Source organism: Shumkonia mesophila (assembly GCF_026163695.1).
Classification (GTDB): Bacteria; Pseudomonadota; Alphaproteobacteria; order Rhodospirillales; family Shumkoniaceae; genus Shumkonia; species Shumkonia mesophila.
In genome coordinates this window covers 112,510-169,684 of the sequence record NZ_JAOTID010000010.1, presented here as the reverse complement: position 1 = coordinate 169,684, position 57,175 = coordinate 112,510, and the positions used below count along the sequence as shown (strand labels likewise).

At 67.2% G+C, this 57,175-nt stretch carries 47 protein-coding genes (1 of these 47 cut by a window edge); 20 read left to right on the top strand and 27 right to left on the bottom strand.

Going from position 1 to position 57,175, the window contains the following annotated elements:
- Both ODR01_RS16735 and ODR01_RS16730 read right to left on the bottom strand, forming a co-directional pair.
- Positions 1–831, bottom strand: the 5' portion of a protein-coding gene (locus ODR01_RS16735; RefSeq protein WP_316978831.1) for an alpha-E domain-containing protein. 126 nt of this gene lie to the left of the window's left edge; only the first 831 of its 957 coding nucleotides appear in the window; its start codon is at positions 829–831; its stop codon lies off the left edge, out of view.
- Positions 821–2,293, bottom strand: coding sequence for a circularly permuted type 2 ATP-grasp protein (locus ODR01_RS16730; protein WP_316978830.1), 1,473 nt, complete (start codon positions 2,291–2,293; stop codon positions 821–823). Before ODR01_RS16730 ends, ODR01_RS16735 begins: the two co-directional genes overlap by 11 nt.
- Positions 2,294–2,534: 241 nt before the next feature.
- Here ODR01_RS16730 and ODR01_RS16725 point away from each other — a divergent pair, with 241 nt between their 5' ends.
- Together ODR01_RS16725 and ODR01_RS16720 are read left to right on the top strand one after the other, a co-directional pair.
- Positions 2,535–3,365: a PstS family phosphate ABC transporter substrate-binding protein gene (locus ODR01_RS16725; protein WP_316978829.1), complete on the top strand. Its 831-nt coding sequence runs from the start codon at positions 2,535–2,537 to the stop codon at positions 3,363–3,365.
- A complete protein-coding gene (locus ODR01_RS16720; protein WP_316978828.1) occupies positions 3,343–5,004 on the top strand; it encodes a two-component system sensor histidine kinase NtrB in 1,662 nt (553 codons plus the stop codon). The genes ODR01_RS16725 and ODR01_RS16720 overlap by 23 nt, the downstream gene beginning before the upstream one ends.
- 317 nt (positions 5,005–5,321) lie before the next feature.
- Here ODR01_RS16720 and ODR01_RS16715 read toward each other — a convergent pair whose 3' ends face one another.
- From ODR01_RS16715 to ODR01_RS16685, 7 genes are all read right to left on the bottom strand, one after another.
- A complete protein-coding gene (locus tag ODR01_RS16715) occupies positions 5,322–7,163 on the bottom strand; it encodes a DEAD/DEAH box helicase (RefSeq protein WP_316978827.1) in 1,842 nt (613 codons plus the stop codon).
- A gap of 153 nt (positions 7,164–7,316) precedes the next feature.
- On the bottom strand, positions 7,317–8,555 hold the full coding sequence (locus ODR01_RS16710) for a glycoside hydrolase family 130 protein (protein WP_316978826.1): 1,239 nt from the start codon (positions 8,553–8,555) through the stop codon (positions 7,317–7,319).
- Positions 8,556–8,621: 66 nt separating this feature from the next.
- Positions 8,622–10,967, bottom strand: a complete 2,346-nt coding sequence (locus ODR01_RS16705) for a glycosyltransferase family 4 protein (protein WP_316978825.1) — start codon at positions 10,965–10,967, stop codon at positions 8,622–8,624.
- A 711-nt stretch (positions 10,968–11,678) separates the two neighbouring features.
- Positions 11,679–11,945 (bottom strand): DksA/TraR family C4-type zinc finger protein, encoded by a 267-nt coding sequence (locus ODR01_RS16700; protein ID WP_316978824.1) that lies wholly within the window; start codon positions 11,943–11,945, stop codon positions 11,679–11,681.
- Positions 11,946–12,113: 168 nt separating this feature from the next.
- Positions 12,114–12,731 (bottom strand): BRCT domain-containing protein, encoded by a 618-nt coding sequence (locus ODR01_RS16695; protein ID WP_316978823.1) that lies wholly within the window; start codon positions 12,729–12,731, stop codon positions 12,114–12,116.
- A gap of 449 nt (positions 12,732–13,180) precedes the next feature.
- A complete protein-coding gene (locus ODR01_RS16690) occupies positions 13,181–13,654 on the bottom strand; it encodes a DUF2214 domain-containing protein (RefSeq protein ID WP_316978822.1) in 474 nt (157 codons plus the stop codon).
- A 216-nt stretch (positions 13,655–13,870) separates the two neighbouring features.
- Entirely contained in the window at positions 13,871–14,284 is a 414-nt protein-coding gene (locus ODR01_RS16685) for a DUF6152 family protein (protein WP_316978821.1), read from the bottom strand.
- 5 nt (positions 14,285–14,289) lie between these two features.
- Between ODR01_RS16685 and ODR01_RS16680 the strand changes: the two genes are divergently transcribed.
- Positions 14,290–14,784: a YciE/YciF ferroxidase family protein gene (locus tag ODR01_RS16680; RefSeq protein ID WP_316978820.1), complete on the top strand. Its 495-nt coding sequence runs from the start codon at positions 14,290–14,292 to the stop codon at positions 14,782–14,784.
- 98 nt (positions 14,785–14,882) lie between these two features.
- On the opposite strand, the gene ssb is transcribed toward ODR01_RS16680, so the two are convergent.
- From ssb to ODR01_RS16660, 4 genes are all read right to left on the bottom strand, one after another.
- Positions 14,883–15,395 (bottom strand): single-stranded DNA-binding protein, encoded by a 513-nt coding sequence (gene ssb / locus ODR01_RS16675; RefSeq protein ID WP_316978819.1) that lies wholly within the window; start codon positions 15,393–15,395, stop codon positions 14,883–14,885.
- Positions 15,396–15,490: 95 nt separating this feature from the next.
- Positions 15,491–16,783, bottom strand: a complete 1,293-nt coding sequence (locus tag ODR01_RS16670; protein WP_316978818.1) for a prohibitin family protein — start codon at positions 16,781–16,783, stop codon at positions 15,491–15,493.
- Between the two features lie 77 nt (positions 16,784–16,860).
- A complete protein-coding gene (locus tag ODR01_RS16665; RefSeq protein WP_316978817.1) occupies positions 16,861–17,055 on the bottom strand; it encodes a hypothetical protein in 195 nt (64 codons plus the stop codon).
- A gap of 82 nt (positions 17,056–17,137) precedes the next feature.
- Positions 17,138–17,671, bottom strand: a complete 534-nt coding sequence (locus tag ODR01_RS16660) for a YcjF family protein (RefSeq protein ID WP_316978816.1) — start codon at positions 17,669–17,671, stop codon at positions 17,138–17,140.
- Between the two features lie 261 nt (positions 17,672–17,932).
- Between ODR01_RS16660 and ODR01_RS16655 the strand changes: the two genes are divergently transcribed.
- Genes ODR01_RS16655 through ODR01_RS16630 form a run of 6 tightly spaced genes read left to right on the top strand, consistent with a single transcriptional unit; the run spans position 17,933 to position 23,748 of the window.
- Positions 17,933–18,706, top strand: coding sequence for a hypothetical protein (locus ODR01_RS16655; RefSeq protein ID WP_316978815.1), 774 nt, complete (start codon positions 17,933–17,935; stop codon positions 18,704–18,706).
- 11 nt (positions 18,707–18,717) lie between these two features.
- On the top strand, positions 18,718–20,670 hold the full coding sequence (locus ODR01_RS16650) for an MFS transporter (RefSeq protein ID WP_316978814.1): 1,953 nt from the start codon (positions 18,718–18,720) through the stop codon (positions 20,668–20,670).
- The gene (locus ODR01_RS16645) at positions 20,667–21,698 is read left to right on the top strand and encodes an ABC transporter substrate-binding protein (protein ID WP_316978813.1); all 1,032 of its coding nucleotides are present in this window, start codon (positions 20,667–20,669) and stop codon (positions 21,696–21,698) included. Before ODR01_RS16650 ends, ODR01_RS16645 begins: the two co-directional genes overlap by 4 nt.
- Positions 21,695–22,414, top strand: a complete 720-nt coding sequence (locus ODR01_RS16640; RefSeq protein WP_316978812.1) for a GNAT family N-acetyltransferase — start codon at positions 21,695–21,697, stop codon at positions 22,412–22,414. The genes ODR01_RS16645 and ODR01_RS16640 overlap by 4 nt, the downstream gene beginning before the upstream one ends.
- A gap of 60 nt (positions 22,415–22,474) precedes the next feature.
- Positions 22,475–23,131, top strand: coding sequence for a ParA family protein (locus ODR01_RS16635; RefSeq protein ID WP_316978811.1), 657 nt, complete (start codon positions 22,475–22,477; stop codon positions 23,129–23,131).
- The gene (locus tag ODR01_RS16630) at positions 23,128–23,748 is read left to right on the top strand and encodes a DUF697 domain-containing protein (RefSeq protein WP_316978810.1); all 621 of its coding nucleotides are present in this window, start codon (positions 23,128–23,130) and stop codon (positions 23,746–23,748) included. Before ODR01_RS16635 ends, ODR01_RS16630 begins: the two co-directional genes overlap by 4 nt.
- A 6-nt stretch (positions 23,749–23,754) precedes the next feature.
- Here ODR01_RS16630 and ODR01_RS16625 read toward each other — a convergent pair whose 3' ends face one another.
- Positions 23,755–24,849 (bottom strand): TAXI family TRAP transporter solute-binding subunit, encoded by a 1,095-nt coding sequence (locus tag ODR01_RS16625; protein WP_316978809.1) that lies wholly within the window; start codon positions 24,847–24,849, stop codon positions 23,755–23,757.
- A gap of 114 nt (positions 24,850–24,963) precedes the next feature.
- Between ODR01_RS16625 and ODR01_RS16620 the strand changes: the two genes are divergently transcribed.
- Complete coding sequence (locus tag ODR01_RS16620) at positions 24,964–26,103, top strand: diaminopropionate ammonia-lyase (protein ID WP_316978808.1); 1,140 nt, start codon at positions 24,964–24,966, stop codon at positions 26,101–26,103.
- Between the two features lie 13 nt (positions 26,104–26,116).
- On the opposite strand, the gene ODR01_RS16615 is transcribed toward ODR01_RS16620, so the two are convergent.
- Both ODR01_RS16615 and ODR01_RS16610 read right to left on the bottom strand, forming a co-directional pair.
- Entirely contained in the window at positions 26,117–27,730 is a 1,614-nt protein-coding gene (locus ODR01_RS16615) for a cyclic peptide export ABC transporter (protein WP_316978807.1), read from the bottom strand.
- A complete protein-coding gene (locus ODR01_RS16610) occupies positions 27,731–29,446 on the bottom strand; it encodes a cyclic peptide export ABC transporter (RefSeq protein WP_316978806.1) in 1,716 nt (571 codons plus the stop codon). It abuts the gene before it with no gap.
- A gap of 176 nt (positions 29,447–29,622) precedes the next feature.
- Between ODR01_RS16610 and ODR01_RS16605 the strand changes: the two genes are divergently transcribed.
- Genes ODR01_RS16605 through ectB form a run of 3 tightly spaced genes read left to right on the top strand, consistent with a single transcriptional unit; the run spans position 29,623 to position 35,358 of the window.
- Entirely contained in the window at positions 29,623–30,924 is a 1,302-nt protein-coding gene (locus tag ODR01_RS16605) for an efflux RND transporter periplasmic adaptor subunit (RefSeq protein ID WP_316978805.1), read from the top strand.
- Complete coding sequence (locus ODR01_RS16600) at positions 30,921–34,079, top strand: efflux RND transporter permease subunit (protein ID WP_316978804.1); 3,159 nt, start codon at positions 30,921–30,923, stop codon at positions 34,077–34,079. The genes ODR01_RS16605 and ODR01_RS16600 overlap by 4 nt, the downstream gene beginning before the upstream one ends.
- A 25-nt stretch (positions 34,080–34,104) precedes the next feature.
- Positions 34,105–35,358: a diaminobutyrate--2-oxoglutarate transaminase gene (gene ectB, locus ODR01_RS16595; protein ID WP_316978803.1), complete on the top strand. Its 1,254-nt coding sequence runs from the start codon at positions 34,105–34,107 to the stop codon at positions 35,356–35,358.
- 24 nt (positions 35,359–35,382) lie between these two features.
- On the opposite strand, the gene lanM is transcribed toward ectB, so the two are convergent.
- Positions 35,383–38,625: a type 2 lanthipeptide synthetase LanM gene (gene lanM, locus ODR01_RS16590; RefSeq protein WP_316978802.1), complete on the bottom strand. Its 3,243-nt coding sequence runs from the start codon at positions 38,623–38,625 to the stop codon at positions 35,383–35,385.
- A 100-nt stretch (positions 38,626–38,725) separates the two neighbouring features.
- Here lanM and ODR01_RS16585 point away from each other — a divergent pair, with 100 nt between their 5' ends.
- Both ODR01_RS16585 and ODR01_RS16580 read left to right on the top strand, forming a co-directional pair.
- Entirely contained in the window at positions 38,726–39,682 is a 957-nt protein-coding gene (locus ODR01_RS16585; RefSeq protein ID WP_316978801.1) for a GNAT family N-acetyltransferase, read from the top strand.
- Complete coding sequence (locus ODR01_RS16580; RefSeq protein WP_316978800.1) at positions 39,679–40,356, top strand: 4'-phosphopantetheinyl transferase family protein; 678 nt, start codon at positions 39,679–39,681, stop codon at positions 40,354–40,356. Before ODR01_RS16585 ends, ODR01_RS16580 begins: the two co-directional genes overlap by 4 nt.
- A gap of 15 nt (positions 40,357–40,371) precedes the next feature.
- Here ODR01_RS16580 and ODR01_RS16575 read toward each other — a convergent pair whose 3' ends face one another.
- The 6 genes from ODR01_RS16575 to ODR01_RS16550 all read right to left on the bottom strand — a co-directional run bounded on the left by ODR01_RS16575 (position 40,372) and on the right by ODR01_RS16550 (position 45,417).
- Positions 40,372–40,908 (bottom strand): YcjF family protein, encoded by a 537-nt coding sequence (locus ODR01_RS16575; RefSeq protein WP_316978799.1) that lies wholly within the window; start codon positions 40,906–40,908, stop codon positions 40,372–40,374.
- A gap of 135 nt (positions 40,909–41,043) precedes the next feature.
- A complete protein-coding gene (locus ODR01_RS16570; RefSeq protein WP_316978798.1) occupies positions 41,044–41,682 on the bottom strand; it encodes a TIGR00725 family protein in 639 nt (212 codons plus the stop codon).
- Positions 41,666–42,469, bottom strand: coding sequence for an ABC transporter permease (locus ODR01_RS16565; RefSeq protein WP_316978797.1), 804 nt, complete (start codon positions 42,467–42,469; stop codon positions 41,666–41,668). The genes ODR01_RS16570 and ODR01_RS16565 overlap by 17 nt, the downstream gene beginning before the upstream one ends.
- A 34-nt stretch (positions 42,470–42,503) precedes the next feature.
- Positions 42,504–43,571, bottom strand: a complete 1,068-nt coding sequence (locus ODR01_RS16560; protein ID WP_316978796.1) for an extracellular solute-binding protein — start codon at positions 43,569–43,571, stop codon at positions 42,504–42,506.
- Positions 43,572–43,603: 32 nt separating this feature from the next.
- A complete protein-coding gene (locus ODR01_RS16555) occupies positions 43,604–44,635 on the bottom strand; it encodes an ABC transporter ATP-binding protein (protein WP_316978795.1) in 1,032 nt (343 codons plus the stop codon).
- Positions 44,632–45,417 carry an ABC transporter permease gene (locus ODR01_RS16550; protein ID WP_316978794.1) on the bottom strand — a complete coding sequence of 262 codons (786 nt, stop codon included), beginning with the start codon at positions 45,415–45,417 and terminating at the stop codon, positions 44,632–44,634. Before ODR01_RS16550 ends, ODR01_RS16555 begins: the two co-directional genes overlap by 4 nt.
- A gap of 443 nt (positions 45,418–45,860) precedes the next feature.
- On the opposite strand from ODR01_RS16550, the gene ODR01_RS16545 reads away from it, so the two are divergent.
- Positions 45,861–46,961 (top strand): substrate-binding domain-containing protein, encoded by a 1,101-nt coding sequence (locus tag ODR01_RS16545; protein WP_316978793.1) that lies wholly within the window; start codon positions 45,861–45,863, stop codon positions 46,959–46,961.
- A 39-nt stretch (positions 46,962–47,000) separates the two neighbouring features.
- Here the strand turns inward: ODR01_RS16545 and ODR01_RS16540 are convergent, their stop codons facing one another.
- The gene (locus tag ODR01_RS16540; RefSeq protein WP_316978792.1) at positions 47,001–47,204 is read right to left on the bottom strand and encodes a hypothetical protein; all 204 of its coding nucleotides are present in this window, start codon (positions 47,202–47,204) and stop codon (positions 47,001–47,003) included.
- Between the two features lie 268 nt (positions 47,205–47,472).
- On the opposite strand from ODR01_RS16540, the gene ODR01_RS16535 reads away from it, so the two are divergent.
- The 3 genes from ODR01_RS16535 (at position 47,473) to ODR01_RS16525 (ending at position 53,122) form a co-directional block, all read left to right on the top strand.
- A complete protein-coding gene (locus ODR01_RS16535; RefSeq protein WP_316978791.1) occupies positions 47,473–49,302 on the top strand; it encodes a methyl-accepting chemotaxis protein in 1,830 nt (609 codons plus the stop codon).
- Between the two features lie 126 nt (positions 49,303–49,428).
- Positions 49,429–52,275, top strand: a complete 2,847-nt coding sequence (gene uvrA, locus ODR01_RS16530; RefSeq protein WP_316978790.1) for an excinuclease ABC subunit UvrA — start codon at positions 49,429–49,431, stop codon at positions 52,273–52,275.
- 175 nt (positions 52,276–52,450) lie between these two features.
- Positions 52,451–53,122: a hypothetical protein gene (locus tag ODR01_RS16525; RefSeq protein WP_316978789.1), complete on the top strand. Its 672-nt coding sequence runs from the start codon at positions 52,451–52,453 to the stop codon at positions 53,120–53,122.
- A 25-nt stretch (positions 53,123–53,147) separates the two neighbouring features.
- Here ODR01_RS16525 and ODR01_RS16520 read toward each other — a convergent pair whose 3' ends face one another.
- On the bottom strand, positions 53,148–53,585 hold the full coding sequence (locus ODR01_RS16520; protein ID WP_316978788.1) for a rhodanese-like domain-containing protein: 438 nt from the start codon (positions 53,583–53,585) through the stop codon (positions 53,148–53,150).
- Between the two features lie 147 nt (positions 53,586–53,732).
- On the opposite strand from ODR01_RS16520, the gene trmFO reads away from it, so the two are divergent.
- Positions 53,733–55,061, top strand: coding sequence for a methylenetetrahydrofolate--tRNA-(uracil(54)-C(5))-methyltransferase (FADH(2)-oxidizing) TrmFO (gene trmFO / locus ODR01_RS16515; protein ID WP_394356842.1), 1,329 nt, complete (start codon positions 53,733–53,735; stop codon positions 55,059–55,061).
- 15 nt (positions 55,062–55,076) lie between these two features.
- On the opposite strand, the gene ODR01_RS16510 is transcribed toward trmFO, so the two are convergent.
- Both ODR01_RS16510 and ODR01_RS16505 read right to left on the bottom strand, forming a co-directional pair.
- Complete coding sequence (locus ODR01_RS16510) at positions 55,077–55,958, bottom strand: DMT family transporter (protein ID WP_316978786.1); 882 nt, start codon at positions 55,956–55,958, stop codon at positions 55,077–55,079.
- Between the two features lie 76 nt (positions 55,959–56,034).
- Complete coding sequence (locus ODR01_RS16505) at positions 56,035–57,042, bottom strand: aldo/keto reductase (RefSeq protein WP_316978785.1); 1,008 nt, start codon at positions 57,040–57,042, stop codon at positions 56,035–56,037.
- Between the last annotated feature and the right edge of the window lie 133 nt (positions 57,043–57,175).

Sequence of the window (57,175 nt, the reverse complement as noted above, 5' to 3'; positions counted from 1 at the left end):
CCGCGCCTTGAGGCCGTCCAGCAGCGGCAGGCCGGCCCGTTCGACGTCGACGCCATGGAGGTCGCGAAGGCGGGCCATGAAGGCGTGGGCCTCGTCCAAACAGGTGGCGATGGAGCGCGGGAACCGGCGGCCGAGCAAAAGGAAATCGAGCACCTCGCTGGGATGCATGCGGACCCGATGGGTCCGGCAGAACGCCTGGTAGCCGGCCGCCGAATGCAGCATGACGGTCCAGTGCGATTCGAGGGCGAGGGAATCGAAGGCGTGCCCGGAAAGCGTCGCCCGACGGTGGCCGATGTCGACCAGTCGCGACGTCTGGTCGGCCCGTTCGATGGCCTTGCCCATCCAGTAGAAGCTCCACCCCTCGTCCTGGTAAAGCGTGCCCTCGGTGATGCCGGTGTGGGCCTGGCAGGCTTCCTTGATGTCGCCGCACAGGCCGGCCAGGCGGGTCGGCACGATGTCGCGCCCGCCCAGTTCCTTGAGGCGGGCGTGCAGCATGTTGATCTGGGTCCACATCTCGGTGCTGATCAGGTGGCGTACCGAGCGGGCGTTCTCGCGGGCCATCATGACGGCGAAGACGATGGACGTCGGGTTGTCCTGGTCGAGCACGTAGAAGCGGGCGGCCGAACGCACGGTGACCCGGCGGTGGTGCTCGCGGAAGCGCTCCATATCGGCGTTCATTTCGAGAATCGCCGTCCAGTCCTGATGGCCCTGGTCGTCCCGCGAATGCGCCCCCGTCACCTCCAGGATGCGGGCCAGGTTCTCGGCCCGCTCCATGTAGCGGGCCAGCCAGAAGATGTTCTCGGCGAAGCGGGCGAGCAGGTTATTTTTCAAGGACCCAGGTATCCTTCGATCCGCCCCCTTGCGAGGAGTTGACGACCAGCGAGCCCTTGGTCAGCGCCACCCGGGTCAGCCCGCCCGGCAGCACCCAGGTGTCCCGCCCGGTGACGGCATAGGGGCGCAAGTCGACGTGGCGGGCCTCGATGCCCTCGGCGGTCAGCGTCGGGCATACGGACAGGCGCACCATCGGCTGGGCGATGTAGTTGGCGGGATCGGCTTTCAGTTCCCGGCGCCGCTTGACGATGTCGGCGGCCTTGGCGCGCGGGCCGATCAACACGCCATAACCGCCCGATTCGCCGACCGGCTTGACGACCAGATCCTTCAGGTGGTCCAGCGTGTAGGCCAGCCCCTCGGGCTCGGCGCAGATGTGGGTGTCGACGTTGTCGAGGATCGGCTCCTCGTCCAGGAAATAGCGGATCAGGCGCGGCATGTAGGCATAGACCGCCTTGTCGTCGGCCACCCCGGTGCCGACCGCGTTGGCCAGCGTGACGTTGCCCCTGGCGTAGGCCCGCATGAGGCCCCTCACCCCCAGCACGCTCTTCGGGTTGAAGACGTCGGGGTCGAGGAAGGCGTCGCTGATCCGACGGTAGATGACGTCGACCCGCTGCGGGCCGGTCACCGTCTTCATGAAGACGCGATCCTCCTCGACGAACAGGTCGCGGCCCTCGACCAGCGGAATGCCCATCTCGCGGGCCAGGAAGACGTGCTCGAAATAGGCCGAGTTGAAGATGCCGGGCGACAGCAGGACGACGCAGGCCTCGCCCCCCGCCCCATCCGGCGCCACCTCGGCCAGGGCCTGATGCAGCCTGAGGCCGTAGTCGTTGACCCGGCGCAGCGCCACCCGGTCCACGAGGTCCGGGAAGGTGCGCAGCATGAGCTGGCGGTTCTCCAGCACGTAGGACACGCCCGACGGCGTGCGAGCGTTGTCTTCCAGCACCTTGAAGCGGCCGTCGACGTCGCGCACGATGTCGATGCCGCCGATATGCACGTAGGTGCCGCCGGGCAGGTCGACGCCGACCATCTCAGGGCGGAAGTTCTCGTTGCCCAGCACCAATTCGCGGGGCACGACGCCGTCCTTCAGCGCCTTCTGGCCGTGATAGATGTCGTGAAGGAAGAGGTTCAGCGCGGCGATGCGCTGCTTGACGCCTGTCTCGACGGTCCGCCAGTCCTCGGCCGAAAGGATGCGCGGCAGCACGTCGAACGGCAGGATGCGGTCGATCGATTGGCTTTCCGAATAGACGGTGAAGGTGATGCCGAGGTTGAACAACTCGCGTTCGGCGTCGCGCGCCCGCCGCCGCAGCGTCTTCAGGTTTAGACGGTCCAAACGCCCAATAATTGTGCCGATCGAGCTCGCCTGCCTGGAATTTGAGCGTCCGCACTCCTCCGGCGCCCCCAGAAGCTCGCAATAGAACCCTTGGGGGTCGTAATCGGCGAGAAGGCGCGTGCGCTGGCTCATGCGGCTCCGAAGCGAAAATCGAACGACGTCGTCGGGGTACGTGCGCGCCGGAATTGCGGGCCGGCATGCGGAAGGCGCTGCAAGATCCGGTCCAGGTCATGGAAAGGTGGACCGGGTGTTACAACTTGTTACCAAGATTTCCCGGATTGACACGTTGTCGAAACACGAAGGAACGATACTTGCTTCGACGGCGTTGCGATCCGCGTCGTCGGACCGATAAAAGCAAGCGATTGAGGGCGGCATGGTTCTGGTCAAGCTGAAGCGGCGCAAGGTGTTGGCAAGCGCGGCGTTCGCGGGCTCGCTTCTGCTGGCGGCGCCGGTTCCCGCCGAGGAAACCGTACGCGTCGGCGGCACCGGCATCGGATTGGAACTCTCCAGGCTGATCGGACAGGCGCTTCATGCCGCCGATCCCGGCGTCGCGACCGTCGTGTTGCCGAGCATCGGGACGCCGGGCGGGATCAAGGCGCTGGCCGCCGGCGCCATCGACGTCGCCATCGCGGCGCGGCCGCTGAAGGTGGCCGAAAAGGTGACGGGCATTCGCGAGGCCGCCTGCATGACGACGGCCCTGGTCTTCGCCACCTCGCGGAAAACGGCGCCCGGGCTGACGCTGGAGGCGCTTCCCGGGATCTATGCCGATCCCACCCCGCGCTGGCCGGATGGCCAGCCCCTGAAAGTGATCCTGCGTTCTCCGGCGGGGTCGGAGAACGACTACCTCGTCCAACGGGTGCCGGCGCTGGAGGGGGCTCTGGCGGCGGCCTTCCGCCGGCCGGGCATCCCGGTCGGGGCCACGGACCAGGAGAACGCCGCGCTGGCAACCTCCATCGCCGGATCGTTCGCCATCGCCACGCTGTTGCAGATCCGCACCGAGCGACTGGCCCTGACGGCGCTGGCCCTCGACGGGGTCGAGCCGGCGCCGGAGACGCTGGCCGACGGCCGCTATCCGATGCCGCTCCGCGTCTGCTTCCTGCTGCCCGGCAGCGCCACCGCGGGCGCCGCCCAGTTCATCGCCTTCACCCAACCCCCGGCCGGCCAGGAGATTCTCAGGCGCCATGGCAGCGAACCCACGCGATAGGGCGAATACGAGCCCGTGGTCGAGCGACGTTTTCCGCCAGAACCGGGTCGTCCACCGCGCGGCGGTCATCGTCGCCGTCGCCATCGCCCTCGCCGGTCCGGCGATCTTCGCCACCGTCGGCTACGTCGACGCCCTCAACCTGCGGCGCTTCCAGGCCGACATCACCGCCGGGCAGGTCGCCCGCTACGCCTACATCCAAGGACCGACGTGGGGGTTCAGCGACAACCGCGTGGCCGAACTCGTGCGCCAGACGGCCCCCATCGACGATGCGGGGCGGCGGATCATCGCGCCGTTCCAGGGCGGGACGCCGATCGTGGTCGGCGACGAGCCGTCAGCGCCCGTCGCCCGGGTCAGCGTTCCCATCGTCGCCGGGGCCGAGCGGGTCGGAACGGTGACCGTGGAAGCCAGCCTGCGGCCGCTGCTTTTCGAGGTCGCGCTGGCGGTCGCCGTCGCGCTTATCCTGGCCATCGCCGCCTATGCCTGCGTGCGCTTCCCGCTGGCCCGACTGCGGCGGGTGTTCGAGGGCTTTCGGGAAAGCGAGGCGCGGTTCCGCTCGCTGGCCGCCGTGGCGCCGATGGCGATTTCGATCCTCGACCTGCACGGCCGGGTCCAGTGGGCGAACAACGAGATGCTGCGCCGCCTCGACGTGTCGCTTGACGGCCTGAAGGGCAAATCGCCGCACGACATATACGCCAAGGAGATCGCCGACGACATCGTCAGGCTGGACGGTCTGGTTCTGGCCCGCCGCGAGCCGCAGATCGCCGAACTCGACGTCGGCACGCCCGATGGCGATGCCAGGCCTGAAATCCACGTCCGGTTTCCCATCGAGGACGAGGGTGGAAACCTCATCGGCCTGGGCTCCACGGCCTTGGACATCTCGGCGCGGCGGACGGCCGAGGATCGGCTGCGCCAGGCCCTGAGGCTGCAGGCGGTGGGGCGGCTGTCCGGCGGCGTGTCGCACGACTTCAACAACCTTCTGCAAGCCATCGAGACCAACCTGGCGCTGGCGAAGCTGGCGGTCCAGGGCAACGCCCACGCCACCGGGCTCATCGATGCCGCCCTGCAGGCCGGACGGCGCGGGGCCGATCTGACGATGAAGCTGCTGGCCTTCTCGCGCCAGCAGACCCTGCGGCCCCGGCGGCTCGACATCAATGCCTGGCTGCGCGAGGAAACGGCGCTGCTGGCGCGAACGCTGGGCGGGGGCATCGCCATCCGCGCCGAACCCTGCGCCGGGGCCGCCGAGGTGCTTGTCGACGAGGGAAGCCTGGCGAACGCCCTTCTCAACCTCGCCCACAACGCCCGCGAGGCCATGCCCGCGGGCGGCGCGATCGCCGTTTCGGCGCAACGGCGCCGTCTTCTCCCAGACGACGACGACACCCTGCCGGCCGGCGACTATGTGGAAATCGCCATGGCCGATACCGGAATCGGCATGGCGAGAGAGGTCCTGAGCCGCGCCTTCGAGCCCTTCTTCACGACCAAGGAAGTCGGCCAGGGCAGCGGCCTGGGGCTGAGCATGGTCTATGGCTTCGCGCGCCAATCGGGCGGCACCGCGACCCTCGAAAGCGCCCCCGGCAAGGGCACCACCGTGCGCATCCTGCTTCCGGCGGCGCCCCCCGGCGCGGCACCCTCGACCGGATGACTCCCTTCCCCGTCACCCCCGCACGGGCGCTACGGGATGCACACATTTCGGACACCGTGCTCACCTCCCTCTCCGCCCCCTGGGGGCGGAGAGGGTCGGTCCAGCGGAGCCGGATCAAGGGAGGTGAGGTGGGATTTCGGGCATTTCCCCCGCGAACACAACGGCTGCACCTCCACCTCACCCTCCCCATCGCTAGCGCGACGGGTCCCCTCCCTCTCCCCCGCCGTGCGGCGGAGAGGGCGAATTTATGCGGCTTTCGCTACCAACCGAGATGTGTGAATCCCGTAGCGCGCGGGCGGGGGAATGACGGCCTTTTCCTAGTCGAACGTCTTGCCCGGCTTCTTGCGCTTCAAGGGGCCGGTGCCGTGCGGCTTGTCCCGCCCGCGGCCGTAATTCTTCTCGCGCGCGTGGGCGTATTTGGAGACGGGTTTGCCCTGATAGGGCTTCCAGCCGGCGGGCTTCGTCGCGCTGTCGTCGCCGGAAGCCTCGTCTGCCGCCGGCTCGGCGGCCCGGTACGGTTTTTTCCGGCCGGCGTGCGGCCGTTCGGGGGCGTCGCGGGGCGCCTCCGGCACGCCGTCGAGTTGCGTCAGCGCGATGGTCTTTTCCAGGGTGCGGCCGGGGCCGACGGCGGCCAGGAACCGCTCGACGCAATCGGGGACCAGTTCGACGTGGGTTTCGCCCTGGTGAACCCGGATCGCCCCGATCTCGTTCTTGGTGATGTGGCCGGCCCGGCACAGCATCGGCAGCAGCCAGCGTGGCTCGGCCTGATCCTTGCGGCCGACCGAGAGCGAGAACCACACCCCCTTGCGAAAGTCGTCGCGGCGCTTCTTCGGCTCCTCGGCCGGGGCGGCGTCGATCATCTCCTCGGGCGCCGGATGGCCGGCCCGATGCAGGCGCAGGAAGGCGGCGGCGACCCGTTCCGCCCCGTGGCGGGCCAGAAGGTCGCGCGCGAAGGCGGCCTCGTCCTCGGTCAACGGCTCGTTGAGGATCGGATCGTCGAACATGCGCTCGCGGTCGCGGCCGGCGATCTCCTCGATGGTCGGCGAGCGGGCCCAGGTGGCCTGGATGCGGGCGTTGCCCAGCAATCGTTCGGTCTGCTTGCGGGCGTTGTGCGGCACGATCAGGGCGCACACCCCCTTGCGCCCGGCCCGCCCGGTGCGGCCGCTGCGGTGCAGCAGGTTCTCGCGGTTCTTCGGGATGTCGGCGTGGATCACCAAATCCAGGTGCGGCAGGTCGAGGCCGCGCGCCGCCACGTCGGTGGCGATGCACACCCGGGCCCGCCCGTCGCGCATGGCCTGGAGCGCGTGGGTGCGCTCGTTCTGGCTCAACTCGCCCGACAGCGCCACCACCGAGAAGCCGCGGTTGGTGAAGCGGCTGGTCATGTGGTTGACCGTGGCGCGGGTGGCGCAGAAGACCAGCGCGCTCTTGGCCTCGTAGAAGCGCAGCACGTTGATGATGCCGTTCTCGCGGTCGTTGGGGGCGACGGTGAAGACCCGATAGTCGATGTCGACGTGCTGCCGGCGCTCCTCGGTCGTGCTGACGCGCACCGCGTTGCGCTGATAGCGCTTGGCCAGGCTGGCGATGGCGTGCGGCACGGTGGCGGAAAACATCAGCGTGCGGCGCTCCGCCGGCGCGGCGTCGAGGATGTATTCCAGGTCGTCGCGAAAGCCGAGGTCGAGCATCTCGTCGGCCTCGTCGAGGATCGCCGCCTGGAGCGCGGAGAGGTCGAGCGAGCCGCGCTCGATGTGGTCGCGCAGCCGCCCCGGCGTGCCGACCACGATGTGGGCGCCCCCTTGCAGGGCGCGCCGCTCGGCCCGCATGTCCATGCCCCCGACGCAGGACGCCACCGCCGCCCCGGTGGGGGCGTACAGCCACTCCAGCTCCTGCTTGACCTGCAAGGCCAGCTCGCGCGTCGGCGCGACGGCCAGCGCCAGCGGCGCCCCGGCGGCGGCGAAGCGCGGGCGGCCGGCCAGCAGGGTGGGCTCGATGGCCAGCCCGAAGGCCACCGTCTTGCCCGACCCGGTCTGGGCCGAAACCAGCAGATCGGCATCCCGAAGCTCCGGGGCCAGGATGGCCTTTTGCACCGAGGTCAGCTCGACATAGCCGCGCTGGCTCAACGCCTGGCCGAGCGCGGGAACGACGCCTTCGAATTCTGTCATGGTCTTCGCTTTCGGGATGCGGGTTGGCGCGCCGGTTGACCGTCATCGGTCCGCGGCACGCCCGGCGCCGCGCCCAAACGCGCGGCGAACCAAGGGACGATGGGCGCGTTGTACTGCGGGGGAGCGGTCGCTGTAAAGGGCGGTGGGGAGCGGTCAGTGCCGCATGATGTCGAGCAGCGCCGGGATCGGAATGATCGAAAAACGGGTGAACGTGTCGGAGGTGGCATAGGGCAGGACGACCATGTTGCCGTGGCGAAGCGCGCCGCAGGTATAGACGACATTCGGCACGTATCCCTCGCGTTCCGAAGGTTGCGGGCCGATCAGCGGCTCGCGGGCGCGGGCCAGCACTTTCGTCGGGTCGGACTTGTCGAGAAGGACGGCGCCGATGGCGTACTTGCGCACCGGGCCGACGCCGTGGGTCAGCAGCAGCCAGCCCTCGTCGAGTTCGATCGGCGAGCCGCAATTGCCGATCTGGATGAACTCCCACGGAAAGAGCGGCTTCAGGATCGGCGTGCCGCCGTTCCAGTCGGTCAGGCTGTCGGAGGTGATCAGGTAGAGGTTTTCGTTGTCCTGGCGGCCGATCATGGCGTACTTGCCGCCGATCCTGCGCGGAAAAAGCGCCATGCCCTTGTTCAGCGTCGCATCGCCGCCAAGCGGCGTGATGCGGAAGGACACGAAGTCCAAGGTTTCGATCAGCTCGGAACGGATGGCGCGCCCGCTGTAGGCGGTGACGGTCGCATAGTAGGTCCGCGTCCCGGCGTCGTCGAAGGCCACGAAGCGGGCATCCTCGAGGCCGTTGGACTGGGCATCGGTGACCGGGAAGATCACGCGCTCGCAGAGGCCCTCGTCGCCATCGAAACGCAGGTCCACCGTCTCGCCATTCGGCCCCAGGACGCGATTCGTCACCTTCGGGATTTCGGCAAGGCGGGCCTTCATGTCGACCAGGACATTGCCGTCGGCCTGGATCACGCCCGAGCGGAAGGTCAGCGACGAAATGTGGCCCTCGCCGACGGCGCGCAGGCTGAGCACGAAGCGCAGGTCGCCTTCCGCCACGCCGCTCTGATCCGGGTGGGCGACGATGCTCGGATTGAACAAGGCCGAGGCCTCGAAGGAATATTCATGCAGCAGGTAGGCGCCGAGCAGCCGGCGCTGATCCTGGGTAAACGCGGCATGGGGGGCGAGCGCCCCCTCGATCTCGTCGGCCCGGGTCTCGCAGATGGCGAGGAAATTGCGATGGCGGCCCGCGAAATTCTCGATGACGTCGGCAAGCTGTTTCGCCGTCGCCTGGGGGCCCAGCGCCAGCACCCGATCGACGATGTGGTTGGTTCTGGCCTTGTCCGCCGTATTGAGGTCGCGCGGTTCCGTCGACGGGCGAAACGGGCGGATGACCACCCGCGTCGGATCGGGGGTGACCTTGATCGGCAGGCGGTGAAGATGCCGGATGATGACGAACTCCCCTTAGTGGATTGGATTCGGCAGAAGGGCCGGAGCGAGAAAGTTCAGGACCTGATGGGCGACAAGCCGGGTCGGCCGGTCCCCGCGGGCTCGGGCCATGCGGCGGATTTCGCTCAGGCCCAGCAGATAGCAGACGACCGATTCGCCGCCGCGGTTTTCGTTGGCCCGGTCCGGATGCAATCCGTCGCGGCAGCTCCCGGTTTCGACATCGACCAGGGGAATCGCCAGGTCGTTGGCGCCGAGGAACCACGCGAAGGCGCGTTCGGCGTCGCGTTTCCACAGCGGATCGTCCTCGGCGCGCCAGGCCGCAAGACAGGCGGAAATCGCCGCGGCGGCCTCCAGCGGCTGCTGGTCGAAGGCTTCCGGCGGCGTGCGCGAGGCGCCGAAACTCCGCGATCCGACCGGCCGGAACAGGCCGGACGGCGACGTCTGGAGCGCCATCAGCCAGCGCAGCGACTTGAGCCCGGCCTGCACATAGGGGGCAAGCCCGGTCGCTAGGCCGGTGACGATCAGGGCCTGCGGCAGCCGCGCGTTGTCGTACGACAGTCCGTCCTCGAACCACACCCAGTCCGGCGTCCCGGCGGCGGCCAGCGATTCCATCAGGCGGTCGGCCAACAACAGCCGCATCAGCTCGGCCGTCGGGTCGTCGGGATAGGCCCGGCAAAAGGCGTCGAGACCGAGCAGGGTGGCCGCGAAGGCGCGTGGCGAGTGGAAACCTTCCACGCTCGGCAGCGCCTGCTCGAACAGCGCGCTGGCCCAGCGCCGCCTGGACGGCGTGGCGTCGCGCCGGGCGCATTCGCCAAGCGCCCACAGCGTCCGTCCGTGGCTGTCCTCGGACCCCGTGTCCTCGAGCCAGCGGCGGTCGAAGCTCATGAAATTGCGAAATCGCCGGGTGTCGGGGTTCCACGCATGCTGCACGAACGCGGCGAACCGGGACGTCATCAGCTCCGGCAGGCCGGGGTCGGCGGAATCCTCCAGCACCGAGGCGAGAAGCAGGCCGCGCGCGTTGTCGTCGACGCAATAACCGTGGGCGCGGTCGGGAATCGAATGGACCGCGTGCTGATAAAGGCCGGTGGCGTCGCACATCGCCGCCAGATGGCCGAGCCGAAGTTCGGGCGGCAGGTCCCCCGCGTGGCTGCGGGCCGATACGACGCGCGGGGCAAGCACGGCGACCGGGCGTTCCGGGCGAACGCTTTCGAAAACCTCGATATAGCGCTCGGCGGTGTTGGCCCAGGTCATCGAGCGGCTGCGCGCGTAGGCCGTGAGCGACAGCGCCTGCCGGCGGTCGTCGTCGGTCAGCAGCCCCGAGACGGCGCGGCCGATGGCCTGGCGGTCGCGGAACGGCACCAGGATGCCGCCGCCGTCGGCCAGCAGTTCGCTGGCGTGCCAATAGGGGGTGGAAACGATGGCCCGGCCCAGCCCGAAACTGTAGGCCAGCGTCCCCGACGTCATCTGCGCCTCGTCGAGATAGGGCGTGACATAGACGTCGCACATCGAAATGTGGCGGAGCAGCGTTTTCAGGTCGACGAACCGGTCGAGAAAGACGACATGATCCTCGATGCCCAGCGCGGCGACGCGCGCCACCAGGCTTTCGCGGTAGGCCTCGCCCTCGTCGCGGACCAGGTGGGGGTGGGTGGCGCCAAGCACGATGTAGACGGCCGTGGGGCTGCCCTCGAGGATCATCGGCATGGCGTCGATCACCACCTCGATGCCCTTGTTGGGCGACAGCAGCCCGAAGGTGAGGATGACCGGCCGGCCGCCATAGCCCATGCGGCGCTTGACGGCGTCCGAGCGCGCGAACGGGGCATCCGGAATGCCGTGCGCGATGACCTCGATCTTGTGCGCCGGCACGCCATAGAGGCGTTGCAGCATGTCGCGGCCCTTCTCGGCCATCACGACAAGGCGCGACGACGCCTCGATGATCAGTTCGAACACGTGCCGCTGCGCGGGCGTCGGCTCGGCGAGCACGGTATGAAGCGTGGTGACGACCGGCATGGTCAGGCGGGAAAGCAGCGCCAGGATGTTGCCGCCGGCCTCGCCGCCGAAAATGCCGAACTCGTGCTGAAGGCTGACGACATCCACATGGGAGCGGTTGAGATGATCGGCCGCCGCCAGATAGTCCTCCGGCCGGTCGTCCTTGATCTCGATGCGCACCGTCTTCGGGTAGGCATAGGTCTGCCCGCGATCCGTCATCGCCACGATGGAGGTTTCCAGACAGGGGCGGGCGCCGGCGACCGCCTGCTGAATGTCCGTCGTGAAGGTCGCGATCCCGCAACGGCGAGGCAGGGAATTGCCGAGGAAGGCGACACGCTTGAGCTTGGACAGGGGAACGACGGTTCCCGCGATCACAAAAAACCTGCCGGCAAAAAGTCAACGCCATGATTATTCATGGGATATCCTAATTTATGTCGAGAATTATATTTGCAAAAAAAGTATTTTTATACCGCTCCTGCCACTTTTATATAGTCACCGCGACCCACAATCACAATGACAAGCCCCAATTTTATTTATGACGGATCTACAACCTGCTATTGATTGAAAACCATTATTATGCAGGCGTTTGCACAAGTAAGTTCGCCCAAGTCTTTCGCGAACCGACGCCGTGTGAATTCGCGTCGCGTCTTTGCCCCTGCCGGCCGGCGAACCGACGACCCGCGAAGCCTGCCGGCATCCGCCCACCGCGCCGAATCCCACGGATGACGCCCGGGTGGACGGCGCGCCCGGCGTCACGTTCAGACCGCGCGGCAACACCAGGGACGATGGGCGTTGTACTTTGGGGGGAACGATCGGTGAAAAAGGTGCTGGAGAGCAGTCGGACGGCCCTGCCCCGGCAATTTCAGATATGGTCCCCTGCGTGGGCAGGCGGAGGGCCGGGTTCGATGAAGGGTTTCAGTGTCGGTTTAGGGGCCGGGAGCGGAAGGGCGGCTGTAGGGCCCCGCGGAGCCAAACACGACATAGGCTCTACGCCTAGTTGGACGAGAACCCCAAGCCACGTCAGCGCCGCCAAGCAAGACAGGGTCGCCCAGGCCGGCAAGGTCTCCCAGCGCGGCGAGCCCGAAGCTATTTGAGCTGACTGTCCTTGTTCCCCCGGCGATTGATCCCGTCTCCCGGCACCGGGCGGCGGTCGATCGCCTCCTGACATGCCACGCACGTCGTCACCCCCGGCAGCGCCTTACGTCGCGCCTCGGGAATCTCTTCTCCGCACTCGATGCAATATATCTCCCCCGGCCCTGCAGGCGGCCGCGCCCGCGCGCGCGCCACCGCATCGGCGACGCTGTCGTCGATTTGATCCTGCACTGCCCCATCCCGCGTCCAACCGCCGGCCATAATCTCTGCCCGAATTTTCGTTGCACCAGAAATTGAGGATAGGAAGGTGTGCCGCGTATTCCAAGGGTTGGTGGATATGGGCGGGCCGAAGCCGGATGGGCCGGAAGGGGAATTACGGTGACAGTGCACTAAATTGGCGGTGGTCAGGCTACCGAATTAAAAGCACGGTCACCGTGCTCCGAGGTGATTGGCCCAATGGCTTTCCCCAACGATGGCGATGGGTATGCCTTGCGCTTTCATCTCCACCGCTTTTTCTATCTTTCGCCCATAGCTGGAGTGAATCCAGCTATCCGTCGCGTACATTCCAATCACGAGAAAGGTTGTATCCCTGCGCAAGGATCCGGCGACGGCTCCCCGGTCGACGACAGCCGCCTCGCATTCACCCCGGGTGCCGAAGACGAAGGTCCCCGTGAAACAGAACCGGGTGCCGTTAAAGCCTACGGAGGGTTGCGGTCGGTCTATCGGAAGGGTCGACGATTTCACCACTTCGCCGATCTCGAAATCGCCGCCAGCGTATTGTTCCAACGTCTCCAGAAGATCGCGCGCCTCATCGTCATCAAGCCGGTGATCGACCAGCATCGCGTTGACCCTCTCGTAGAGGGGCAGGATTACCGGGTTGTCCAGGGCATTCCTGTGGGCCACCAGCCACTTCTGAAGATGTTCCGCTTCCGCTTGGCTCACGACGCCGTCGGCAACAATCCCATGTGCAAGACCGATCAACTCGTCGATTTGGCGATCTTGGATTCTTGCCCTATTGAAAGGGTTGGTCTGCCGCATATCGGGCATTGTCCGTCCTCCCCCATCGTAACGTTGTTCGTCGTTGACGTCATTCTACTCCCCCCAGATGAACAAAGGGAACGGGTACGCAATTACGAATTGCGGTGACAGCAATTAGCCGGCTTGCCACCATGGCTGAAGCCCTCTTGACTTTTACGGTGAATTATGACATTAATCCTCAATTTTGCTATTTTATAGGTAAATATAGCTAAATTGATTGGGTTGTGGGGTATCCGTTGGCGGACGACACCGTGGGGCCGGGAAAAGGCCCTCGCCGCCTCCCCCTACCTCCTTGATAAAAAACACGAAAACTGGGAAATGATGACAAATGGCGACAAAGGATGACAACCCTATCGCGGAACTGGCGTTTTCACCTTGTTTTTCAAGGCGTTGTCAGAAATCGGCGTAACCAGAAATTCATCGTTTTCGGCCCCGCCCTCGCCGGGCGCCCCGCCGCTTCAGAAATAGCCGATCAGGCGGCCGAGCACGATGACGGCCAGCCACACGGCGAGCGAGGCGGCGCCGATGACCCGCTGTCCGGGAACGGCGCGGCCGGCGTCGCCGGCGGCCTGGCGCCGGCGCAGGGCGTGAAAGGCCGCCGCGTTGGCGATCCCCAGGGCCAGCATCCCCATCTTGGCCAGGAAAAAGCCCGAGGCGGCGTAGTCCCGGGCGTTGGCGGCGAACAGCAGCAGGCCGAAAAGGGCGGCCACGGCCAGCCCGGCGGCGGCCACCGGCACCAGGACGCGCAGGAAATGGATGAGCGGCAGGTCGCGCCAGAGGCCGATGAGGCGCAGGTCGACCGGCACGATGGCGCCGAACAGCAGCGCCAGGCCGACGACGTGGCCGGCGTTGACCAGGGGATAGGCCCAGGTCGAGCCGCGCAGGGCCGTCGCCAGGGCGGTGGCCTCGATGGCCCCCAGCAGGTCCGCCATCGCGGAACGGCCCTACCGAATGCCGGCGGAGAGAGGCTCACCCCCTCCCCGGCCCTCCCCCGTCAAGGGGGAGGGAGCGCTTTCGCGGACGGCATCATCGTTCCCGTCCCTCGCCGGGAGGGAGGAAGTGCCTTGGCGGCCCGCATTGTCGTTCCCTCCCCCCTTGCGGGGGAGGGTCAGGGAGGGGGGCTTTTCGTCCATCGCGGGTTTCCCGGCCTACGACGCGCGGTCGGGGTAGAGGTTGTGCTCGCGCCCGGCGATGACCAGGCGCTCGGCCTTCATCAGCCGCTCGGAGGCGTTGGCCGAGCGGTGGCCGTGGGCGGTCACCGGGGTGCCCTCGGCCAGCATTTCCGGGGTCAGGCCGGCGCGTTCGTTGCGCCACGGCTGGCCGATCTCGACCACCCATTGCTCGCCCTTCACGTCGAGCGTCAGTTCGCCGTGCGGATTGCCGAGCCTGACCGCCGCGATCTCGCCGCTCAGCTCGAACTCCTCGCCGGTCGCCCAGCCCCAGCCGTGGTGGGCCGCGGCCCGCCCGGCCAGCCCCAGGCCGGCGGCGCGGAACCTGCGGCCGGGGATGCCGTTGACTCCGGTGAACCGCAGGCATGGCAACACCCTTGAGGAAAGGAACATCCCCCATGCAGATCGACAGTTTGAAGGACATGTACGTCGCCGAGTTGCAGGAATTGGCCAGCGTCGAACGCCAGCTTTCCGCCTCGCTTCCGCGCATGGCCGCGATGGCGACCCATCCCACCTTGCGGAGCGCCTTCGCCCGCCACCGCAAGGAGACCGAGGTGCAGCAGGAGCGCCTGGAATCGATCCTGGAGAGGCACGGCGCCAGCCCGACGGCGCATACCGACCAGTCGATGCAGGCCCTCGTCGGGGAAACCGAGAAAATGGCCTCGATGCTGAAGGGAGACGGCCTGTGCGACGCCGCCCTCATCGCCTCGGCCCAGCGGCTCGAACATTACGAGATCGCCGCCTACGGCACCGCCGCGGCCCTTGCGGGACAGCTCAACCTGCGCGACGACCAGGAGATCCTGCACAAAAGCCTCGAGGAAGAGAAGCACACCGACGCGCTGCTGACCGAGCTCGCGAAAACCGAGATCAACCCGGCGGCGGTGGCTTCCTGAGCTTCTCTCCCCGGGCCGGCCCGAAAACGGAGGCGCCCGGTCCGGGCCGAAAGGCCGGATCGGGCGCGCTCTCCTCGAAAGAGGATAGGCGGGGAATTTTAGAACGGGATCTCGTCGTCGAGGTCGCCGCCCGGCTTGCCGCCGGCCGGGGCGCCGCCACCGCTGCCGCCGCTGCCGCCGCCGGCCGGTCCCCAGTCGGGGCCGTCGCCGGCTGGCGCCGCGCCGGGGGCGTCGTAATCGCCGGCCCCGCCCCCGCCGCCGCGGGTGTCCAGCATGGTCAGCTCGCCCCGGAACTTCTGCAGCACCACCTCGGTGGTATAGCGCTCCTGGCCGTCGTTGCCGGTCCACTTGCGGGTCTGCAACGCCCCTTCCAGGTACACCTTGGCGCCCTTCTTCAGGTACTTCTCGGCCACCTCGCCCAGGCGGTCGTTGAAGATGACGACGCGGTGCCACTCGGTCCGCTCGCGGCGGTCGCCGCTCTGGCGGTCGCGCCAGGTTTCCGACGTCGCCACGGGGAAGTTGACGATCTTGGTGCCGTCCTGCGCAAAGCGCACCTCGGGGTCGCGCCCGAGGTTGCCGATGAGAATGACCTTGTTGACGCTGCCTGCCATGAAATTCCCCGTTACCCAGATATCCGATTGTCAGCTCGTCCGCGAAATCGCCCTTCGACCCGCCATGCTAAAGCCGCCCATTCCCAGGCGCCAGACTATTTAAAGATCTTGCCGAGATTGGGAAAGGACGTTTCCTCTTCCTTCTGCGCCGGCGACCCCGCCGATTCCGGCAGCGGCGTGGTCGAGGTCTCGGGCGGGGCGTGCCGTTCGCCTTGCTGCGCCGGCGCCAGCGGAACGGCGCCGGCCCCCTGCGGCCGCAGCGGCAGGGCCCCCGCACCGGCGGTGGCGGGTGCCTCGCTGCGCGGCACGGCGGCGTTGGGCGGCGTCACGTCCTGGAGGCGGGCGTTGGGCTGCGGCGGCGCGATCGACTTCATCTCGCCGGGAACGGTGCCGTCCCCGCCCGGCGCCGCCGCCGGGCCGGCGGCGGTGGGGCCCATCTCGCCCCCGGTGTTGAGGATAATGGGCAGGCCGTCCTTGCCGCCGATGATGATGATCTTGCTGTTCTGCGAGGTGGCCAGCGACATGGTCGCCTCGATGCCGCGCAGCCGCAGGTACTCGCCGGTGATGCTCTTGGCCACGATGTCCTGGAAGTCGCGCACGCCCTCGGCCTCGATGCGCTTGCGCTCGCGCTCCTTCTGCTCGCGGGCGATGCGGAAGTCGTATTCCAGCATGACCTGGTACTGCTCGGCCTTGCGCTCGATGGCCTCCTTGATGCGCAGCGGCAGGGTGACGCTGCGGATCAGGACGTCCTCGACATAGACCAGCTTGCCCCTGACGCTCTGGTTGATCAGCGAGGAACCCAGCTGGGTCACCATGCGTTCCAGGATCTGGGCCTGGATGAAGGCGCGGGTCTCGGAATAAAGCTGTTCCGGGGTGTAGCTGGAAATCAGTTCGCGGGCGTGCGAGCCGATCTCGGGATAGACCAGGACCTCGTCGTAGCGCGGCCCGATCAGCTTGTGCAGCTGGCCCACGGCGTCGCGGTTGACGCGGAAGCGCACGGCGATCTCGACCTGCATGGTCAGGCCGTTCGACGAGATGGTGTCGTAGATGCGCGCGTTGTTTTGCAGGCGCGCGTCGTAGATGACCATCTCGTCCCACGGGAAGATGAGATTGATGCCTTCCGGGTAGTAGCGGTCGGTGACGGTGCCGCCGAAGAAGCGCAGCCACAGGACGCCGATGTGGCCGGCCGGAATGTTGATGAAGATGCGCGGCGACACCACCATCAGCACCAGGATGGCGCTGAGCAGGAAGGCGAAGAAGCCCAGCGAGTGCCGCCGGCCCGTCCGCACGATCCACCGCCAGGCGCGCGAAAGAACGCCCGGCCGGCGCGGTGCCGGGGCGGAGTCCGCGGGGGCGGGGGCGGCCGCCGTCGCCGACGTTTCAGACATCCGTTCCCCGCCGGTTCAGGATGCCGCCCGCCACGCCCGCTCCGTTCATGCCGGGTCCCACTTCGCGCTGTCTCGCTTCACGGCTCGATCTCTTCAAGCTTGCGCCGGATGTCGCGGTTCGGGCGGCCGACCACCTGGATCAGGAAATCGAAGACGGGCGTGATGAGGACGGACAGGAAAAAATGGCCGAGGAAGCCGATGACCGTGTTGCGGCCCATGAATCCCGTCACCGCGCAGGCCAACAGGTACAGAACGACGATGACCACCAGCATGACTAAGCCTTTCCTTGAAGCCGGGAGAATCCCCGCCCTCTCCCCTTTGCCGCCGGCGCCCGCGGCCGGCTGCGGCCGCGCGTCAGGCGGCCGCGGCCCCGACGGTCCGCGTCTTGGCCTCCTCGAACTTCTCGCGGAAATAGCCCTCGACCTTCTTGGCGTCGAAGGTGAGGAAGGTTCCGCCGGAGGCGAAATGCTGCTCGAACACCTTGCCCACCGCATAGGTGGTGGCGGCGGCGAAGGCCGGCATGGTGGCCAGGCCGACGATCTGCCCGACCACCGGCACGCTGCGGAGGAGGCCCCACATCAGGCCGCTCGCCATCAGGCCGTTGGTGGCGCCGCCCGCGACGAGGCTGCCGATCAGCGCGGCGACGGCCGACTTGCCGACATTGGCCCGGAAGGGAACCCCGTAAACGTCCGACAGTTCCTTGACCAGCTTGATCTGGACCGCCAGCACCGCGGCGGTATCGACGTAGGCGAGGGGAATGACCCCGGCGCCCATCGACCACAGCATGTTCTGGCGGATGACCTGGGCCGCCTGCTGGTCCACGGACCCGGCCTTCGCCGCCGTGGCGGCGGCGGTTCCGACTTTCTTCTTCGTGCTCGTGGTCGCCATTCGAAGATCTCCCTGATTGACCCGTCCGCCCCCGTCGTTCGGGGGCCGTAAATCCCGCAGTCACCACCTAGTCGCGCGTTCCGGCGCGGTGCGGCCGACGGCTAGACGATACGAAGGCCCGCCCGTCCCGTCAATTTGCTTTTCCCGCGCCGCCGGCCGCGGGGGCGGAAACCGCCATCAGGCTTTCCTATTGACGCGCTTCCGGGTTCGGGCGAACGTACTTTGCTGGTCAGGGGATATCGGGAAAGAATGAAGGCGCGGATGGCTTCCAACCTGACGGTCAAGGTGGGCGGCACAATGGCGGCCGTCGTTGTCCTGGCCGTGGCGCTGGCGACCCTTCTCAACCTGATGCGATTCCAGGAGACCTACGAGCGCCTGGTCGCCCAGCATCTCGAAGTCGTGGCCGGGGAAATCGGCCGCACCCTTGCCGTCGGCGTCGGCCTCGGGGTGCGCGTCGAATCCCAGGGCAACCTGGTCGACCTGCTGCGCCAGCACGCCGAAGTCAATCCCGACGTCGCGGAGTTCGTCATTCACGACTGTCAGGGCCGTCCGATCTCGCGGCAGGGATCGCAGGCCGAAGGTGCCGAGCCGTGGCTCGGCCATCTCCAGCAGAACCGCTGGCACGCCTTCGACGCCGCCGGGCTGGTCGTCGGCCTGACGGTGCGCGATACCCTGGGCACCTGCTTGGCCGGGGTGGCGCTTCGCCGGTCGGCCGCGTCCTATGTCGGCGTGCTCGACGAGGTGGCCGGCCGCTTCATCCGCATCGGCGCCATCGCCGCCGTGCTGGCGGTCTTCTCGGTGATGGCGGCGGCCTTCTACTTCGACGACCGCCGTCGGGCCCTGCTGCGGTTGGATGCCGACCTGGCCGGCATCGCGGCGGGCCAGGCGCCGGCTTCGCCGCCCGAATTCGCCCTCAACGTCTTCGGCAACCGCTGGGAACGGGCGATGGTCGGCAACTACCTGGAGGCCCGCCCCGAACTGCTGGCCCGCGCGGCGGAAGCGCGGCTAAGCGCCGGCGAGGCGGCCGGCCAATGAAGCGCGGCTGGATGGCCGACACGACCTTCAAAAGCCTGGCCGTGGCGGGCGTGGCGCTGCTGCTGGCGCTGGCCGGCGTTTCCTGGCTGGCCATTTCCTCGAGCGAGCAGCTGCTGTTTCCGGAATTGACCCAGAAGGCCAGGGCGGAGGCCGAACAGGTCGGCCGCAAGGTCGATTACGCGCTCACCCTCGGCATTCCGCCCGATCGCCTGGTCGGGCTCGACGTTCTTTTTGCCGGCCTCAAGGAAAGCGACCGCGACGTTTCCTTCCTCGGCCTGACCGATGCCTCCGACCGCGTCCTGCACGCCTACGGCGTCGACACCGAAGGTCTTCTCGCCGTCCTGGGTCTGCCGGCCCGGGGATCGCTGTTCGAAGGACTGGCGGCCGGGCAAAGCCTGCGCGCCGACTATCTGGTCACCGCGCTGCCGCTGCGCGTCGGCACCCTTTACCTGGGGCACAGCGAACACGCCCTGATCCAGCCCCTGATCGACAACCTTTTCGACATCGCCATCGTCGTCCTGGTGGCCATGCTGCTGGCCTTCGAGGTCATGCTGCTGGTCCTGACACTGAACATTTCCCAGCCCGCGCAGGCGGCGACGACGGCACTGCGCGCCGTGACGGCCCGCCGCTTCGACCTCGTCACCGGCTTTGCCGGCCCTGATGAGCTGGGGGCCTTCCTGGGACGGGTGGATTCCCTCATCGCCGCCACCGCCGCCCGCCTGGGCACGCGGTTGCGCTCTCTTCGCGGCCCCTCGCTGGTGGGGGTGCGGCTGCTGTCGTTCCTGTTCGTTTTCGCCGAGGAACTGGCCCGCCCCTTCCTGCCCAGCTATGTCGACGGCTTCGTCCATCAGATGTCCGACCTGGGAACAGCCATGGCGACCGGCATCGTCATCGGGATGCACATGCTTATCTTCGCGCTGGTCATGCCCGTCGCCTCGATGCTCTATGTCCGCCTCGGCCGCCGCCGCCTGTACATCGCCGGCACCCTCCTCGCCTCGGTGGGATTGGCCGGGACCGCACTCGCGGCCGGCTATTGGGACCTGCTGGTGTGGCGGGCGCTGTCGGCCACCGGCTACGCCACCGCCTTCGTCGCCTGCCAGGGTTTCGTGCTGGAAGTGACCAACCGCGACAACCGCGCCCAGGGCGCCGCGATGATGGTGGGCGGCATCACGCTGGCCGACATCTGCGGGCCGGCGATCGGCGGCATCGTCGCCGAGCGCATCGGCTACAGCGCGACGCTGCTGATGGCGGCGGCGGTGGCGGCGTTGACGGTGCTGGCGGTGCGCGGCCTGATGGGCCGGGATGCCGCGCATGCCGAGGTCCCCGGGCGCATCACGTTCAGGGACTTCGCTATCGCCTTCGGCAACCGGCGCTTCGCCGTCCAGCTGTTGCTGGCGGCGTTGCCGGCCAAGTTCCTGCTGACCGGCTTTCTCTTTTACCTGGTGCCGCTCACCCTGGCCGATCTCGGCAACCCGGAGGGCGACATCGGCCGCGTCGTCATGGTCTATGGCCTGGCGATGATGGCGGGCAGCCCCCTGTTTGCCCGCGTCTCCGATCGCTGGCAGCGCCATGGGCTGGTCGTCGCCATCGGCGGCGTGATCTCGGCGATCGGCATGATCGGGTTGCCGTTTGTCCCCGCCGCCCTTCTCGTCGTCGCCATCCCGGTCGCGGTTGCCGCCCTCGGCTTCGGGCAGTCGATGTCGATCACCGCCCAGGTGTCGCTGGTCGTCTCCCTGCTGCCGGCGACCGGCAGACAGCGCGGCCAGTCGCCGGGCTTGACGGTGCTGCGCTTCGTCGAGCGGATGGGCGGCGGATTCGGACCGGTCGTCGCGGCCGCCCTGGCGGATTCTTTCGGACTGGTCGGGGCGATCGGCATCCTTGGCCTCTATGGGTCAATCAGCTTTCTCCTCTACGCCATGTTGGCCGCCTACGGTCGGGTCGACGCCGGGGAAGCGGGCCGATGAGGCGGCGGCGCGCCCTGGCGATGGCGACGCTGGCCGTCCTGGCGCTGATCCTTGGCCCTGCGGCGGGCGCCCTGGCCGCCGCCCCTGCCGCGGCCGAGAACCGGGCTTTCCGCATCATGATGATCCTGTGGCGCGGCGAAACGCCGGTCGAGCGCGGGTTTCGCTGGCAACTGCTGGGACGAGGCGTCGCTGTCGAGTTCCTGGTACGCGACCTGGCGCGCGATCTCGGCCGCCTGCCGGCAGTGCTGGCCGAAGCCAAACGGATCCGCCCCGATCTCATCTACACCTGGGGCACCGGTATCACCTTGGGCACGGTCGGCCGCTGGGATGCCCCAGACCCCGCACCCTATATCGCCGACCTGCCGGTGGTGTTCGCCATGGTGTCGGCGCCGGGCGCAACCGGCATTGCGCCGCCGCCCGGCACGCCGCCCCGGGCCAACGTCACCGGGGTTTCGCACATCGCCCCCTTGCCCGCCCAGATCAAGGCCATCCGTGCCTACCTGCCGCTCACCCGGCTGGGCATCGTCTATAACGCCGCCGAACCCAATTCGCTGGCCAACGTCGAAGAGTTGAGGGCGCTGGCCCCGGAAATGGGGTTCACCCTGCTGGAAGCGCCGGTGCCGCCCGACGCCACCGGCGCCCCCGACCCCGCCAGCCTGCCCGGGCTGGTCGGCGGCCTCGCCAAGGCCGGTGCCCAGATTCTCTACATCGGCCCGGACACCTTCATCGGCAACCAGCGCGACGCGCTGACCGCCGCCGGCCTCGCCCACGGGATTCCTTGCTTCACCGCCACCGAGCTGGAGATCCGCGAGAGCGACGCCATGCTGGGCCTGGTCAGCCCGTACGAGGCGGTCGGGCGGCTGGCCGCCGAAAAGGCCCGCAAGATCCTCGTCGAGGGGCAACCGCCGTCGGCTTCGCCGATCGAAACGCTGGAGCATTTTTCCTATCTCATCCGCCTGCCGGTCGCGCTTCAGTTGAAGCTCTACCCGCCGCTGCCGCTCCTGGACTATGCCGAGGTGATCCGATGACCGGATCGCCGCCGGCCGTGAACGGAACGCTTCATTGCCGCGACGGCCGGCCGTGCGCGCCGGTTCCCTTCGAGGGACGGCGCCTGGGCGAAGCCGACCTTGGTGCCGTCATCGCGCTTCACCGGCTGGTGCTCGCCAGCATGCCGGCCCATCTGCTGGCCACCGAAACCGATGCCTTCTTCGCCGACCACATGGCGCGCATCGGCCGCATCCTGGGGCTGTTCGCCGAGGAAAGGCTGATCGCCTATGGCGTGCTCGGGCTGCCGGGGTCGGACGATCCCAGTCTCGCCGACGACCTGGGGTGGGCGGCGGAGCGCGCCCGCGTCGCCCACATCGATGGCATCAGCGTGCTCCCAGAATGGCGCGGCAACCGGCTGCAGCGGGTCCTGATCGCCTGGCGACTGCGCGAGGCCGCGGCAGCCGGCCGGTCGCTGGTCATCACCACGGTGGCGCCCGGCAACACGGCCAGCCTGCGCAACGCCCTGGCCGAGGGTTTGACGATCCACGCGCTCCGCCAGAAGTACGGCGGCTGGCGCTATCTGATGGCGCGCGACCTCGACGGTCCGCTTGCGCCTTCCGCGGCTAAAGGATGCTGGATCGACGCCGCCGACATCGCGGCGCAGGAACGCCTGCTCGCCGCCGGAGCCATCGGCTGGAAAGCGGAACCGGGAGCGGCCGGCATGCGGGTGTGGTTCGCCCCGGCCGCCGGGACGTGAGGGCTGGACCGCCGCCGGGGCTTCTATATGATCACAGCGGGCGCAGAAGGGGGATCTGCCATGAGCAGAAGGGCCATCGTCACCGTGGCCACATTGAAGGGCGGCAGCGGCAAGAGCACGCTGGCGAGCTGCCTGGCCGTTCACTGGCGGCTCAACGGCCGCGATCCCGCCCTGGTCGACGCCGACCCGCAGCGCACCCTGGCCCGCCTCGCCGAACGGCCGCAGGCCTTGGGCGGAGTTCCGGTCATCGAGGACAGCAGCGCCGACGTCGTGGCCACCGCCCGCCGCCTCAGCCGGTCCCACTCGCCGGTGGTCATCGATACCGCCGGCTTCCGCGCGCCGGCCACCCTGGCGGCGCTGGCCGAGGCCGGGCTGGTGGTGGTGCCGGTGAAGGCCTCGCCGCTCGACGTCGACGTCATGATCGACACCGCCCGCACGCTGTTTTCCACCGTCGACGGCGGTGTCCCCCATTTCCGCTGCGTGATGATGCAGACCACCCGCGACAGCGTCATCGCCCGCCACATCCGCAGCGAACTGATCGAGGCCGGCTTTCCCCTGCTGGAGAGTGAACTGGTCAACCGCATCGTCTATGGCGAGGCGGCGCTGTTCGGCGCCACGCCGTCGCTGATCGAACCGCGCGGCGCGGCGGCGCACGAGATCGCCGCCCTGGCCGACGAGATCGACGCCCTGCTGGCCCACGCCAAGGAGACCCGATGAGCAAGAAGCTGCCCAAAGCCACGGCCCAGACCTTCGACGACATCCGCCTTCAGCGCGACGCCCAGCCGAAGGGCGCCGCCGGGACGAGGGCGAAAACGGCGGCTACCAAGCGCCGGGCCACCGCGAAGGGCGCCGCCCGCCCGGAACCGGTCAAGTCCACGCCGCCGGCGCCTGCCGCCGAGGCCGCCCGCGAACTGCGCGAGGCGCGGGCCGGACAGATCGTCGAACGCTTTACCGCCTATTCCGCCGTTGGCAGCATCATTCCTATCCCGCTGGTCGACACCTTGAGCGTGGTGCTGCTCATCGTCGCGATGGTCAAGTCGCTGGCCGACCTTTACGAGGCGCCGTTCAGTCGCGACCGGGTGCGTGCCGCCGTCGCCGGGGTGCTGGGAGGCGCCGGACAGGCCGGCGTCGGCTCGGCGATCACCGCGTGGCTGATCAAGCTGACGCCGGGGGCCAACATGGTTGGCGCCGCGGCATCGTCGGCGGCCTCGGCCGTGCTGACGCGCACCATTGGGCGCGCTTTCGTCCTGCATTTCGAGACCGGGGGAACGGCGCTGGAATTCGATGCGGCGGTCCTGCGCGCCCACTTCGAAAGGGTGCGTGCCGCCGCCTGACGCCGATCAGTTGATGGGGGGCTCGCGAAGCCAGCCGATTTCCCGCCAGTAGCGGGCGGCCCCCGGATGGAACGGCAGGAAGTTGCCCTGCTCGAACATCTCGCGGGTCTTCACCGCGCTCAGCGACGGATGGGCCGAGCGGAAGGTCTGGATTTCCTCGACGACGCTGCGCGTCACCCAGTAGACGAGATAGGGATCGACCGGCTGATAGGCGATCAGCGAGGCCTTGAAGCCATAGGAACGGACCGGCTCCTGCTGATCCGGATAGGTGTTCGCCGGAATCTCGCCATGGAAATAGAAGCTTCGCTCGCCGAGCAGCTTGTCGGTGCCGGGCGAGGCCATGCCGACGATGCGCGCGCCGCAGATTTCGGCGGCGTCTCGGAAGGGCGCGGCGGGATGGCCGATCCACAGTCCGAAGGCGTCGATGTAGTCGCCGCACAGGCCCATGACGTTGTATTCCTGGGTCACCGAGAACGCCTGCTCCAGATCCCCGATGGCGAGGCCCTGGGCGGCCAGGAATTCCAGCCACAAGGCGCGTGACGCCGTTCCCTCGGAACCGAGGTTGACCCGCTTGTCGCGCAGGTCGGCCGGGCCGAGTATGCCCGATTCCCTGCCCACCGCCATTGCCCCCAGCTCGTTGTGGAGCGACATCACCGAATGCCCGCCGGGCAGCGCGATCTGGCCTTTCGAGGCGTAATAGTTGGTGTCCGACTGCACGATGACGAACTGCGCCCGCCCCTGTTCCATCAGCGACACGTTGCTGGCGACGCCCAGTGAGCGCAGGGGAACGCAGTGGATGCGATGTTTCGCGAAGTTTTTTTCCATGGCCCGGCAGATGGCGCTCGCCACGTAATAGTAAACGCCGATGGTGCTGCCGCTGTAGATGGCCACGAAGTAATCCCGTGCCTGGCCCGTTGTCGATGGCTGCAGCGCATCGCCGCCAAGTACTTCCATGTACTGGGAGCGCGGGATGGCGTCGGGCTTGTAGGAAAGCTGGCCGACGGCCAAGGGCGCCGGAGCATCGGCCGCAAGCGCCGCCGCGCTCGACCACGCGGCCATGAAGACGGCCGCGGCGGCAATTGGCAGGCGACGCATGTCCATTCGTTCCCTTCCCTCTCCGGACGTCAGATCGGCGGAGTATAGCGAAGCCCGGCGGGCTGTGGTAGGCATGCTGTCCTTGTCAGCCGGTTCCCCGAGTCAGCCTGCGGCGGTGCCATGTCGACCGATGCTTTTGCCCTCACCAGCCGTCCGGGGGACTTCTATCACAATCCGTTCTGGCGGCCCGACCGGCCCTATGACGCGGTGGCGGCGACCCTGCGGCCGGACGAGATGGACCAGGCGGCCGAGGTCATCGGCAGCTGGTCCGAATACCGCCCGACCCCGCTCCGCTCGCTCGCCGGCCTGGCCCGCCAACTGGGCCTCGGCGCCATCCTCTGCAAGGACGAATCCGGCCGCTTCGGTCTGGGTGGCGTCAAGGCCCTGGGGGCGCCGTACGGCCTTCAGGTGCTGTTGCGCGAAAAGGCGACCGTCGCCGCCGGCCCCCGCACGGCGATCGCCGCCACCGACGGCAACCACGGCTTGGCCCTGGCCTGGGCTGCCGGGAGGTGTGGCTGTCTGTCGCTCATTTTCGTCGGCCGCGACGTCGACGCCGGCCGGCTTTCCCGCATCCGGGCGACGGGGGCGGCCATCGAGATCGTCGATGGCACCTACGACGACGCGGTGGAAGCCGCCGAGCGCCGTGCCGCCGCCGACCCGGCCGCGCTGCTGATCACCGATACCGATTACACCGGCGCACTGCCGGTCTGCCGCGCCATCATGGCCGGCTATGCCCTGTTGGCTGCCGAGGCCTGGCGGGACGGACTGGCCGGCCAGCCGCCGACCCACGTCTTCCTGCATTGCGGGGTCGGCACCATGGCGGCGGGCATCACGGCCGGGCTGTGGCGTCACCTCACCCCCGCCACGCCGCGCGTCATCACTGTCGAACCCATCGCCGCGGCCTGCCTGCTGGCCAGTCTCAGGGCCGGGCGGCCGGTCCAGGTGGAAGGGGCGCTGGCCACGCGGATGGCCGGGCTGGCCTGCGGTCGGCCGTCGCTGCCGGCATGGACGGTGCTGTCCAAGGCCGCCTTCGCCGGCATGACGGTCGGCGAGGATACAGCGGTGGCCGTGCAGGAAGGCCTGGCAAACGGTGCCTATGGCGATCCGCCGCTTGCCGGCGGCGACACCGGCATCGCCGGCCTGGCCGGGCTGGTGGCGGCCGCCGCCGATCCCGAAGCGCGCGGCCGGCTGAACCTTGGCCCCGACAGCCGGGTGTTCGTCGTCAACAGCGAAGGCCCCTTGCCGGTCCCGGCCGGCTGACGGCATCGGCGCCTCAGGCGCGGAAGCGCCCTTCCTCCATGTCGAGGATGCGGTCGGCGACGCCGAAATAGCGGTCGTCGTGGGTGACGCAGACGATGACGCGATCCGGCCGCTTGAGGGCCGGCAGCAGCTTCTCGTAGAACAGGCGCCGGAACTGCGGGTCCTGGTCGGCCGCCCACTCGTCGAGGATCAGCACCGGCTTGTCCTCGAGCAGCGCCACCATGAGGGCGAGGCGCTTGCGCTGCCCGCCCGACAGATCGACGGTGGTGAAGGCGCCATCGCGGACGGCGACCTTCTCGGCGATCTGCAACTGCCGCAGCAGGGCGTCGGCGTTGGCGGGATCGATCGGCCCCACCCCATAAAGCCGGCGGAACAGGTGATAGTCCGAGAAGACGGCGGCGATATGGTCGCGATAGGCTTGGCGTTGGCCGGCCCGCAGGGGCTGGCCATTGATCCGCAGCGTTCCCTGGTCGGGCTTCAAGAGCGCGGTCAGCAGGCGCAGCACGGTCGACTTGCCCGAGCCGTTGCCGCCAGTCACCACCACCAGTTCGCCGGTCCGGAAGACGACGTCGAGCGGGCCGACCGAGAAGCCCGGCAAGCCATCGGCCTCGCGGTAGGAAAAGCGCACGTGATCGAGGGCGATCTCGCGGATCGGCTCGGCCAGCCCCTCGGTGTCCTCGTCCTCGCCGTTGGAAAGGGCGTCGCTCAGTTTTTTGGCCACCCCCTGGACAGCGGCCAGCGCCGATCCCGCCTCGGCAATCGCCGGAATGGCCTGGGCGACGGTACCGATGGGGCCGACCAGGAAGAGGGCCACCGTCGTCGCCTCGACCGCCACCCTGGCGAAGCCTTCGGAAAAAAGCGGCACAACAAAGACCATCAGGCCGAGCAGCAGGAAGAAGACGACCTGAATGAAGGCGAATTCGATCCCCCATTGGCGCTTGATGGCGCTCTTGCGCTGGCACACCTCGGCGGACAGGCCGGACAGTTCGGTCACCACCTGTTCGGCGCGAAGCGCGTTGACCCGGATCTCCTTGAAGCCGTCGAGCACGTGCCCAAGGCCGCCGAACAGGCGCTGTTCGTCCCGAGACACCCGTTGCATACTCTCGCTCAGGGCCCGCGAGCGCCGGAAATGGATGGCGAGCGCGGTGACGCTGAAGACGGCGGCGATGACGAAGGCCGACAGCGACAGCCACGCCAGGAACAGCGCCACGAAGACCAGGGTCACCGCCTGCTGGGCGCCGATGACGAGCAGCGGCATGGTCCGCGAGATGGTCTGGGTGTCGTTGGCGAGAGCGGCGAACAGCGGGGCGCGGCCAAGCGAGTCGAGGGCCGGGATGCCGGCTTTGCGCACCCCTTCGAACAGTTCCAGGCGCAGACGCTGGATGATCGCCTCCACCTCGTGGGCGGTCGTCGTCATGACGTAGTTCTGCGACAGGATGAACAGCGGAATGGCGGCGAGGAACGCCAGAACCATCAGCAGGCTGATATCGCCCGACGACGCCTTCTCGGCGCCGAAGGCGATCAGGCCGAGGATGAGGGTTGTCGACACTGCCGACAAAACCGTCATCACGGCCAGTCGTCGAAGGTCGATCGCGGCCTCTCGGCGAAGAAGCGAGAGAAGCTCCATCTACTTCGCCCCCCCCGGCTCGACCGCCAATTCGGAGAGCTTGCCCTCGTCCAGGTGGAGGCGGCGGTCGGCGACGTCGAAATAGGCGTCGTCGTGGGTGACGGCGATGATCGTCATGCCCTTGGCCTTGAGCGCCGGCAGCATCTCCCGATAGAACTTGCGCCGGAAATGCGGGTCCTGATCAGCCGCCCACTCGTCGATCACCAGGATCGGCCGTTTTTCCAGCAGGGCGGCGATGAGGGCCAGGCGCTTGCGCTGGCCGGCCGAGAGGTCGAGGCGATCGAAGCGGTCTTCGGCGAACCGCACGATACCCGCCATCTCGAACCAGGCGATCAGATCCTGGGCCATCGCCCCGTCGATGGACGGCACCCCGTACAGCCGGGGAAACAGGTGGTAGTCGGAAAACACCGGCGCCATCATGTCCTGGAAGGCCCCCCGGGTGTCGGGGCCGATCGCCACGCCGTCCACCTGGATACGGCCGTGATGGGGCCGATAGAGGCCGGTCAACAGCTTGATCAGGGTCGACTTGCCGGAGCCGTTGCCGCCGGTGATGAACACCACCTCGCCGCGGCGCACCGCCAGATCGACCGGCCCCAGGACGAAGGAGGGTTTCCCCTCGTCGGCGCCATAGGCGTATTCGACGCCGCGCAGCGCGATTTCCCGGAAATCGGCCGGCATCGGCGGCGCCGTTGGATCGACGGCCGGCTCGGCAATGGCCGCCAGTTGCGCGTCAAGCGCCAGCATGCGGCCGGCCGCCGCCTCGGCGCCGCTGAGCAGCGGCAGGGTCTGGATGAGGCCGCCAATCGGCCCCGTCATGTAGAGGACCGCCATCGTCACCTTGACGATGTCGCCGTGGAACGAGGTCGAATAGAGCGGCACCACGAAGACCACCACCGCCAGCAGGAAGAAGACGGCGACTTCACCCAGGATGAACTGCTGGAAGGCGCGGACCTGGACGTCGACGCGGATGTCGGTAGCCGACTGCGAAATCGCCCCGAACACCTGCCCGAGATCGCGGCTGCGCGCGCTGCTCAGGCGCACCTCCTTGAAGCCGTCGAGAAGGTCGGTGATGCTTTCGAAAAGCCGGGCCTCCTCTTTCATCATGTCGGCGTAGCGGGCATTCAGCCGCCGCCCGGCAAAGCCGAACATGGCACCGCCGATCAGGGTGAACACCAGCACCAGGATCAGCGCGGTGGTCGAGAGATAGGCGATATAGACGAGGATGGCGGCGATCAGCACCACCGAGCGCAAGCCGATCGCCAGGTACTGAGAATTCTGCGACAGGGTTTGCGTGCCCTGGGTGATGCTCTCGTAGAACACCGCCCGGCCCATGCTCTCGACCTTCTCGAAGTCGGCGCGACACAGGCGCCCCAGGAGACGCGTGCGCAGGGCATCGACCGCCGTCTCGGCACCGGCGCAGACCCGCGAGATCAGGAACACTTCTGCCGTCGCGAACAGGACCAGCCCAAGGACGAACAGGCCGGCCAGAAGCCAATTCACCTGCTCGCGTCCGGACTCGGCGATCTCGCCGGCCGCCATGTTGACCATCGCCAGCACGAAGGCGCTGCTTACCCCCGAAACGAAGGCGCTGGCCAATAGGCGGTTGCGGGGCGTCATCCCCTCGGCAATGAGCAGGCGGATCAGGTTCATCGGAAAGGCGTCGTCCCCCTCGGTCGGCGGCGGCCCGGAAAACCGGGCGCGCCGCAGTGTATCCACAAAGCGCCGCCGCCGTCCACGGCGCCGTCCGTGATTTGGCCACCCGCGAATCCCTGGCGAACCCCGCACGTGCTGGTATTTTCACGGGTCGCGCTTTGGCACCTCACAGTTGCGGGCCGTCGGGATTTGAACAATAGTGACGACGGTTGGACATATCGTTCAACAAGGGGGGCGCGATGGCGGGCAGGCAGGGAATTACAGCCGCATTTCTGGTTCTGGGGTTGCCTTTTGCCCTTGAGTCCGCCGCCACCGCCCAAACCGCGCCGACGCCCGTAACGGTGGCCGTCACCGAGGTCACGCGAGGCCCCATTCGGGCCTGGATTTCGGCAGAGGGCACGGCGCTTGCGGCGCGCCGCGAGATCCTGCATTTCGACCGCGCCGGCAAAGTGGTGGAAATCGGCCGCGACGCCGAAGGCCAGCCTTTGCGCGAGGGATCGGCGGTGATGGGGCCGGCGAACGGCAAGCCAGGCCAACTGATCGGCCGCCTGGACGAACGCGACCTTGGTGAGCAGGTCGTTTCCCAGGTCGCGCAGACCGAGGCCGCCCGTCAGCGCGCCGAGGGCGCCCGCAGCGCCATCAACGAGGCCCGCTCGGCGCTGGCCCATGCCGAACAGCAACTGGCCCGCGCCCGCGATCTGGTCACCAAGGGCATCGCGCCGCGCAAACAGCTCGACGATGCGGAGAACGACCAGCGGCAGGCCAAGGCGCGCGTCCAGCGGGCCGAAACCGACATGGCCGCCGCCCAGGCCGAGGCCGATGCCGCCCAGTCGCAAATCACCCAGGCCCGCATCCGCATGGAGCAGAGTACCCTGCGCGCGCCCTTCGACGGCGTTATCGGCTTCATGAACCTGGCGGTCGGCGATTACGCCTCGCCGTTGCCGGCCGGCCTCCAGGAAATGGGCCAACTGATGCGTATGGCGGCGGCGGTGGTCATCGATCCGACCGCCTACGAGGTGGTGGTCGAGATCCCCAGCTTCCAGGGCATGTCGCTGCGCCGAGACATGCCGGCCCAGATTGCCTGGGGCGGCACCAACCTGTTCGACATCGCCGACAAGATGGCCGGCTCCAACGGCAAGATCTCTGCTCTGCCCATCGCCAGCGCCGAGGTCTATGCGGTGGCCCCCACCATCGCCCCGGACAGCCGGGCGGTGCGCGTACGCTTGCGTACCTTGGAGGGCGCGGGACACCTTCTCGACGGGCTCTATGTCGCGGTGCGCATCCTGACTGACGAGCGCATCGACGTGGTCCGCGTTCCGATCGAGGCGCCGCGGTATGTGGCCGGCGAAGGATACGTCTTCGTGGTCGACGGCAAAGCCGGCACCGCCCATCGCCGCATCGTCAAGTATGGCCTGACCGACGGCGGCATGATCCAGATCCGCGAAGGCCTGGAACCCGGCGAGATGGTGGTCGTCGCCGGCCAGGAACGCTTGGCCGACGGCGCCCTCGTCCATGTGGCCAGGTCGGGCAGCGGTTCATGAGCGGCAATTCCGCAGCCGGTGGCGAGAGCGGGCCGGGCAAACTGTTCCGGTTTTTCTTCATCGACACCATCTTCGCCGGCGTTCTCGGCGTTCTGCTGCTGCTGGGCGGCCTGTTCGCCTATACCTCGATGGTCAAGGAGGGGGCGCCCGATCTGGCGATCCCGGTGGCGCAAGTGCGGGTCCTGTGGCCCGGCGCCTCTCCCGAACTGGTCGAGAAGGAGGTGACGACGCCGCTCGAAAAGGCGATCAAGTCCCTCAACAACCTGAAACAGATCTCCAGCGGGTCCCGCTCCGGGTTGGCGCTTCTCGTCGTCGAATTCCAGGCCGACGCGCCGATCGAGGAATCGATCCGCTCGCTGCGCACGAAGGTGACCGAAACGGCCAGCCTGCTGCCGCGCGACAGCGGGGCACCGACGGTCGAACAGATGTCGACCACGGACGCGCCAATCCTCACCTACATGATCCACGGCAACGTCGGCGACGCGGTCCTCGGCGACACCGCGCGAGACATCAAGGAACGCCTGGAACGCATCGGCTCGCTGCGCAAGGTGGAAGTGTCGGGCGCCCGCCAGGAGATCGGCCGGGTGCTGATCGATCCCATGCGCCTCAACGCCGTCAATCTCAGCATGACGATGGTGAGCGATGCCATTCGCGCCGGCAGCGTGGACCGGCCGCTGGGTGAAATGCGCGATGGCCGCACCCCCGCTTCGATCAATCTGGCCGGGCGTTTCACCACCGTTGACGAAATCCGCCTGCTGCCCATTCAGCAGATGAAATCCGGCCGCATCGTCCGCCTGGGCGACTTGGCCGAGGTGCGCCGCGAACTGTCGACGGAAAGCGTGCGCACCTTCGTCAGCTTTGCGGGCAAGCCCTTCGCGAAAGGCGTCAGCATCTCGCTCTACAAGGCGCCGGGGGCCGATACCGTCGCAGCCGTCGCCCAGGTGCGCCGGACCGTCGAAAGCTTTCAGATGCCGAAAGGCGTGGAGGCCTCGGTCCTGACCAACGAGGCGGTGGATGTGGAAGAAAAGCTGGCCAGCGTCTTCAGCAATGCCGTCCAGGCGGTCATCGGCGTCGTGCTGATCCTGCTCGTCATGCTCACATGGCGAGAGGCCGTCATCGCCGGCGCCGGGGTACCGATCACCTTTCTCGGCAGCATCGCGGTCGTCTTTGCCTTCGGCATGACGATGAACGAGATGGTGGTCATCGGCATGGTGCTGGCCCTTGGCATGCTGGTCGATGTCTTCATTCTCGTCATGGAGGGCATGCACCAGGGGCTTTATGCCGAGGGGCGAAGCTTCGATTCCGCCGCCGGGGTCACGGTAAAGCGCTTCGCCCTGCCCGCCTTCGCCGGCCAGTTGACCACCATCCTGGCCCTGACGCCGCTGTTGTTCCTGCCCGGCATCGACGGCAAATTCATTCGCCTCATTCCGTTCACCGCCATCATCTGCCTGGTGATCAGCTATATCGTCGCCTTCGTATGGGCCCTGCCGTCGTCCCGCCATTTGTTGGGACGAAAACTGAAGGGCGACGGTGTCACCCGCGTCGACCGCATTACCAATCGCGTCTCGGGCCGCCTGCTCACCTGGGTCCTCGCCTATGTCGTGAGTTCGCGCCGCGCGGCCGCCCTGTGGATGACGGGCGTTCTGGTGCTGGTGGTCGCCTCGCTGGCGGCCGGCGGCCTGCTGCCGTCGGAGGCCTATCCCAAGGTCGACGGCCGCAACATGGGGATCACCGTCGAACTGCCGCCCGGAACGCCGCTGGACCGTACGGCCGAGGTCGGCCTCAAGGTGGGCGACATCCTGCGCGCCAAGCCCTATTTCCAGAGCACCATCGCCTATGTCGGCCAGAAGAGCCCGTTTTCCGTCACCTCATCGGCCGAGCGCATCGCCGATACCCCGGGCACCCATGTCGTCGGTTTTTCGCTGGTCCTGACGCCGCTCGACGCCCGCGACGGCCGCCTAGCCTACACCTATGTCCCGGAGCTGCGCCGTGAACTGTACCAAGCCCTGGCCGAGGTGCCAGGGGCCAGTGTGACCCTGTCGCCGCAGGGCGGAGGCCCCGGCGGCGGCGACGACCTGCAGATCGACGTCCAGGGCGAAGATCTCGACCAGTTGCGCAATGCCGCCCAGGAGGTCGTCGCCGCCCTTGCCACCGTGCGCGGAACCGGCGATGTCCGCGACGACATGGGGCCAGCCCGGACCGCCCTGGTCGTCACGCCGGTGCGCGAAGCCTTGGAGTTTTTCAAGATCCGACTGACCCCGGTGGCCGAAGAAATCGGCTTGGCCATGGGGGAGACGACGGTTGCCAAGCTGAAGCGCAGCGCCACCGAGGACGACGTACCGGTGCAACTCGGCGTCGCCTGGCCGAGCCGCAACGGGGAGGCGGGGCCGCCGACGTCATGGAACGACCTGATGCTCGTGCGCGCCTCCGGCCCCGACGGCACGCGCATCGACCTGGCCTCCATCCTGATCGCCGAGTACGGCAGCCTGCCGCAGGTCATCGTGCACAGCGACGGCAATCGGACGACCTCGGTGCGCGGCAAGGCCGAAGGCAGCGGCACGGCCGCGATTCTGCGCGCCGCGTGGCCGGAAATCGAGAAGGTCAAGGCTCGCTACCCCAACCTCAGGATTGGGTTGGCCGGGCAGTTGGCCGAAGCCAACCAGACCAACTCGAACATGATGAAGATGTTCCTGCTGACCATGGTTCTGATGTTTGGCCTGCTGGTTCTGCTGTTCAATTCCTACCGCCTGCCGTTCATCATCCTGTTCTCGGTGCCGTGCGCCCTGATCGGCACCCTGGTCGGCTTTCTGGCCATCGGCATGCCGCTGTCCTTCCCGGCGATGGTCGGCATCGTGTCCCTGCTGGGCATCGTGGTGAACGTTTCCATCGTCATGGTCGAGACGATGCGCGAATTCATCGAGCTCGGCCGGTCCGTCGGCGAGGCGGCCGCCCATGGCGCGGCCGACCGCCTGCGGCCCATCCTGTCAACGACGCTGACCACCATCGCCGGCCTTGCCCTGCTGTCGCTCAGTAGTCCAATGTGGCAGCCGTTGTGCTATGCCATCATCTTCGGACTGATGGCGGCGACGGTGCTGTCTTTCATCGTGGTGCCGGCGCTGTTTGTTCTGTTGTCCCCACGGGCCGCCCTTCGCTAGCGGCCCTGCCTATGGAAGAAATCCGATGGACGTTTTCGAACGCTTCGAATCCGAGGTGCGCTCCTATATCCGGGGCTTTCCCGACGTGTTCACCGCCGCCAGGGGCGCGCGCATCACGGGCCGCTCGGGGCGCGAGTACATCGACTTTTTCGCCGGCGCCGGGGCGCTGAACTACGGCCACAACGACGACGCCATGAAGCGCCGCCTCGTCGACTACCTGGCCGGCGACGGCATCCTGCATTCCCTCGACATGGCGACGGCGGCGAAGGAAACCTTCCTCACCGCCTTCCACGACACCATCCTGGCGCCGCGCCGGATGTCCCATCGCATGCTGTTTCCGGCGCCGTCCGGCGCCAATGCGGTGGAGGTCGCGCTGAAGCTGGCCCGCAAGGCGACCGGCCGCCAGCGCATCGTCAGCTTCGAGAATTCCTTTCATGGCATGACCCTGGGGGCGATGGCCGTTTCCGGCGGGTCGGCCCGCCAGTCCACCATCATGCCGGCAGTCGGCGGCACCACCTTCATCCCCTTCGATGGCGCCCAGGGCCCCGGCGTCGATACCCTGGATGGGCTGGAACTCCTGCTGTCGGATGCGCGCGGCGAGGCGGACCAGCCGGCCGCCTGCATCGTCGAAACGATTCAGGCCGAAGGCGGTATCAACGTCGCCTCGATGGAATGGCTGCGTCGTCTCCAGGGCATCTGCCGCGCCGCCGGCATGCTGTTGATCGTCGACGACATCCAGGTCGGCTGCGGGCGGACCGGCCCCTTCTTCAGCTTCGAGGCGGCCGGCCTCGATCCCGACATCGTCTGCCTGTCGAAGTCGCTGTCCGGCCTGGGGTTGCCGATGGCCATGGTCCTTGTCAAGCCGGCCTGCGACAGCCTAGCGCCCGGCGAGCACAGCGGCACCTTCCGCGGCTTCAATCCGGCCTTCGTCACCGCCACCGAGGCATTGCGCTTCTGGCGCGACGACGCGCTGGAACACGAGGTCGCCCGCAAGGCCGGCATCGTCCACGCCCGGCTCGATGGAATCGCGCTGCGCTACCAGGAGGTGGCGAGGCCGCCGGTCCGCGGCCGCGGCCTCATCCAGGGCCTGCCCACCGCTTCGCACGCCGTCGCCCGGCGGATCGCCGGAGAAGCTTTCGCGCGCGGCCTCGTCCTGGAGTCCTGCGGACCGCAGCACGAGGTGCTCAAGGTCCTCTGCCCGCTGACCATCGCCGACGACGATTTGGCGCAGGGTCTCGACATCCTCGACGCCGCCGTGGCGGCGGTCGCCGCCGCATAGGAAACGGCGCCCCCAAACGTCGCGTCAGCAGAGCGCCAGCGGATTGGGCAGGTCGTCGGTGCCGCTTAAGCGCAATAGGGCATAGCCGACGCCGGGCAGCCCCTGAAACAGCCCAAGACGGAACGCGGCGTCGCTGCCGGGCAGAATGAAGCCGTCGAGCCCGCCCGCCCGCCGGAGCCAGGCCGCCGCCCGCCGCCGCGCCAGGTCCCGCAGGCCGGGATCGTCCAGAATACGGCCGGCGGCATCGAGGATCATCAGCCGGCCGGCGTTGCCACAGCACAGGTGATCGGGATCGGCGTCCGGCCACCCGGCGATGGCGGACAGCGCGGCGGCGATGTCGGCCCGCGCGGCGGCGTCGTCCAGCACGTCGAGCCCGGCCAGGCGGGCCAGCCCGATGCCGGCGGCGCCGTGGCACCACTGGCAGGGAAACGAGACACTCTCGTCGCTCCTCAGGTCCGGCCAATTCCCACGTTCGGCGTCGAAGAGGGAGCGCTCGTAGTCGAGACCCAGCCGCGCGGTTTCCAGAAATCCCACCTCGCCACACGCCGCATGCAGCCTTAACAGCGCGTAGACGATGCCGGCGGCGCCGTGCGAAAAGCCGGTCAGCGGCCGCGAGAAGACGCCCCGCCAGTCGGTCGCGCCGGCCACGGCGGTCAACGGCCGGGCCGGGATGCGTCGGCCGCAATCCGCCGCCCGGTCCAACACCCAGGCCTCCCCGGTCGCCCGGTGCAGGGCCAGCAGGCCGAGGGCCGCACCCGCCGATCCGCCGATGACGTCGAGCACGCGGTCGGCGGCGATGGCCCGGCCGTCGATCAGGGCGGCCGCCCGTTTGGCGTCTTCCAGCAGATCCGGCGCTTCCAGCAGCGCCGCCGCCTGTGTGAAGGCATAGACAAGCGACCCCACGCCACCGACACCGCCGATGCCCAACTGGCGGACCATTTCGGCGGCGAGTTCCGGCCGGACCAGCCGGAAGCGGGCGGCGGCGAGGGCTTCCAATGCCAGGTCGCGCCAGCCCGTGTCGCCGGTCGTCCGAAAACAGGCGGCGAGGAAGAGCGCGACGCCCGCCTGCCCGCCGTAAAGGCCGGCATCCAGCGGCTTCAGGTCAAACCCCTTGCCATCCGCCGACAGGCCAAGGCCGATCCAGGCCGCCGCGCCATGGCTGTGCACCGCCCTTTCGGCGAGCAGGCCGGCGATCGACAGGGCGACGGCACGGGCGGCCCGGTCATCCGGGTCGCTCCCCTCCTCCGCCCACGGCCGCCGCTGACGGGCCGGGATGACGTTGGAGGTCGCCGCCTGGACGATGATTTTCGCCTCGTCGTCGACATGGGCTGCCAGCCGCTCCAGCCGCTGATCCAGCTGCGGCCATACGGCCGGCTCCAGAAGCCCCGGCGCGATCGGCTCGCCGTCGATCCAGCAGCCGGTTACCGCCCCCTCGCCCAGAAGCAACGGAATATCGTAGCGGGCCAGCGCGGCACGCTCGCCGGACACCACCGGCCAGCCCGGATCGCGGTCCAGGTCCCAGCGGACGTTGCGCGTCAGGCGATCGAAATGGCGGCTCCAGGCGACGCCGCTGGCCTGGTTGGCCGGCCCTCGAGCCTCGCGGCGCAGGATCTCGTAATAGGCGGTGGCGCGCAGGACGTGGCGCAAGCGGCAGCCGGCGAAGCCCGCCAGCGGTCCGTCCGCCGCGAACAGAGCCTCCCGTCGGGCGGCCAGAAACATCACCATGTCGCGAAAACCGGCGGCGACGGCGGCAGCGTGATCGGCGATGCGCAACGGTTCCCCGTTCGCCGTCAGCGCCAGGCCGGCGGTGGAACGTTCGACCTCGCGCCGTTCCTCGTCCATGTCGTCGCAGCCGATTCCGGTGAACACCCATTCGGGAATGGTGAGGGCATCGGGCGAGGCCAGTCCGCCGACCTCGGTCTCCCGTCCGGCGATGCGCATGCGCTTGGGCAGCAGGCCGACGGTAAGGACCGAGTTGTCGAGGCAATTTTGCGCCTCCGCCTCGGCCATCAGGGCCGGTTCCCTCATCCTGTCTAGCACGAGGTTCGGCTGCAGGACCGTCTCGAGGTCGATGGGCACCGGAACGGCATCGCGCGCGACGATGTTCTCCTCGTGCATGTCGCTGGCCCGCAGCCACCGCATGACCGCCAGCAGGCCGCCAACCCGCCGGAAGAACGCTGCGACGCGGCCGGCGGCGATCTCGGTGCCACCCTCGACGAACTCCATCCAGCCGTACCCCGCCCGGGTCCAGGCGCGGGCCGCCCCCAGTTCGACCGGCGCTTCCGCCCGCGCCAGCCAAACCGCCAAGCCGTGCCAGGCGTCCTCCATCGACAGATCGCGCGGCTTGTAGACCAGGCGCCCGCCATCGGCGAAGCGCAGAATGGCGACGCCCCGGCCATGGTCGTGGGGATCGGAGATTCCAACCTCGAAGCGCGCGACCGGCGCCGATGGCGAGAGGCCGGCGAAACGATCGGTGAATCCGGACCGGTCGGCGACCAGACGGCGCAGCATTTCGGCGCTGGCCGTCCGCCATTGATCGACGATCACCGCCAGCAGGCGGATCATCACCGGTTTGTGGCGGACCAGGGTGGCGAACACGCCGTCACGCATGGCGGCGACGAACGCCGCATAGATTCCGCGGCCGGCCGGCGCCTCGGCCAGCGGCTCGGGCTTGGCCATGCGGAAGAACTTGAAGCTTTCGAACAGGGTCAGGCTGGCGATTTCGGCGAGACGCCGCAGCAGGGCGGCGTCGAGGTCGGCCAGCGCTTTCTCATCGACAGTCTTGGCGACGGCCGGTGCGACGTCGGCCAGCAAGGCATCGCGGCGAGCCCGCGCGGCCCGCACGGCCGGCCACAAGAGATCGGCGAACGGCACCTCGCCGGCCAGTTCCGGAGACAGCGGCAACCCATCATCCTGGGCGGCGGCGCCCAGGATTGCGGCAAGCAGCCAGCGCGCGGTGTCGACCCAGGCCGGCAGCGGCGCCGCATCGCGCCAGCGCACCGGCCCCAACAGCGGCCGGACGTCGCCGGGGGTCAGGCCGTCGCGCGCCAGGCGTCGCCCGAACTGCACCGCATCGCCCAGCGCCGCCGACTGGCACCACAAGGCGAGGTGGCGGTCGGCCACGGCCTCCCATCCCGCCTCCCCGGTGGATTCCAGGCATCCCCCGAGACGTTCGTCGATGGTGCTGGCGGCCGCCGCCAGTGCAAGCCAGTCGAGGCCGTCCCCGTCGATTGTCGCCGCTCCGCCTTCGGCCGCCCGTCCATCCATGCCTTCATCCCGTTCGGCTGTTTGTCGTTTTCAGGATTTGGAGTATAGGTCGCCGGTCATCCACCGCCTATCCGCTTCGGCATTCCAACCGGGCCGTTCCATGACCTTCGTTCGACTGACCTCCGACTCGACCGGCGCCATTCTCGATTTCATGCTCCAGCATGGCGACGCCCTCCTGCGGAAGCGCGTCGGCGAGCCGGATGCGGCGGCCCAGCTTTTCCGGAACCGAAGCCTCTATGGCCGTCATGACAAGGACGGATTGACGGCGCTCGTCAGCGTGGCCGAGCGAACGCACCTGACATGGCAAGGGCGGATGTATTTCCCCTTCGTCATCCTTCCCGACCCGACTCTGGAGCGGAAGCGGGCGGCGCTCGCGGACTTCCTGGCCGTCTGGCGGGCCGAGGAAAGCCCGTATTGGCGGCGCATGGTCATCTACGACGACACGCCCGGCGAGGACGAGGCGCCATTCCTGGCGGCGCAAGGTTTTCACATGGTCCGCCGCCACCTCAAACACGTGCGCGAACTGGCCGGCGGCCCACCGCCGGCCGAGGAATTCCCGCGCGTCGGCGAAGCGCTGGCCAAAGGCTATACCCTGTCGATGCCGACGGTGGCCGATATCGAGGCCGATGCCGAACTGGCCGACCGGCTGGTGGCGCTGCGCAACGCCACCTTCGCGCTGCGCGACAACGCCGATCGGTGGACGCCGGCCGAGATGCTGCGCCAAATGAAGCTGCCCGGCGCCCTTATGATCGTAGTCTGGCACGGCGGCATGCCGGTCGGACTTACCCTCCTCTTCCATATCCAGGACGGCGACGACAAGGGCGAGGCCTACGTCTCGGAAATCGTCATCCACCGCCGGCATTGGGGCAAAGTGGCAGCCGATTTGCTGGGCCTGGAGATGCTGCGGAAAACCTGCGCGATGGGCGCGCTGACCATCGCCGGCATTGCCGACCAAAGCAACCGGGCGTCGTGCAACTTGATGGAACGCTTCGGCTTGACCGTCCGCAAGACCTCGGTCTCCTGGTCGCTGGATCTGCCGCCATCGGCTCCGCGATGACTCCTGGGACGGACGTCACCCTCTGGCGCATCCCGCTGCCGGAGAAATCGCCGGGACCGCAAGCCTGGGCCCTGTTGGACGACCGCGAGCGCCAACGGGCAGAGAGGTTCATCCACGATCGCGACCGCCACCGCTTCGTTGCCGCCCATGCCGGCCTGCGCCTGGCCCTGGCGGCAGAGACGGGGCAGCCGCCCCGCGCTCTCGGTTTCACCGCCACGCCCGGCGGCAAGCCCCAGTTGGAGCGCCATGCCCTGTCCTTCAACCTGTCGCACAGCGGGGCCATCGCCGTGGTGGCAACATGCCGGGGAAGCGCCGTCGGCGTCGATGTCGAGATGGCCGGCCGGCTTAGGGATCTGGACGGCTTGGCCGGCATGGTGATGACGCCGGACGAACAGGCCCGCTTCGCGGTCCTTCCCCAGGACCTCCGTCAAGTCGCCTTCATGCGGGTGTGGACGCGCAAGGAAGCGCTGCTCAAGGCCGACGGCCGCGGCCTGACGTACGATCCCCGGAAGGTTGAGGTCGACATCGACGACGGCGCCGAACGCACCGTCGTCCTCGAAGGTATCTCATGGACTCTGCGCGACGTTGCGCTGGCCCCGGACTTGGCTGCCGCCGTCTGCGTCAGCGGACCCCTGGCGTCGATCCGCCAGCGCAGTGTCGCCCCGCTCGCCTGACGGGGAAGATGGCCCTCAGGCGGCGGCGGCCGCCTCGCCCTTGGCCGATCCTTTCGACTTGGCCTGAGCGACTTCTTCCTTGGCCTTGTTCAGTTCTTCCTTGTAGAAGGCGGCCATTTTCTCGGCGTTGAAGTCAAGCAGCGTGCCACCGGTCTTGAAATGGGTGTTGAACACGCGGCCAAGCGCCAGCGTCGAAGCCGCCGCCAGTCCTGGCGCCACGGCGATGGTCAGAACCTGCCCGATGACCGGGACCACCTTGATCAGCGAGGTCACGCCACCCGCCAGCATCGCCGGCGCGGCGACGCCGATCAGCGCCGACACCACAGCCTTCGCCCGATCGCGCGAGAACGGCACGTCGTGAATCTTCGCCAGTTCGCGCACCAGCCACACCTGCAGGCCGCCGATCGCCATCATATCGACGAGCGGAACGGGCACCAGGCCGATGCCGGCCGCCCCCCAGGCGCAATTGCGGATCACCTCGTGGGCGCGGCGATCGGTGTTCGTGACTTCCCCGAGGGGCGCCGCGGTCTTCGTTGCTTCGGATTCCGTCATGATGCAGCCTCATGCCAACAGAAAATTTAAAGGGCCGACGTTCCTCGTCGCGTTTCTTTCTGTTAAGAAAAAAGTCGCACGAACGTCCCCGTTCGTCAATTGCTACCTCGATGAAAGAAGGCGGGCCCGAACCCGCTAGACCCCGACGGGCAGGCCGAGCACGACCCGGCTTACGCCATCCAATACCTGATCGCAGGTCATGCAGGAATGGGTTCCGGCGATGGCGGGGCCATCCAGCAGGGTGAAGACCACCTTCTCGAATTGCAGGCCCAAGGCAACTTCGGAGATGGTCCCGTAACCGCCGCCGATCGCCACCAGACACATAGCGGCGCGCGCGACGATGGCGTTGCGGGCGATGCCCAGCCCGGTGGCGACGGGAACGGTGACATAGGCGTTGGCGGCCGCGGCGTCACCGTCCGGCAGAATGCCGACGCTGATTCCCCCGCCGGCGGCAACGCCCCGGCAGACGGCTTCCATGATGCCCTGGCGGCCACCGCACAGCACGGTCAGTCCGCGTTCGGCCAATCGGCGTCCAAGATCTTCCGCCGCCGCCAGCTGATCGGAACGCGCCTCGCGGGCACCGATGACGCCGACCGGCACGCGGCAAGGCGAACCGCTCGTCCTTTGCAGCCAGGCGACCGCTTCCGCCGGAGATATCCGGTCGCCGCCGATGGGGGTTTCATTGCAGGCTTCCCACGCCCGCGATGCCGGACGAAAAATGCGGCCGCCATCGTCAAACAGACGGGCGCGGGTGGAATCAAGACGCAGCGTCACGGTGTTCCCTCCTCGACGCATAAAGTTCACCGGCCGCCAGCACCAAGGTACAAAGCGCCAGCAGGATGACGGAAAGCGCCGCCGCCGACGGGAAATCGGCGCCGGTATCGGAAATCCGGCTGTAGAGGATCAGCGGCAGAATGCTGACTTGGCTTCCCACCAGGGCCAGCGCCGTGCCGTAGGCCCCGATGGCAACCGCGGCGACCAGGCAGAAGGCGGCGACGGCGCTGGGCATCACCTGGGGCACCAGCACGTCCATGACCGCCCGAAAATTGCCGGCGCCCAGGGACTGCGCCGCCCTGATCTGCGCCCGATCGAAGTTGACCAGCACCGGCAGCAAGATCAGCACCACGCGCGGAATCAGATAGTACGAATAGGCGAAGGCCAACCCGGCGGGGCTGTAGAGGAAGCCCGAGAAGGTCGCCGGATCGCTGCCCAGATAGGACAGCGAGAGCGTGATGAATCCCGACCGGCCAAGGGCCAGGATGAACCCATAGGCGACGATCAGGCCGGAAAAGGTCAACGGCAGCGAAATCCAGAACTGCAGGTTGGTCCTCACGTTTTCCGGCAGCGACGACAGGTGCCAGGCCACCCCGAAACCGACGACCAGGGAAACCGTCGGCGCGACCGTTCCCAGGACCAGCGTTCCCGCCAGGCCCCGCCAGAAGACAACGTCGGCGAGGACCTTGCGGAACGCCCCTCCCCCGTCGGTGAACGCCTCGCTGACGACCACCGCCAGGGGAAGGATGAAGAAGAGGACGATGACCAGGGCGCCGGGGACCGCCATCCAGGCGAGGTGTCCCCGGTGCGTGGCCGTGCGGTTATTTGCCAAGGACCAGCTTCGCCCAGTTGGTGTCGATGTCGGACTTGCGGGCCGCCGCCTTGACCAGATCCAATGGCCGCAGTTGCGGGGCCGCCGGGAAGTGCTTGGCGATGTCCCCAGGCAGCTTGACGCCGGGGACCGACGGCCGGACGAACCCTTCGGCGAAGGTCGTTTGCCCGGCATCAGTCATGATGAAGTTGAGCCACAACTTGCCGGCGTTGGGGTTGGGGCCGTTCTTGACGAGGCTGATGGCGTAAGGCGCCGCCACCGTCGCCTCCTTGGGCAGGACCACGGCGATATCGTCGCCCATGCCGTCCTTCAGCTTGGCCTTGAGGCCGTCGTTCTCGTAGCCGATCCAGATCGGGATTTCGCCCTTCAGGAACTTGGCGTAAGGCGTGGTGCCCTCGGTCCGCAGGATGTTGCCGGCCTTGTGCAGCTTGGCCAGGTATTCGACCCCCGGCAGCACGTTCTCCATGTCGCCGCCCGCCGCGTAGTTGGCGGCGAAGGTCAGCACCTGGCCCTGCCCAGTCGAGCGGGGATCGAGGTAGACCACCGCATTCTTGTATTCGGGCTTCAGCAGATCGGCCCACGATTGCGGCACTTCCTTGACCAGCTTGGTATTGACCAGGAAAGCGACGGTCAACTGATGGATGATGAACCATTCGCCGTCGGGCGCCCGGTAAACGTCAGGCAGTTTGTCGAAATTCACCGGCTTGAAGGGCGCCAGCACGCCTTTCTTGACGGCGTCGATGGCCGAACCGCCGAAGTAGTAAGCGGTGTCGGCCTGCGGCCGGTTGCGGGCCTTGTCCAACGCCACCACGGTGGCGCCCGAGCCGAGATCGTTATAGGCCATCTCGACTTCAGCGTAGCGGGCCTTGAAGCGCTTGAACATGGTACCCCAGTTGGCCCAGGTCGGCCCGGTGTCGAAGGAAACCACCATGCCTTCCTTGGCCGCCGCTTCGTAAAGCGCCTTTTCCCCCGGATAGAGTTCCGGTCCCTCGAGAGCCATTGCCAGGGTCGGCAGAACGGCGAGGGCCGCGCCGACCATTACCGATGCGTATTTCATCTTTCTCTCCTCTCTCCCGTTCGTTACGTGCCTCAACTTCCGCTCGGCAGAAGCCGAACATGCTCCGGCCGAATGCTCACCGTTTCGATCGGACCGCGGATGCCTGTCTGCCCGCGGATCACCACGCCGCCGACGGCCAAATCGTAGCGGCGCACCGCGCCCAGGAAGCGGTCGCGCACGATGGTGCCGGCGAAATGGTTGGGGACGCCGTCGGCGGCGCCGACCGCGATGTTTTCGGGGCGCACCAGGACGGTGACGGCCTGACCCTTGCCGAAACCGTGGGCGGCCGTTTGCAGGACGCCGAACGGCACGCTGACCGTCCCGGGGGCGTCGACCACGCCCTCCCACAGGTTGGCTTCGCCGACGAAACGGGCGACGCCGCGGGTTGCCGGCGAGTCGTAGAGTTCGCGCGGGCTCGCCAGCTGGACCACCCGTCCCGCCTCCATCACCGCGACGCGGTCGGCCATCGAAAGCGCCTCCTCCTGATCGTGGGTGATGTGCAGGGTGGAAATGCCGAATTCCCGTTGCAGGCGGCGGATTTCGTCGCGCATCTCGCCGCGCAGGCCGGCGTCGAGCGCCGACAGCGGTTCATCCAGCAGCAGCGCCTTGGGCTGGAAGACCAGCGCCCTGGCCAGCGCCACCCGTTGCTGCTGGCCGCCGGAAAGCGTTTGCGGGCGCCGCTCCTCCATGCCTTTCAGGCCGACTCGCGCCAGGGCGTCGATCGCCCGGCGGTGGCGTTCGGGCGCCTCGATGCGCCGGATTTTCAGGGGATAGGCCACGTTCTGCCAAGCCGTCATGTGGGGAAAGAGCGCGTACGACTGGAAGACGACGCCGAGTTGCCGGTCGCGTACCGCAAGGCCGGTCACATCCTGGCCGTCCAGCAAAATTTGCCCCGACTGCGGGACTTCGAAACCGGCGATGAGCTTGAGCAGGGTGGTCTTGCCCGACCCGCTGGCACCGATGACCGCCAACAACTCTCCATCGTCGATGGAAAGGTCGAGGTCGAATACCCCGACACGGGTACCCGGATAGGCGAAGGTGACGCTCTGCAGTCGGATGCTCATGCTGTTCCCTGCCGATAGGCGCTGGCGGATCGCGCCGCAAAAGCTCCGCCGGCCGCAGCCAGCAGCGCCAGACTGAGGAGGACGACGGTCGCCGCGCAGGCAAAGCCGGTCGCCCCATAAAAGGCCTGGAGCAGAACCACCGGGTAAGGCCGCGACAGGAAGCCGGCGATCAGGTTGGAGAGCTGGAACTCGCCGATGGAGAGCGCCGCCACCATGATCAGGCCGGAACCCAGGCTGTGGCGCAGCAGCGGCACCACCAGATCGAAGAAGCGCTCCCGGAAGGAGGCGCCCAGGGATTCCGCCGCCAGTTCCAGGGCGTCGATGTGCAGATGGCGCATGTCGGCGACCAGGGTCTGCAACAGATAGGGCAAGGTCAGCACGACATGCCCGGCGATCAGCAGCCAGATGCTGCCCAGCCACGGCAACGCGTCGGACGAAAAGACCAGGATGAAGCCGAAGGCCAGCACCAGTGGCGGCGCCGCGATGGGCAGCAGGAACATGATGCGGGCCGCCACCATGACGCCGCGCGACGCACTCTTGAACAGGGCGTAGGCCAAGGGGACCGCCAGCAGGGTGCAGGCCACACAGGTGGCGGCGACCACCTCGAGGCTGACGATGAAGGCCCGCCGGAAGCTGCCTTCGCTCAGCAGTTCGCGATACCAGTCCAGGGTGATGCCGGAAGGCAGGAGGCTGTTCGTCCACGTCTCGCCGAACGATCCGACGAACAGAAGGACGATGGGAATGAACAAGTACAGCAGGTAGATGCCGGTAACGACTGCCATCTCCGCCGCCTCCCCCAAGACGCCTCAACCCGTTCGACCGTCGGCGATTCCCGGCGTCGCCGCCAGTTTCGCAAAAGCAGACCGTCTGATTTAAAAGCAGACTGATCGCATGACGTGCCGATGGTATGAAGCTGCGGACTTCCTGTCAATCGTCCGTTGCCCGCAGCGGGGACGCCCCTCCTTTCAGAACCCTCTTTTTTCATTTTTATTACTAGGCGTTATTGGATATTAGCCGTTGAAAACATGGATAAAAAAAGCGCGCTCTGGACTCCTTGAAAATCTCGCACCAAGGAAATTCTTCATAAAGCTGTCATACATCTATAAAATCTGACCGTCTGGAATGACGGCCGACGAGAAACCCTTTTCCGACGGCCGGAGTTCCCCGCTATAAGGGGAAACGGCAGCCGGCGGCGGTGCCGCCGTGAAATTAAGGAAGGCGCCCGATGAGCGGGGATTCGAACGCCCGATACATGCGGATCAAGACCAGTCTCCAGCGCGAGGTGGCCGGAACGCCACCGCATACGCGCATCCGCTCACGCAGCGACCTGGTGCGGGATTTCAAGGTCAGCCGCACCACCATCGACCGCGCCATCTCGGAACTGATCGGCGAGGGAATCCTCTATGCCCGGGACGGCAGCGGCACCTATGTCGCGGAACGCAACGGCATGTGGCCCGGCAACGGCGCCATGCGCTCGTGGGGCGTGCTGCTGCCGGACATCCGGCATTACACCTATCCGGGAATCCTGCGGGGGATCGAACACGTCGGTTTCGAGAACGGCGTCAACGTCATCGTCGGCAACATCGAGAACCAGGCGGCCCGGCAGACCAGCTACCTGCGCAACTTCATCAAAAGCCAGGTCACCGGCGTCATCATCGTGCCGGCCCGCCCCAATCCCCAGGAGGGCCTGGAGGACCAGCTTTCCACCATGCTGGCGGAACTGACCGATCACGGCATTCCCTTCGTTTTCTGCAACCGCAACACGCCCGGGATCGAGGCGCCGCAGGTCATCTCCAACGATTTTCACGGCGGCTATCTGGCCGCCCGCCATCTGATCGAGCGCGGATACCGGCGCATCGCCTATATCGCCCACCCCCGCTACGCCATCTCGCTCAACCGTTACATGGGGTACGCCAGCGCGCTGGCCGCCGCCGGCGGCAAACCCGACGACGGCCTGGTGGTCTTTTCCGATTCATGGGATTTCGAGACGCCGGGCCGCGACGAGATGGGGCGGATGCTGGACGGCCCCAACCCGCCCGATGCCGTGGTCTGCTTCACCGACCTCATCGCCAAGGGGGCCTATCACGCGATTCTCGACCGGGGTCTGGTTCCCGGGCGCGACATCGGCATCGTCGGCTATGACGACAGCATGGTCTGCGTCTCGCTGGACATCCCGCTGACCTCGGTGAAGGTCGATTCCTACGAACTGGGCCGCCGGGCCGCCCAGTTCCTGCTCGATGTCGATGGCCAATGGACGTCGCACCGCAGCGCGTCGATCATTCTGACGCCGGAACTGGTGGCGCGGCAAAGCACCGCGCGGGCCTGAAGGCCACGACGCCCCTGCCGCCGGCCGACGACGGTGGGATCAGACGAGAATGTCGAGGGCGTGTCCGGACGAAGCGGACCGCGTGGCGGCCGCCACCTGGTCGGTCGCCTGTGTCAACATCTGCACGATGGCCTGATCCATTTGCAGGTTCTGCTTGACCATGGCCACCGACAGTTCCTGGTGGAGCATGGCGGACTTGGCCTGAAGGGCCATTTCGGCAAGGCCAGAGACACTGATATCCATGAGTTCCCCTTTCTGGGCCGCTGCAACGGATGACGCGAGTATACAGCCTTTCCCGCCGCCGGTCCAATGAGGGGATTTCCTACCTCTCTTTTCGGGCGTCTCGCTCCCGTTCCATGCCGAAAGCCTAAATTTCATAAATCCGACAAGCAGCGGACACAGGTTCGATGCTAGAGCATACCCGCACGGAGGAAAGGGAAAAGGCGCCCGGCCGGCCACCAACGCACTCTTTGTCGGAGCATGTACCCTCCTCACGGAAAGCTTCTCCCACATGGCAATTTTCGCAGGATCCTTTGCACCCCGACGCGTTTCGGCACGCATCAGTTCCAAGCTCATCGTCTCCTTGGCGGTTGCCATATCGCTGGTGTTCGCCGCCATCTTCGCCACGTTCATCTATGCCGTTTCCGTGCTGACCCAAAAGCAGGACGAACTGATTCAGGTCGTGCAAAACCTCAACGGCGACCTGCGGCTAAACATGCTGGATCTTCAGAAATCCTATCTTGCAGTGCCCGATTTTCTGGAGACCGATCCCGTCGCTGCGGTCACGGCATGGCTCAAGGCCAATCGTCAGGCCACCGCCAGGGACCATCAGGGACGTGACGCCGTCACCGCCCGATATGCGGACCGCCGGATCCGCCGGGATCTTCAGAAGCCGGGATTTTTCGCCGTCGAGGCAACCGCCGACGGAGCTTCCGTGTCGTATGGCCTCTTCAGCAACGGCGAATATCAGGAGACGGCTCGCGAATTGCTGGTCGCGGGCGCCGCGGCGGATGCCGTCAGGCAGGGCATCGACACCGTGGTATCGGACATGACCGGTCCCGAGGCGACCAAACAGCGAATTCTCGCCTTGAAGTCCAAGCTGGCCGACGAGGCCCTGGCCGCGGAATCCACCCGCACTGCCATCCTGTCCGCCGTCGACGGCATTCAAGCGAAGAAAACCGAAGTCCAGGAGTTGGTTCAGCAAATCGATTATGGGGTGATCGGCCTTGGCGTAACCGGCGTTTTTCTCACCATCCTCACCCTGCACCAGGTGACGCGAAGCGTCGTGACGTCGCCGTTGCAGGCCATTTCGTCGGTCATGACCCGGATCGTCCAGCGGGAGGGCACGATGGTCCCCTATCTGGAGCGGGCCGATGAAATCGGCGCCATCGCCCGAGGAATCGAGGAGTTCAGGACCGTACTGGCCGAGAACGAACGTTTCCAGGAACGACAGGCGCAGGAAAAGGAGATCCAGCGGCGGCGGACCGAGATGACCGAGGCCTGCATCGCCGAGTTCAACCACAGTGCCGGGGCGATCGCCCAAACGGTTGCCCAGGCCGCAAAAGGCATGCAGGGCGTCGCCGGGATGATGACCACCACGGCAGAAGAGATCGGCACGCGGGTGACGGCGGTTTCCGCCGCGTCCGACCAGGCCCGCAACCATGTCGAAACGGCCTCCTCGGCCATTGCGCAATTGCAGACATCCGTCGCGGAAATCTCGCGCCGTGCAACCGATGCCGCTCACATGGCGCGCGATGCCGTCAATCAGGCCAAGACAACCGATCAGACGGTCGGCCAGTTGTCGGAAATGGCTCGCGATGTCGACCGCATCGTCGAGATCATCAGCGAAATCGCCAATCAAACCAATCTGCTGGCGCTAAACGCCACCATCGAGGCCGCCCGCGCCGGCACCGCCGGCAAGGGATTTGCCGTCGTCGCCTCCGAAGTCAAGGCCCTGGCCAGCCAGTCCGCCAAGGCGACCGGCGACATCAGTTCGCGCATCCAAGCCATGCGGCAGGTTACCGGCAATTCGGTTTCGGCCATCCAGACCATCGGCGAGGCCATCAAGCGGATCGACGGCATCACCTCATCCACGGTTGCCGTCGTCGAGGAAGAGCGGGCGACGATCCAGACCATTTTCCAGAGCATGGAACAGACCGGGCAGGTCACCCACAAGGTTGCCCACCACATCCAAGGCGTCGGTGACGCAACGGCCCGCAATGATTCGGTGGCAAGAGAAGTTCTGGACGCCTCGGTCGCCCTGTCGGGACAGGCCGAGCTTCTTCACACGCGGGTCTCGAAATTTATCGAAGATATCCGGCCGGCCAGCAGCTACTCTTGAATTTCCGAAGGCGCGCGAATTCGCCGAAATGGCAAGGGGACTCCCTTTACGGCTCCGATTGATCCATATATGGGGGGACCAGTCCCACCAAGCGCGAAACCTCCCGCAAAAAGCCGTTAACCGACGATGGACAAGATCGAAATCCGTGGTGCCCGCGAGCACAATCTGCGCAACGTCGACGTCGACATCCCGCGCGACAGCCTGACCGTCATCACCGGACTGTCGGGGTCGGGCAAGTCCTCGCTTGCCTTCGACACCATCTATGCCGAAGGCCAGCGGCGTTATGTCGAATCGCTTTCGGCCTACGCCCGCCAATTCCTCGAGCTGATGCAGAAGCCGGACGTCGATTCCATCGAGGGGCTGTCGCCGGCCATTTCCATCGAGCAGAAGACCACGTCGCGCAACCCGCGCTCGACGGTCGGCACCGTCACCGAGATCTACGACTACATGCGGCTGCTGTTTGCGCGCGTCGGCGTGCCGCACTCGCCGGCCACCGGGCTTCCCATAGAAAGCCAGACGGTCAGCCAGATGGTGGATCGAGTCATGGCCTTGGCGGAAGGTACCCGGCTTCTCCTGCTGGCGCCGATCGTGCGCGGCCGCAAGGGCGAATACAAAAAGGAGCTTCAGGACCTGCGCAAGCGCGGCTTCCAGCGGGTCAAGGTCGACGGCACCGCCTACGACATCGAGGACGCGCCGGCGCTCAACAAGAAGCTCAAGCACGATATCGAGGTGGTGGTCGATCGCGTGGTGGTGCGCGACGGCATCCAGACCCGTCTGGCCGATAGCTTCGAAACCGCGCTCGAACTGGCCGATGGCTTGGTTTTCGCCGAGAACGCCGACACCGCCGAGCGAACCTCGTTCTCGGCCAAGTTCGCCTGCCCGGTGTCGGGTTTCACCATCGACGAGATCGAACCGCGGCTGTTTTCCTTCAACAACCCATTCGGCGCCTGCCCGGCCTGCGACGGCCTGGGCACCGAGATGTTCTTCGACCCCGACCTGGTGGTGCCCGACGACCGCCTGTCGCTCGACGAGGGGGCCGTCGCGCCGTGGGCCAATTCGACCTCGCAGTACTACCGCCAGACGCTCGACAGCCTGGCCGGCCACTACCGCTTCGACCTGACCAAGCCATTCGCGCGCCTGCCCGAGGCGGTGCGCCAGGCCGTCCTCTACGGGTCGGGCAACGAGGCGGTACCCATGCGCTACGACGACGGCCGCCGGTCCTATGAGATCAAGAAACCGTTCGAGGGCGTCATTCCCAACATGGAGCGACGCTGGCGCGAAACCGATTCCGCCTGGGTGCGCGACGAGTTGTCCCGCTTCCAGACCGTCACCACCTGCGCCACCTGCGGCGGCCACCGCCTGAAGCCGGAGGCCCTGGCGGTCAAGATCGGCCGCCTCAACATCAGCGAAGTCGCCGCCATGTCCATCGACGATGCCGCCGCCTGGTTCGCCGGCATCGACGCCACCTTCACGCCCCAGCAGAAGGAAATCGCCCGGCGCATCCTGCGCGAGATCAACGAGCGGCTGGGATTCCTCAAGAACGTCGGCCTGGAATACCTGACCCTGGCGCGCAATTCCGGGACCCTTTCGGGCGGCGAAAGCCAGCGCATCCGGCTGGCCTCGCAGATCGGCTCGGGCTTGACCGGGGTGCTCTATGTGCTCGACGAGCCGTCGATCGGGCTGCACCAGCGCGACAACAACCGGCTGTTGGAAACGCTGCGCCACCTGCGCGACCTCGGCAACACGGTGATCGTCGTCGAGCACGACGAGGACGCCATCCTGACCGCCGACCACGTCATCGACATGGGACCCGGCGCCGGCATCCACGGCGGCAGGGTGGTCGCCGAGGGGACGCCCGAGAAGATCATGCAGGACCCGGCCAGCCTGACCGGCCAGTACCTTTCCGGATTCCGCCAGGTCCCCAAGCCGGCCCAGCGCCGCAAGGGGCGCAAGGGGCGCGCCCTGCGCGTGGTCGGCGCCAGGGCCAACAACCTGCAGAACCTGACGGTGGACTTCCCGCTCGGCACCTTCGTCTGCGTCACCGGGGTGTCGGGCAGCGGCAAGTCGACGCTGATCACCGAGACCCTGTACCAGGCGCTGGCCCGTCGCCTCAACGGCGCCCGCGTGTCGCCGGGCGAACACGACGCCATCGAGGGGCTGGAATTCATCGACAAGGTGGTCGACATCGACCAGTCGCCGATCGGCCGCACGCCGCGCTCCAACCCGGCCACCTACACCGGGGCGTTCGGGCCCATCCGCGACTGGTTCGCCAACCAGCCCGAGGCCAGGGCGCGCGGCTACAAGCCGGGCCGCTTCTCGTTCAATGTCAAGGGCGGCCGCTGCGAGGCCTGCCAGGGTGACGGCGTCATCAAGATCGAGATGCATTTCCTGCCCGACGTCTACGTCACCTGCGACGTTTGCCACGGCAAGCGCTACAACAGAGAAACCCTTGAAATAACGTTCCGTAACAAATCTATAGCTGACGTTCTTGATATGACGGTGGAGGAAGGAAGCCGTTTCTTCAAGGCGGTGCCGATCATCCGCAACAAGCTGGAAACCCTGGAACAGGTGGGGCTCGGCTACATCCACCTCGGCCAGCAGGCCACGACCCTTTCGGGCGGCGAGGCGCAGCGCGTCAAGCTGGCCAAGGAACTGTCGCGGCGGGCCACCGGCAAGACCTTCTACATCCTCGACGAGCCGACCACCGGCCTGCACTTCGAGGACGTGCGCAAGCTGCTGGAAGTGCTGCACACCCTGGTCGACCAGGGCAACACCGTGGTCGTCATCGAGCACAACCTGGAGGTCATCAAGACCGCAGACTGGGTCATCGACCTTGGCCCCGAGGGCGGCCACAAGGGCGGCCGCGTCATCGCCGCCGGGACGCCGGAAGATATCGCCGCCCACGCCGACAGCTTCACCGGCCACTATCTGGCCGACCGTCTGGCTCCGGCGTCGACCCGCAAACGCGCCTGACCGCCGCCGGCCGGCCGGGACCCGAGCGCCCCTCTCGCGCGGCGCCGGGATTTTTCTGCATCCAAATTCCACGAAATTTAGTAAATCTATCGGCAAGAGCCGCGTAAAGCGTGCCGTCGAACATCATAATGGGGGCAGTCCCGCCACGATCGGGGGACGGTGATCGGGTGGCAACGTGGCACGGAAGACAATGACGGGAGAAGGCCGGTCCTTCTGGCGCTCGAGGGAAGTCAGGCGGCTTTACTGGATTGTGGGAATTCCGGCGGTGGCCCTGTTGGGGTGGTACGCCTACACGGTGGCGTACGAACTCAACAGGCCGGCCATGGCGCGGCTGGAGACCTTCGTGACGAAGGGTCAATCCGCCGGCCCGACGGCGTTGCCCGCCGAGGAGGAATACCGGGCCGAGGACGTCGACCGCTGCCGGAACATGATCGCGGAATACACCACCCCCAAGGGATGGTACTACGCCGATGCCGACATCTACCAACTGGTCGGCCTGCCGAGGGAATCGACCCGCGAGCAGTTGAATGCGCGGTGCATCTATTACGCCAAGGCGGTGGCCGGCATGGAACGGCTGGCGCACCACATTCGCCATGCCTACGTCTGCCGCGATTCGATGCTCGATGTCAGCGGGAACGGCAGCTATTACATCAAGGCCGATCCGCAGGGACGCGGCGCCATCCGCAACCTGGATGCCTCGGGCGAGAAGCTAGTCGGTGTTCCCAAGGGATCGACCACCGTCATCAACAGCTGGCAGGTGTATAACGTCGGCGACGGCTGCATCATCGTCGGGCTGTCGAAAAACAGCATGTTCCGCATGTCGGGCACCATCGTGCGCGACAACTGAGAGCCCGCCGGAGCCGACCCGATCGTCAGGAGGTTTCGACCGGCAGGCCGGCGCGCTTCCAGGCGCCCATGCCGCCCTTGACCACGGCAACGTTGGTGAAGCCCCGCTTCTTGAGCAGGCGGGCCGCGTGGGGCGAACGGTTGGCCGTCTTGCACATCACAAAGACCGGCAGCCCCTTGAGATCATCCAAGCCCCCGGCCCCAGCAGCAAGGCGACCGGCCAGATCGCCCAGCGGCACGTTGACGGCCCCAGGCGCGTGGCCGAGCGGGCCGATGAATTCGTCGGGGCTACGCACGTCCACGATGACGACATCCTCGCCCGCCGTCAGGCGCTGCTGGACCGCCTGCGGCTCCAGGAAGGGCACCCCCGCCACCAGGCGCGGAATCACGTACTTCATGGCCGCGAAGGCCATCAGAAGGATGGCGACCATCCATATCGTCTGCGGATCGAAACCTTCGGGCATGGGTTCACCGAAATTGCTGCTTGGATTGCTGGATCGCACCTAAAAGCCGCTTCGCCCCACTGTCAAGAGGCAGGCCGCGCGAGTTGCCGTTGCAAGGCGGGCGGCGGCGTTCTATGTGTCTCGGGCATGACGACACCTCTTTCCCAGATGCGATCCGTTCACGTCATCGGCGGCGGCCTTGCCGGCACCGAGGCCGTTTGGCAACTGGCCCGCGCCGGCGTGCCGGCCGTTCTCCACGAAATGCGGCCGCTCCGCCGCACCGAAGCTCATGTCACCGATGGCTTGGCCGAACTGGTCTGTTCGAATTCGCTGCGCTCGGACGACACCGAGAGCAACGCCGTCGGCCTCTTGCACGAGGAAATGCGCCGCTGCGGCTCGCTCATCCTGGCCATGGCGGACGCCCACCGGGTGCCGGCCGGGGGTGCCCTGGCGGTCGACCGCGAAGGGTTCAGCCGGGCGGTACAGGCGGCCCTCGAAGCCCATCCCCTGGTCGAGATCTGCCGCGAGGAGATCGCCGGCCTTCCCGACCCGGCATGGGACTCGGTCATCGTCGCCACCGGGCCGCTGACCTCGCCGCCCCTGGCCGAGGCCATCCGTGGACTGACCGGCGAGGACGCGTTGGCCTTCTTCGACGCCATCGCCCCCATCGTCCATCGCGACAGCATCGACCTCGACGTTGCCTGGCTGCAGTCGCGCTACGACAAGGGCGACGGCGCCGACTACATCAACTGCCCGCTCGACCGCGGCCAATACGACGCCTTCATCGACGCCCTGCTGGCTGCCGACAAGGTGGCCTTCCACGAGTGGGAGGCAAGCACGCCCTACTTCGAGGGCTGCCTGCCCATTGAGGTAATGGCCGAGCGCGGGCGCGAGACACTGGCCTTCGGGCCGATGAAGCCGGTCGGCCTCAGCAATCCCCGCCCCGGCGCCGCGAAACCTCATGCAGTGGTTCAGCTTCGCCAGGATAATGCACTGGGAACGCTCTATAACATGGTCGGATTCCAGACCAAGCTGACCTACGGCGAACAGACCCGCATCTTCCGCATGATCCCGGGCCTGGAGAATGCCCAGTTCGCCCGCCTGGGCGGCCTGCACCGCAACACCTTCCTCAACAGCCCGCGTCTGCTCGACGGCGTGCTGCGCCTGAAGGCCGAGCCCAGGCTGCGCTTCGCCGGCCAGGTCACCGGCTGCGAGGGATACGTGGAGAGCGCCGGCGTCGGCCTCGTCGCCGGACGCTTCGCGGCGGCCGAACGTCTGGGGAAGACGCCGGTTCCGCCGTCGCCGACCACGGCGCTGGGCGCGCTTATCGCCCACATCACCGGCGGCGCCGACGCCACGACCTTCCAGCCGATGAACGTGAATTTCGGGCTGTTCCCGCCGCTCGAGGGCGACGGCGGCAAACGTCGCCTGCGCGGCCGCGAACGCAAGCTGGCCTACAGCCGTCGCGCGCTTTCCGAGATCGAAACCTGGCGGTAAGCGATGGCCGGCCGGCTAGGCGGCCGGGGTGGTCCACCGGTGACGCCAGACCGCCGGGCTGATGGTCATGATGCCGATCCCCAGAATGATGATCACACCGCCGACCGTGATCATCAGGGTCAAGTCCTCGCCCAGGAACACCACGCTGGAAACGATGGCGGCCAGGGGATTGAGCAGCAGGAACGGCGCCACCCGGTTGACCTCGCAGCGGCCCAACACGTGGTACCACATGGAATAGGCCAACGCCGTCATGGCCAAGCCGAGGTAGAGGATCACACCCCAGTCCTTCCACCCCGCCTCGGCCAGCGCCACGAACTGCCCCTCCTCGAGGATGAAGGAACCGACGAGCAGCTGCGGCGAGGCGAAGGTCGCGATCCAGGCCAGAAGCCGCATGCCGCCGATTCCTCCCCCCAACCGGCGGATCATGATCTGGCCCAGGGCCCAGAAAAGGCTGCCGGCCACGACGACGAAGACGGGACCGAGGTTTCCCTGGATGCGCGGCTCGCCGGTGATCAGCACGACGCCGCCGAAAGCAAAAGCCATGCCCAGCATGCCGCGCAGGCTGAGCTTTTCCTTCAGCAGCACGACGCCGAGCAGGGCCAGGAACGGCACCTGAAGCTGGGTCAGCAGGGTGGCCGTCGAGGCGTAGAGATCCCTCAGGCCCGAATAGACCAGCCCGTAGGTGATGGTGCCGCTGACGACGGCGGCAGCGAAAACCTTCCACATCATCCCCGACGGCGGACGGACGAACCACACCAGGACGAGGGCGGCCAAGCCGTAGCGCATGCCCATGAGGAACAGCGGCGGGAACGGCCCCAGGCCGACCTTGGACATGGCGAAGCCGAACCCCCACAGGATCTGGACGGCAATCACCATAAGGATGTGGACAGGTTTCACCCCTTGCCTTTTCTTATCTTGCCGCCACCTTCGAAAGCCCGGCGGCAGCGCTCATGAGCAGCGGTCTTCCCGCGGCTCAGGTCCGCGGCTCGCGCCCGGTCGGCGGCAGTTTCGGATCGATGAAGCCCGGCGTCGAGGCTCGTCCCGCCGCCACCAGCCGATCGACGAACGCCTCGTCGGCGGCCGTGAAGTCGTGGTTCAGGGCATCGAGGTAGTGCCGCCATTGCTCCAACGTGCGCGGGCCGGCAATCACGGACGACACCAGATCATTGTTCAACACCCAGTTCAACGCGAACTGGGCCGCCGTCATGCCGCGCTTTTCGGCGCGCTGCTTGATCTTCTGGGCCAGGACCAGCGATTCCTTGCGGTATTCGATCTCGTAGATGCGCGCATCCTTGCGCCCCGCCCGGCTGTCGGCCGGCGGCGTTCCCTTGACAGGATACTTGCCGGTCAGCACGCCACGCGCCAGCGGGCTGTAAGGCACGACGCCGATACCGAAATGCCGGCAGGCCGGCAAATATTCCAGCTCGATCATGCGGTTCATGGCGTTGTAGCAGGGCTGGGTCACCGCCGGCCCGGGCATGCCCAGGGTATCGCACAGGAACACCAGTTCGGCGATGCGCCACGCATGGAAGTTGCTGAAGCCCCAATAGCGAACCTTGCCGGCGCGAATGAGGTCGCCCATGGCGGCCAGCGGCTCGTCAAGCGGCGTTTCCAGGTCGTCGCGATGGAAATAGTAGATGTCGATATAGTCGGTGCCCAGCCGCGACAGGCTGGCGTCCACTTCTTTGAGAATGCGCTTGCGGCTGAGAGTCTGCTCGTAGACACCTTCCCCCACCGGGCTGCCGACCTTGGTGGCCAGCACCCAGGCGTCGCGGTCGTTCTTGATCAGCTTGCCGACCATGCGTTCGGACCGGCCGCCGGCATAGTTGTTGGCGGTGTCGATGAAGTTGACCCCGGCATCGCGCGCCGTGGCAACGATTTCGGTCGCCGCCTTCTCGTCGGTCTGATCGCCGAACATCATGGCGCCCAGACAAACCGGCGATACCATCAAGCCGCTGACTCCAAGCCTTCTGTATTCCATGTCACGCCTCATCCATCGCGCCTGGGGGGACGCTGTTGTTCGGGTTGCGATAGTACGGGGCGCCCGCAGGCATCTCCACCGCTTTCATGAACTTTTTATCGCGGTCACGGGCACCTGACCGATTGTGGTCGCC

What these genes read in the sequence shown, in the direction of transcription:
- ODR01_RS16730 (WP_316978830.1), bottom strand. Translation starts at nt 2,293, where the DNA reads ATGAGCCAGCGCACGCGCCTTCTCGCCGATTACGACCCCCAAGGGTTC.
- ODR01_RS16725 (WP_316978829.1), top strand. Translation starts at nt 2,535, where the DNA reads ATGGTTCTGGTCAAGCTGAAGCGGCGCAAGGTGTTGGCAAGCGCGGCG.
- ODR01_RS16720 (WP_316978828.1), top strand. Translation starts at nt 3,343, where the DNA reads ATGGCAGCGAACCCACGCGATAGGGCGAATACGAGCCCGTGGTCGAGC.
- ODR01_RS16715 (WP_316978827.1), bottom strand. Translation starts at nt 7,163, where the DNA reads ATGACAGAATTCGAAGGCGTCGTTCCCGCGCTCGGCCAGGCGTTGAGC.
- ODR01_RS16700 (WP_316978824.1), bottom strand. Translation starts at nt 11,945, where the DNA reads ATGGCCGGCGGTTGGACGCGGGATGGGGCAGTGCAGGATCAAATCGAC.
- ODR01_RS16695 (WP_316978823.1), bottom strand. Translation starts at nt 12,731, where the DNA reads ATGCCCGATATGCGGCAGACCAACCCTTTCAATAGGGCAAGAATCCAA.
- ODR01_RS16690 (WP_316978822.1), bottom strand. Translation starts at nt 13,654, where the DNA reads ATGGCGGACCTGCTGGGGGCCATCGAGGCCACCGCCCTGGCGACGGCC.
- ODR01_RS16685 (WP_316978821.1), bottom strand. Translation starts at nt 14,284, where the DNA reads ATGTTCCTTTCCTCAAGGGTGTTGCCATGCCTGCGGTTCACCGGAGTC.
- ODR01_RS16680 (WP_316978820.1), top strand. Translation starts at nt 14,290, where the DNA reads ATGCAGATCGACAGTTTGAAGGACATGTACGTCGCCGAGTTGCAGGAA.
- ssb (WP_316978819.1), bottom strand. Translation starts at nt 15,395, where the DNA reads ATGGCAGGCAGCGTCAACAAGGTCATTCTCATCGGCAACCTCGGGCGC.
- ODR01_RS16670 (WP_316978818.1), bottom strand. Translation starts at nt 16,783, where the DNA reads ATGTCTGAAACGTCGGCGACGGCGGCCGCCCCCGCCCCCGCGGACTCC.
- ODR01_RS16665 (WP_316978817.1), bottom strand. Translation starts at nt 17,055, where the DNA reads ATGCTGGTGGTCATCGTCGTTCTGTACCTGTTGGCCTGCGCGGTGACG.
- ODR01_RS16660 (WP_316978816.1), bottom strand. Translation starts at nt 17,671, where the DNA reads ATGGCGACCACGAGCACGAAGAAGAAAGTCGGAACCGCCGCCGCCACG.
- ODR01_RS16655 (WP_316978815.1), top strand. Translation starts at nt 17,933, where the DNA reads ATGGCTTCCAACCTGACGGTCAAGGTGGGCGGCACAATGGCGGCCGTC.
- ODR01_RS16650 (WP_316978814.1), top strand. Translation starts at nt 18,718, where the DNA reads ATGGCCGACACGACCTTCAAAAGCCTGGCCGTGGCGGGCGTGGCGCTG.
- ODR01_RS16645 (WP_316978813.1), top strand. Translation starts at nt 20,667, where the DNA reads ATGAGGCGGCGGCGCGCCCTGGCGATGGCGACGCTGGCCGTCCTGGCG.
- ODR01_RS16640 (WP_316978812.1), top strand. Translation starts at nt 21,695, where the DNA reads ATGACCGGATCGCCGCCGGCCGTGAACGGAACGCTTCATTGCCGCGAC.
- ODR01_RS16635 (WP_316978811.1), top strand. Translation starts at nt 22,475, where the DNA reads ATGAGCAGAAGGGCCATCGTCACCGTGGCCACATTGAAGGGCGGCAGC.
- ODR01_RS16630 (WP_316978810.1), top strand. Translation starts at nt 23,128, where the DNA reads ATGAGCAAGAAGCTGCCCAAAGCCACGGCCCAGACCTTCGACGACATC.
- ODR01_RS16625 (WP_316978809.1), bottom strand. Translation starts at nt 24,849, where the DNA reads ATGGACATGCGTCGCCTGCCAATTGCCGCCGCGGCCGTCTTCATGGCC.
- ODR01_RS16620 (WP_316978808.1), top strand. Translation starts at nt 24,964, where the DNA reads ATGTCGACCGATGCTTTTGCCCTCACCAGCCGTCCGGGGGACTTCTAT.
- ODR01_RS16615 (WP_316978807.1), bottom strand. Translation starts at nt 27,730, where the DNA reads ATGGAGCTTCTCTCGCTTCTTCGCCGAGAGGCCGCGATCGACCTTCGA.
- ODR01_RS16605 (WP_316978805.1), top strand. Translation starts at nt 29,623, where the DNA reads ATGGCGGGCAGGCAGGGAATTACAGCCGCATTTCTGGTTCTGGGGTTG.
- ODR01_RS16600 (WP_316978804.1), top strand. Translation starts at nt 30,921, where the DNA reads ATGAGCGGCAATTCCGCAGCCGGTGGCGAGAGCGGGCCGGGCAAACTG.
- ectB (WP_316978803.1), top strand. Translation starts at nt 34,105, where the DNA reads ATGGACGTTTTCGAACGCTTCGAATCCGAGGTGCGCTCCTATATCCGG.
- lanM (WP_316978802.1), bottom strand. Translation starts at nt 38,625, where the DNA reads ATGGATGGACGGGCGGCCGAAGGCGGAGCGGCGACAATCGACGGGGAC.
- ODR01_RS16585 (WP_316978801.1), top strand. Translation starts at nt 38,726, where the DNA reads ATGACCTTCGTTCGACTGACCTCCGACTCGACCGGCGCCATTCTCGAT.
- ODR01_RS16580 (WP_316978800.1), top strand. Translation starts at nt 39,679, where the DNA reads ATGACTCCTGGGACGGACGTCACCCTCTGGCGCATCCCGCTGCCGGAG.
- ODR01_RS16575 (WP_316978799.1), bottom strand. Translation starts at nt 40,908, where the DNA reads ATGACGGAATCCGAAGCAACGAAGACCGCGGCGCCCCTCGGGGAAGTC.
- ODR01_RS16565 (WP_316978797.1), bottom strand. Translation starts at nt 42,469, where the DNA reads ATGGCGGTCCCCGGCGCCCTGGTCATCGTCCTCTTCTTCATCCTTCCC.
- ODR01_RS16560 (WP_316978796.1), bottom strand. Translation starts at nt 43,571, where the DNA reads ATGAAATACGCATCGGTAATGGTCGGCGCGGCCCTCGCCGTTCTGCCG.
- ODR01_RS16555 (WP_316978795.1), bottom strand. Translation starts at nt 44,635, where the DNA reads ATGAGCATCCGACTGCAGAGCGTCACCTTCGCCTATCCGGGTACCCGT.
- ODR01_RS16550 (WP_316978794.1), bottom strand. Translation starts at nt 45,417, where the DNA reads ATGGCAGTCGTTACCGGCATCTACCTGCTGTACTTGTTCATTCCCATC.
- ODR01_RS16545 (WP_316978793.1), top strand. Translation starts at nt 45,861, where the DNA reads ATGAGCGGGGATTCGAACGCCCGATACATGCGGATCAAGACCAGTCTC.
- ODR01_RS16540 (WP_316978792.1), bottom strand. Translation starts at nt 47,204, where the DNA reads ATGGATATCAGTGTCTCTGGCCTTGCCGAAATGGCCCTTCAGGCCAAG.
- ODR01_RS16535 (WP_316978791.1), top strand. Translation starts at nt 47,473, where the DNA reads ATGGCAATTTTCGCAGGATCCTTTGCACCCCGACGCGTTTCGGCACGC.
- uvrA (WP_316978790.1), top strand. Translation starts at nt 49,429, where the DNA reads ATGGACAAGATCGAAATCCGTGGTGCCCGCGAGCACAATCTGCGCAAC.
- ODR01_RS16520 (WP_316978788.1), bottom strand. Translation starts at nt 53,585, where the DNA reads ATGCCCGAAGGTTTCGATCCGCAGACGATATGGATGGTCGCCATCCTT.
- trmFO (WP_394356842.1), top strand. Translation starts at nt 53,733, where the DNA reads ATGCGATCCGTTCACGTCATCGGCGGCGGCCTTGCCGGCACCGAGGCC.
- ODR01_RS16505 (WP_316978785.1), bottom strand. Translation starts at nt 57,042, where the DNA reads ATGGAATACAGAAGGCTTGGAGTCAGCGGCTTGATGGTATCGCCGGTT.